Annotated in this window: 55 protein-coding genes (1 of these 55 running past the window's edge); 13 read left to right on the forward strand and 42 right to left on the reverse strand. The window is 68.2% G+C overall.

The window, feature by feature from the left end; all coding sequences use genetic code 11:
- Window positions 1–207: 207 nt before the first annotated feature.
- The 9 genes from E3T24_RS04570 to E3T24_RS04610 all read right to left on the reverse strand — a co-directional run bounded on the left by E3T24_RS04570 (window position 208) and on the right by E3T24_RS04610 (window position 11,478).
- Complete coding sequence (locus E3T24_RS04570; RefSeq protein WP_134368131.1) at window positions 208–1,314, reverse strand: VIT1/CCC1 transporter family protein; 1,107 nt, start codon at window positions 1,312–1,314, stop codon at window positions 208–210.
- A gap of 10 nt (window positions 1,315–1,324) precedes the next feature.
- On the reverse strand, window positions 1,325–1,624 hold the full coding sequence (locus E3T24_RS04575; protein ID WP_134368130.1) for a hypothetical protein: 300 nt from the start codon (window positions 1,622–1,624) through the stop codon (window positions 1,325–1,327).
- Window positions 1,624–3,141, reverse strand: coding sequence for an Asp-tRNA(Asn)/Glu-tRNA(Gln) amidotransferase subunit GatB (gene gatB / locus E3T24_RS04580; RefSeq protein ID WP_134368129.1), 1,518 nt, complete (start codon window positions 3,139–3,141; stop codon window positions 1,624–1,626). The genes E3T24_RS04575 and gatB overlap by 1 nt, the downstream gene beginning before the upstream one ends.
- Window positions 3,141–4,688 carry an Asp-tRNA(Asn)/Glu-tRNA(Gln) amidotransferase subunit GatA gene (gene gatA / locus E3T24_RS04585; protein ID WP_134368128.1) on the reverse strand — a complete coding sequence of 516 codons (1,548 nt, stop codon included), beginning with the start codon at window positions 4,686–4,688 and terminating at the stop codon, window positions 3,141–3,143. Before gatA ends, gatB begins: the two co-directional genes overlap by 1 nt.
- A gap of 2 nt (window positions 4,689–4,690) precedes the next feature.
- Window positions 4,691–4,987, reverse strand: a complete 297-nt coding sequence (gene gatC / locus E3T24_RS04590; RefSeq protein ID WP_134368127.1) for an Asp-tRNA(Asn)/Glu-tRNA(Gln) amidotransferase subunit GatC — start codon at window positions 4,985–4,987, stop codon at window positions 4,691–4,693.
- Between the two features lie 37 nt (window positions 4,988–5,024).
- Window positions 5,025–6,383 carry an alpha/beta hydrolase gene (locus tag E3T24_RS04595; protein ID WP_134368126.1) on the reverse strand — a complete coding sequence of 453 codons (1,359 nt, stop codon included), beginning with the start codon at window positions 6,381–6,383 and terminating at the stop codon, window positions 5,025–5,027.
- Between the two features lie 219 nt (window positions 6,384–6,602).
- Complete coding sequence (gene ligA / locus E3T24_RS04600) at window positions 6,603–8,897, reverse strand: NAD-dependent DNA ligase LigA (RefSeq protein ID WP_134402275.1); 2,295 nt, start codon at window positions 8,895–8,897, stop codon at window positions 6,603–6,605.
- Window positions 8,890–10,068, reverse strand: a complete 1,179-nt coding sequence (gene mnmA / locus E3T24_RS04605; RefSeq protein ID WP_134406033.1) for a tRNA 2-thiouridine(34) synthase MnmA — start codon at window positions 10,066–10,068, stop codon at window positions 8,890–8,892. Before mnmA ends, ligA begins: the two co-directional genes overlap by 8 nt.
- 222 nt (window positions 10,069–10,290) lie before the next feature.
- Window positions 10,291–11,478 carry a cysteine desulfurase family protein gene (locus tag E3T24_RS04610; protein WP_134434335.1) on the reverse strand — a complete coding sequence of 396 codons (1,188 nt, stop codon included), beginning with the start codon at window positions 11,476–11,478 and terminating at the stop codon, window positions 10,291–10,293.
- Between the two features lie 84 nt (window positions 11,479–11,562).
- Between E3T24_RS04610 and glgX the strand changes: the two genes are divergently transcribed.
- Entirely contained in the window at window positions 11,563–13,605 is a 2,043-nt protein-coding gene (glgX, locus tag E3T24_RS04615; RefSeq protein ID WP_134368240.1) for a glycogen debranching protein GlgX, read from the forward strand.
- A gap of 3 nt (window positions 13,606–13,608) precedes the next feature.
- Window positions 13,609–14,103, forward strand: coding sequence for a Cys-tRNA(Pro) deacylase (ybaK, locus tag E3T24_RS04620; RefSeq protein ID WP_134368241.1), 495 nt, complete (start codon window positions 13,609–13,611; stop codon window positions 14,101–14,103).
- A gap of 169 nt (window positions 14,104–14,272) precedes the next feature.
- Here ybaK and glgP read toward each other — a convergent pair whose 3' ends face one another.
- On the reverse strand, window positions 14,273–16,837 hold the full coding sequence (glgP, locus tag E3T24_RS04625; protein WP_134368242.1) for an alpha-glucan family phosphorylase: 2,565 nt from the start codon (window positions 16,835–16,837) through the stop codon (window positions 14,273–14,275).
- A gap of 198 nt (window positions 16,838–17,035) precedes the next feature.
- Here glgP and E3T24_RS04630 point away from each other — a divergent pair, with 198 nt between their 5' ends.
- Together E3T24_RS04630 and glgB are read left to right on the forward strand one after the other, a co-directional pair.
- Window positions 17,036–19,033, forward strand: a complete 1,998-nt coding sequence (locus tag E3T24_RS04630; protein ID WP_134368243.1) for a maltotransferase domain-containing protein — start codon at window positions 17,036–17,038, stop codon at window positions 19,031–19,033.
- Window positions 19,030–21,252: a 1,4-alpha-glucan branching protein GlgB gene (gene glgB / locus E3T24_RS04635; RefSeq protein WP_134368244.1), complete on the forward strand. Its 2,223-nt coding sequence runs from the start codon at window positions 19,030–19,032 to the stop codon at window positions 21,250–21,252. Before E3T24_RS04630 ends, glgB begins: the two co-directional genes overlap by 4 nt.
- Window positions 21,253–21,476: 224 nt before the next feature.
- Here the strand turns inward: glgB and E3T24_RS04640 are convergent, their stop codons facing one another.
- Complete coding sequence (locus E3T24_RS04640) at window positions 21,477–22,445, reverse strand: tetratricopeptide repeat protein (RefSeq protein WP_134368245.1); 969 nt, start codon at window positions 22,443–22,445, stop codon at window positions 21,477–21,479.
- Window positions 22,442–24,232 carry a hypothetical protein gene (locus tag E3T24_RS04645; RefSeq protein WP_134368246.1) on the reverse strand — a complete coding sequence of 597 codons (1,791 nt, stop codon included), beginning with the start codon at window positions 24,230–24,232 and terminating at the stop codon, window positions 22,442–22,444. Before E3T24_RS04645 ends, E3T24_RS04640 begins: the two co-directional genes overlap by 4 nt.
- Window positions 24,233–24,483: 251 nt before the next feature.
- On the opposite strand from E3T24_RS04645, the gene E3T24_RS04650 reads away from it, so the two are divergent.
- Window positions 24,484–26,094, forward strand: coding sequence for a hypothetical protein (locus tag E3T24_RS04650; RefSeq protein ID WP_134434336.1), 1,611 nt, complete (start codon window positions 24,484–24,486; stop codon window positions 26,092–26,094).
- Window positions 26,095–26,158: 64 nt separating this feature from the next.
- The gene (locus E3T24_RS04655) at window positions 26,159–27,208 is read left to right on the forward strand and encodes an AI-2E family transporter (protein WP_134368248.1); all 1,050 of its coding nucleotides are present in this window, start codon (window positions 26,159–26,161) and stop codon (window positions 27,206–27,208) included.
- Between the two features lie 13 nt (window positions 27,209–27,221).
- On the opposite strand, the gene E3T24_RS04660 is transcribed toward E3T24_RS04655, so the two are convergent.
- The 9 genes from E3T24_RS04660 to rpsB all read right to left on the reverse strand — a co-directional run bounded on the left by E3T24_RS04660 (window position 27,222) and on the right by rpsB (window position 33,859).
- Entirely contained in the window at window positions 27,222–27,956 is a 735-nt protein-coding gene (locus E3T24_RS04660; RefSeq protein ID WP_134368249.1) for an alpha/beta fold hydrolase, read from the reverse strand.
- A 34-nt stretch (window positions 27,957–27,990) separates the two neighbouring features.
- Complete coding sequence (locus E3T24_RS04665) at window positions 27,991–28,290, reverse strand: hypothetical protein (protein WP_134368250.1); 300 nt, start codon at window positions 28,288–28,290, stop codon at window positions 27,991–27,993.
- 63 nt (window positions 28,291–28,353) lie between these two features.
- A complete protein-coding gene (locus tag E3T24_RS04670; RefSeq protein WP_134368251.1) occupies window positions 28,354–29,016 on the reverse strand; it encodes a lytic transglycosylase domain-containing protein in 663 nt (220 codons plus the stop codon).
- 66 nt (window positions 29,017–29,082) lie between these two features.
- Window positions 29,083–29,640: a DivIVA domain-containing protein gene (locus E3T24_RS04675; RefSeq protein WP_134402395.1), complete on the reverse strand. Its 558-nt coding sequence runs from the start codon at window positions 29,638–29,640 to the stop codon at window positions 29,083–29,085.
- Between the two features lie 47 nt (window positions 29,641–29,687).
- Window positions 29,688–30,668: a phosphatidate cytidylyltransferase gene (locus E3T24_RS04680; protein ID WP_174235663.1), complete on the reverse strand. Its 981-nt coding sequence runs from the start codon at window positions 30,666–30,668 to the stop codon at window positions 29,688–29,690.
- Window positions 30,669–30,681: 13 nt separating this feature from the next.
- A complete protein-coding gene (frr, locus tag E3T24_RS04685; RefSeq protein ID WP_134368253.1) occupies window positions 30,682–31,236 on the reverse strand; it encodes a ribosome recycling factor in 555 nt (184 codons plus the stop codon).
- A 31-nt stretch (window positions 31,237–31,267) separates the two neighbouring features.
- Window positions 31,268–31,984, reverse strand: a complete 717-nt coding sequence (pyrH, locus tag E3T24_RS04690) for a UMP kinase (protein WP_134402394.1) — start codon at window positions 31,982–31,984, stop codon at window positions 31,268–31,270.
- A 121-nt stretch (window positions 31,985–32,105) separates the two neighbouring features.
- Window positions 32,106–32,933, reverse strand: coding sequence for a translation elongation factor Ts (gene tsf / locus E3T24_RS04695; RefSeq protein WP_134402393.1), 828 nt, complete (start codon window positions 32,931–32,933; stop codon window positions 32,106–32,108).
- 11 nt (window positions 32,934–32,944) lie between these two features.
- The gene (gene rpsB / locus E3T24_RS04700; RefSeq protein WP_134368256.1) at window positions 32,945–33,859 is read right to left on the reverse strand and encodes a 30S ribosomal protein S2; all 915 of its coding nucleotides are present in this window, start codon (window positions 33,857–33,859) and stop codon (window positions 32,945–32,947) included.
- Between the two features lie 330 nt (window positions 33,860–34,189).
- Here rpsB and E3T24_RS04705 point away from each other — a divergent pair, with 330 nt between their 5' ends.
- Complete coding sequence (locus tag E3T24_RS04705; RefSeq protein WP_134434337.1) at window positions 34,190–34,699, forward strand: M23 family metallopeptidase; 510 nt, start codon at window positions 34,190–34,192, stop codon at window positions 34,697–34,699.
- Window positions 34,700–34,709: 10 nt separating this feature from the next.
- On the opposite strand, the gene E3T24_RS04710 is transcribed toward E3T24_RS04705, so the two are convergent.
- From E3T24_RS04710 to E3T24_RS04725, 4 genes are all read right to left on the reverse strand, one after another.
- A complete protein-coding gene (locus tag E3T24_RS04710; protein WP_255578694.1) occupies window positions 34,710–35,663 on the reverse strand; it encodes a tyrosine recombinase XerC in 954 nt (317 codons plus the stop codon).
- A complete protein-coding gene (locus E3T24_RS04715) occupies window positions 35,660–36,568 on the reverse strand; it encodes a phosphodiesterase (RefSeq protein ID WP_134368258.1) in 909 nt (302 codons plus the stop codon). The genes E3T24_RS04710 and E3T24_RS04715 overlap by 4 nt, the downstream gene beginning before the upstream one ends.
- 44 nt (window positions 36,569–36,612) lie before the next feature.
- Window positions 36,613–37,734 (reverse strand): alcohol dehydrogenase catalytic domain-containing protein, encoded by a 1,122-nt coding sequence (locus E3T24_RS04720; protein ID WP_134368283.1) that lies wholly within the window; start codon window positions 37,732–37,734, stop codon window positions 36,613–36,615.
- A gap of 63 nt (window positions 37,735–37,797) precedes the next feature.
- Window positions 37,798–38,280, reverse strand: coding sequence for a DNA-processing protein DprA (locus E3T24_RS04725; RefSeq protein WP_241978616.1), 483 nt, complete (start codon window positions 38,278–38,280; stop codon window positions 37,798–37,800).
- Between the two features lie 30 nt (window positions 38,281–38,310).
- Between E3T24_RS04725 and E3T24_RS04730 the strand changes: the two genes are divergently transcribed.
- The gene (locus E3T24_RS04730) at window positions 38,311–39,678 is read left to right on the forward strand and encodes a recombinase family protein (protein WP_134434339.1); all 1,368 of its coding nucleotides are present in this window, start codon (window positions 38,311–38,313) and stop codon (window positions 39,676–39,678) included.
- A gap of 12 nt (window positions 39,679–39,690) precedes the next feature.
- Entirely contained in the window at window positions 39,691–39,879 is a 189-nt protein-coding gene (locus E3T24_RS04735; protein WP_134434340.1) for a hypothetical protein, read from the forward strand.
- A gap of 8 nt (window positions 39,880–39,887) precedes the next feature.
- On the opposite strand, the gene E3T24_RS04740 is transcribed toward E3T24_RS04735, so the two are convergent.
- Window positions 39,888–40,577: a hypothetical protein gene (locus tag E3T24_RS04740; RefSeq protein ID WP_134434341.1), complete on the reverse strand. Its 690-nt coding sequence runs from the start codon at window positions 40,575–40,577 to the stop codon at window positions 39,888–39,890.
- A gap of 164 nt (window positions 40,578–40,741) precedes the next feature.
- Between E3T24_RS04740 and E3T24_RS04745 the strand changes: the two genes are divergently transcribed.
- The gene (locus tag E3T24_RS04745; RefSeq protein WP_134434342.1) at window positions 40,742–41,023 is read left to right on the forward strand and encodes a hypothetical protein; all 282 of its coding nucleotides are present in this window, start codon (window positions 40,742–40,744) and stop codon (window positions 41,021–41,023) included.
- A 236-nt stretch (window positions 41,024–41,259) separates the two neighbouring features.
- Window positions 41,260–41,787, forward strand: coding sequence for a hypothetical protein (locus E3T24_RS04750; RefSeq protein WP_134434343.1), 528 nt, complete (start codon window positions 41,260–41,262; stop codon window positions 41,785–41,787).
- A 203-nt stretch (window positions 41,788–41,990) separates the two neighbouring features.
- Here E3T24_RS04750 and E3T24_RS04755 read toward each other — a convergent pair whose 3' ends face one another.
- The 12 genes from E3T24_RS04755 to E3T24_RS04815 all read right to left on the reverse strand — a co-directional run bounded on the left by E3T24_RS04755 (window position 41,991) and on the right by E3T24_RS04815 (window position 52,283).
- Window positions 41,991–42,323, reverse strand: coding sequence for a hypothetical protein (locus E3T24_RS04755; protein ID WP_134434344.1), 333 nt, complete (start codon window positions 42,321–42,323; stop codon window positions 41,991–41,993).
- 258 nt (window positions 42,324–42,581) lie between these two features.
- The gene (locus E3T24_RS04760; protein ID WP_134434345.1) at window positions 42,582–42,815 is read right to left on the reverse strand and encodes a hypothetical protein; all 234 of its coding nucleotides are present in this window, start codon (window positions 42,813–42,815) and stop codon (window positions 42,582–42,584) included.
- 301 nt (window positions 42,816–43,116) lie between these two features.
- On the reverse strand, window positions 43,117–43,506 hold the full coding sequence (locus tag E3T24_RS04765; protein WP_134434346.1) for a hypothetical protein: 390 nt from the start codon (window positions 43,504–43,506) through the stop codon (window positions 43,117–43,119).
- Window positions 43,503–43,772: a hypothetical protein gene (locus E3T24_RS04770; protein ID WP_134434347.1), complete on the reverse strand. Its 270-nt coding sequence runs from the start codon at window positions 43,770–43,772 to the stop codon at window positions 43,503–43,505. Before E3T24_RS04770 ends, E3T24_RS04765 begins: the two co-directional genes overlap by 4 nt.
- 658 nt (window positions 43,773–44,430) lie before the next feature.
- Window positions 44,431–45,567 carry a phage major capsid protein gene (locus E3T24_RS04780; protein ID WP_134434349.1) on the reverse strand — a complete coding sequence of 379 codons (1,137 nt, stop codon included), beginning with the start codon at window positions 45,565–45,567 and terminating at the stop codon, window positions 44,431–44,433.
- A gap of 939 nt (window positions 45,568–46,506) precedes the next feature.
- Window positions 46,507–47,064: a hypothetical protein gene (locus E3T24_RS04785; RefSeq protein WP_134434350.1), complete on the reverse strand. Its 558-nt coding sequence runs from the start codon at window positions 47,062–47,064 to the stop codon at window positions 46,507–46,509.
- A complete protein-coding gene (locus tag E3T24_RS04790) occupies window positions 47,064–47,288 on the reverse strand; it encodes a hypothetical protein (protein ID WP_134434351.1) in 225 nt (74 codons plus the stop codon). Before E3T24_RS04790 ends, E3T24_RS04785 begins: the two co-directional genes overlap by 1 nt.
- 179 nt (window positions 47,289–47,467) lie before the next feature.
- On the reverse strand, window positions 47,468–48,373 hold the full coding sequence (locus E3T24_RS04795) for a DNA-processing protein DprA (RefSeq protein ID WP_241978617.1): 906 nt from the start codon (window positions 48,371–48,373) through the stop codon (window positions 47,468–47,470).
- On the reverse strand, window positions 48,370–49,905 hold the full coding sequence (locus tag E3T24_RS04800) for a YifB family Mg chelatase-like AAA ATPase (protein ID WP_134368259.1): 1,536 nt from the start codon (window positions 49,903–49,905) through the stop codon (window positions 48,370–48,372). The genes E3T24_RS04795 and E3T24_RS04800 overlap by 4 nt, the downstream gene beginning before the upstream one ends.
- Entirely contained in the window at window positions 49,905–50,261 is a 357-nt protein-coding gene (locus tag E3T24_RS04805) for a YraN family protein (RefSeq protein ID WP_134368260.1), read from the reverse strand. The genes E3T24_RS04800 and E3T24_RS04805 overlap by 1 nt, the downstream gene beginning before the upstream one ends.
- A 125-nt stretch (window positions 50,262–50,386) precedes the next feature.
- Window positions 50,387–51,097 carry an SGNH/GDSL hydrolase family protein gene (locus E3T24_RS04810; RefSeq protein ID WP_241978618.1) on the reverse strand — a complete coding sequence of 237 codons (711 nt, stop codon included), beginning with the start codon at window positions 51,095–51,097 and terminating at the stop codon, window positions 50,387–50,389.
- Between the two features lie 58 nt (window positions 51,098–51,155).
- Window positions 51,156–52,283, reverse strand: coding sequence for a dipeptidase (locus tag E3T24_RS04815; protein WP_134402391.1), 1,128 nt, complete (start codon window positions 52,281–52,283; stop codon window positions 51,156–51,158).
- A 145-nt stretch (window positions 52,284–52,428) separates the two neighbouring features.
- On the opposite strand from E3T24_RS04815, the gene E3T24_RS04820 reads away from it, so the two are divergent.
- Entirely contained in the window at window positions 52,429–53,241 is an 813-nt protein-coding gene (locus E3T24_RS04820; RefSeq protein WP_134368261.1) for a metal-dependent hydrolase, read from the forward strand.
- A gap of 191 nt (window positions 53,242–53,432) precedes the next feature.
- A complete protein-coding gene (locus tag E3T24_RS04825; protein ID WP_134368262.1) occupies window positions 53,433–53,879 on the forward strand; it encodes a nitroreductase family deazaflavin-dependent oxidoreductase in 447 nt (148 codons plus the stop codon).
- 27 nt (window positions 53,880–53,906) lie between these two features.
- On the opposite strand, the gene E3T24_RS04830 is transcribed toward E3T24_RS04825, so the two are convergent.
- The 4 genes from E3T24_RS04830 to lepB all read right to left on the reverse strand — a co-directional run.
- Window positions 53,907–55,379 (reverse strand): glyceraldehyde-3-phosphate dehydrogenase, encoded by a 1,473-nt coding sequence (locus E3T24_RS04830; protein WP_134368263.1) that lies wholly within the window; start codon window positions 55,377–55,379, stop codon window positions 53,907–53,909.
- 156 nt (window positions 55,380–55,535) lie between these two features.
- Entirely contained in the window at window positions 55,536–55,859 is a 324-nt protein-coding gene (locus E3T24_RS04835) for a DUF2469 family protein (protein ID WP_130176401.1), read from the reverse strand.
- A 12-nt stretch (window positions 55,860–55,871) separates the two neighbouring features.
- Window positions 55,872–56,507 carry a ribonuclease HII gene (locus E3T24_RS04840; protein ID WP_338144963.1) on the reverse strand — a complete coding sequence of 212 codons (636 nt, stop codon included), beginning with the start codon at window positions 56,505–56,507 and terminating at the stop codon, window positions 55,872–55,874.
- A 9-nt stretch (window positions 56,508–56,516) separates the two neighbouring features.
- Window positions 56,517–56,549: the final stretch of a signal peptidase I gene (lepB, locus tag E3T24_RS04845; RefSeq protein ID WP_134368265.1), read on the reverse strand. It continues 714 nt past the right edge of the window; 33 of the gene's 747 nt are visible here — the last part of the coding sequence; its start codon lies beyond the right edge, outside the window; the stop codon is at window positions 56,517–56,519.

Raw genomic sequence — 56,549 nt, forward strand, 5'->3', positions numbered from 1 at the left:
GGAGACCCGGTGGAGCTACGAAATGCTGCCCGACGGCACTCTCAACTGGACCTCACCGACCGGGCGGCACTTCATCAGCGAACCGGCCACCATCATCCAGCCCCAACCGCCACCGAGGCCGAGACCGGTGCCGCCGGACGATTCCGACGAGCCGCCGCCGTTCTGAAGCGCCGGGCAGCCGGCTCAGTCGCGGGCCGTCTGGGGGTATCAGCCGACCGAGGTGCCGAACAGCAGGCCGAGCAGGTAGGTGACGCCGGCGGCTCCGAACCCGATCACCAGTTGCCGGAACGCGCGGCGCAGGGGCGGTCCGCCCGACAGGAGCCCGACGATCGCCCCGGTTGCCAGCAGGGCCAGACCCACGAGCACGGCGGCGACGATGATCGCTGCCATGCCTTCGAGCCCGAAGAGGTAGGGCAGAACGGGCAGGATGGCGCCGGAGGCGAAGAAGCAGAAGCTCGAGGTCGCGGCGCCGAGTCCGGTGCCGATCGCCTCGTGCTCGTCGACGGCCGGAGACAGTCCGCCGGTCTGCTTGACGTCGACCGGACCTGTGGCGATCGCCACGGTGCGCAACGCCTCCCGGGCGTGGAACTCGGCCTTCTCCGGGGACATCCCCTGCGCCCGATAGACGAGGGTCAACTCGTTCGCGGCCAGGTCGAGGTGCGACAAGACGCTCCGGGAGGCCGGATTCGGAGTGGAGGCTTCGAGGAGTTCCCGCTGCGAACGCACCGACACGTACTCCCCCGCACCCATCGAGAGCGCGCCGGCGAGGAGCCCGGCGATGCCCGTGAACAGGATCGTGGTGGTCGGCACGCCGGTGGCGCCGATTCCGAGCACCAGGGCCAGGTTGCTGACGAGACCGTCATTGATGCCGAACACGGCGGCACGGAAAGTGCCGGCCAGACGCTGGCGCCCGCGCGCGGCGAGCCCGCGCACGACCTCCTCGTGGATGCGCTCGTCGGCGGCCATGGTGTCCGTGGCGTCCGCGTCCGCGTCGTAGGGCGAGCGCGCCTCGGCGCGCTGGGCCAGGGCGAGCACGAACACGGACCCGAAGCGTCGGGCCAGGAAGCCCAGAAAACGGGTGCGCACAGCGCCACGCCTCGGCTGCCCGACCTGGTCGCCGAGGAGGCGCCGCCAGTGCGCCTCGTGACGGCCCTCGGCCTCGGCCAGGGCCAGCAGGATCTCCTTCTCCTCACCGTCGCGGCGTCCGGCCAGGTCACGGTAGACCGTCGCTTCCGCGCGCTCGTCGGCCAGGTACTGCCGCCAGCGTCGGATCTCGGCGGGGCTGGCCGGGCGCTGCTGTTCTGTCACTCTCATGCCTCCACGCTCATGCCTCGGGCGCGGGCTCGAGCGAGCCCTGCGCGACTCGAGCGGACGCGTGCGGTCCGGAGCCGTCGAGGCCGAAGAATGGTTCGTCGAACTGAACGACCCACACGGCCTCGCGACCCGCCACCGGGGCGTACAGTGCGGTCCCCTCGACTTCGCCGGCCGCCACGATCACACCGATCGGGTCCTCCGCGGCAGCGTCCGGGTACCGGTTCCGATCCAGACGCACGACGACCTGCATCCCGACGCCGAAGACTGCCGGGGCCTTCCCTGCCCTGTCCGCTTTCTTCCGCAGAGCCACTACTCGGCCGATCCGTCGGCCGATCCGGCCCGCTCGAGCACGAGTTCGCGCACGCGTGCGGCATCCGCTTGCCCGCGCATGGCCTTCATCACCGCACCGATCACGGCGCCGGCGGCCTGCACCTTGCCGTCGCGGATCTTCGCGAGGACGTCCGGCTGGGCGGCCAGGGCCTCGTCGATCGCGACGATGAGCGCTCCGTCGTCGGAGACCACGGCGAGACCGCGGAACTCGACGACTTCGAGGGGAGTTCCCTCACCGTTGATGACTCCCTCGAGCACCTGGCGGGCCAGACGGTCGGTGAGCGTGCCGGCCACGACCAGTTCGATCAGCGCGGCGACCTGGTCGGGCTGCACGAGGGAGTCGGCGGAGACGCCGGCGACGTTCGCGAGCCGGGCCACCTCACCGGTCCACCACTTGCGGGCGGCCTGGGCGGAGGCGCCGGCCGCGATGGTCGCTTCGACGGCATCCATCAGGTCGGAGTTGACGACGTCCTGGAATTCGAGGTCGGCGAAGCCCCAGTCTGCCTGGAGCCGCTTGCGCCGGGCCGCCGGAGGCTCGGGCAGGGTCGCGCGCAGCTCCTCCACCCATTCCCGGGACGGGGCAACGGGAACGAGGTCGGGCTCCGGGAAGTACCGGTAGTCGTCGGCGTCGGACTTGGGGCGGCCGGCCGAGGTGATGCCGGTGTCTTCGTGCCAGTGACGGGTTTCCTGGGTGATGGTTCCGCCGGCCTGCAGCAGGGCGGCCTGGCGCTGGATCTCGTAGCGGACGGCCTTCTCGACCGAACGCAGCGAGTTGACGTTCTTCGTCTCGGTGCGCGTGCCGAGGATGTTCGAGCCGCGGGGGCGCAGGGACACGTTCGCGTCACAGCGCACGTTGCCCTCTTCCATCCGCGCGTTGGACACGCCGAGGGCCTTGACGATTTCCCGGATGGCGGCCACATAGGTGCGGCCGATCTCGGGCGAGTCGGCCTCGCCGCCCTCGATCATCTGCGTGACGATCTCGACCAGGGGCACGCCGCCGCGGTTGTAGTCCACGAGCGAGTAATCCGCGCCCTGGATGCGGCCGGTGGCCCCGCCGACGTGCGTGAGCTTGCCGGCGTCGTCTTCCATGTGCGCACGTTCGATGTCGACCGTGACCAGTCGACCGCTCTCGAGTTCGATGGTGAGCTGCCCGTTGAACGCGATCGGTTCGTCGTACTGCGAGGTCTGGAAGTTCTTCGCGGTGTCCGGGTAGAAGTAGTTCTTGCGGGCGAACCTCGAGTACTCGGCGATTTCACAGCCCAGGGCGAGGCCCAGACGGATGCTCGATTCGATCGCCTGGGCGTTCACCTGCGGCAGGCCGCCCGGCAGGCCGAGGCAGGTCGGGCAGGTGTTGGTGTTGGCGCCCTGGCCGAATTCGTTGGCGCAGCCGCAGAACATCTTGGTCTTGGTGTTGAGCTCGACGTGCACCTCGAAGCCGAGCACCGGCTCGAACAGTTCGAGGGCTTTGTCGTAATCCATCAGTTCGGCCTTCTTCATCAGACGGCTCCCTCGGTGCTTGTGAACATGTCGTTGGGCGCCAGCTCCGGCGCCTGGCTGAGCAGGGTGTGGCCCCAGGATGCCTCGAGCATCGCCTCGATGGCGGCGCCGACCTGGTACAGGCGGGCATCCTGCTTCGCGGGCGCCATGATCTGAAGTCCGACGGGCAGTCCGTCCTCGGGGGCGAGACCCATCGGGAGGCTCATCCCGGGCACACCGGCCAGGTTGGCCGGTATGGTGGTGACGTCGTTGAGGTACATGGCCATCGGGTCGCTCATCTTTTCCCCGAATTTGAACGCCGTGGTGGGCGCACTCGGCGAGACGAGCACGTCGACCTTCGTGAAGGCCGCCTCGAAGTCCCGCTGGATCAGGGTGCGCACCTTCTGGGCGCTGCCGTAGTACGCGTCGTAGTAGCCCGCGCTGAGGGCGTAGGTGCCGAGGATGATGCGGCGCTTGACCTCGGGGCCGAAGCCGGCATCACGGGTGGCCGCCATCACGCGCTCGCTGGTGAGCGGGCCCTCGTCGGGGTTGACCCGGATACCGAACCGCACCGAGTCGAAACGCGCCAGGTTGCTGGACGCCTCGGCCGGCAGGATCAGGTAGTAGGCCGCGATCGCGTACTCGAAGTTGGGGGCGCTGACCTCGACGATCTCGGCGCCGGCGGCGGAGAGCAGCGCGAGGGTCTCGGTGAAGCGCTGCGATACCCCGGCCTGGAAACCGTCGCCGTTGAGCTCCTTGATCACGCCGACCCGGACTCCCTTGAGGGCTCCGTCGGCGAGGCCGGCGCGCGCGGCGGCGGCCATGGACGGCCAGGAGTCGGTGAGCGAGGTGGAGTCGAGCGGGTCGTGGCCGCCGATCACGTCGTGCAGGAGTGCCGCGTCGAGCACCGTGCGGGTGACCGGTCCGACCTGGTCAAGGGAGGAGGCCAGGGCGATCGAGCCGTATCGGGACACGCCGCCGTAGGTGGGCTTGACGCCGACCGAGCCGGTCACGGCCGCGGGCTGGCGAATCGAGCCTCCGGTGTCGCTGCCGAGCGCGAGGGGCGCCTGGAACGAGCTGACCGCGGCCGCGGAGCCGCCGCCGGAGCCGCCGGGGATCCGGTCGAAGTCCCACGGGTTGTGGGTCGGGCCGTATGCAGAGAACTCCGTGGAGGAGCCCATCGCGAACTCGTCCATGTTCGTCTTGCCGAGGGGAATCAGCCCGGCGTCGCGGACCCGCTTGACCACCGTGGCGTCGTAGGGCGGGATCCAGCCCTCGAGGATCTTCGAGCCGGCCGTCGAGGGCATGTCGAGGGTGGCGAGCACGTCCTTGATGGCGATCGGGATGCCGGCGAGGGGGCCGAGCTCGTCCCCGGCGGCACGCCGGGCGTCGATCCGGGCGGCGGTGGCCAAAGCCGCGTCCCTCGCCACGTGCAGGAAGGCGTGCACATCGGTGTCGATGGCCGCGATGTGGTCGAGGTGGGCGCGCGTCACCTCGACGGAACTGACCGAGCGGTCAGTGAGCAGTTCGGAGAGTTCGGCGGCGGTCAGTTTGGTCACGTTGGTCATGGTTACTCCTCGTCCAGGATCGCGGGCACGCGGAACTTGTCGCCGTCGCGGTCAGGGGCGCCGGACAGCGCCTGCTCGACCGTCAGGGACGGGACAACCACGTCAGCGCGGAAGACGTTGGTCAGCGGCATCGGATGGCTGGTCGCCGGAACGTCCGGGGTGGCCACTTCGGCCACTTTCGCCACGGAGTCGACGATCTGACCGAGTTCGGTGGTGAGGCGGTCGATCTCCTCCGCGCTCAGGTCGATCCGGGCAAGGTTTGCCAAATGGGCAACCTGCTCGGCCGTGATTTCAGACATGTAGCTCCGTACGGTCGTCGGGGTGGATACCCCAATTCTATTCGGAGCCGTCGGTGACCAGTGCCGCGTTACCGGTTCCGATCAGGGCCATGTTGTGCAGCGACTCGCTGCCCACGTCGAAATAGGCGTTGTGGCCGAGAGACCCGTTGAGCCAGAGCCCGGTGAACCGGTCGCGGGCGCCGGCGACGCCGAGCCGGTGGGCGCCGTAGGACGCGGCCCCCGGGTCACTGCCGAAGAACGCACTGCTGACGGTGGGATCCCAGTCTGCCTTCCCCACGTAGACGTTTCCACGGGCCACACTGAGCTGGTCGACGGACTGGATCTGGCTCCCGGGCGACCCGACCAGCACCAGGGCGTCGACCGAGAAGGACCCTCGGGCCAGGGCCGTGAGCGCCACGGTCGACCCGTAGGAGTGCGCGAACACCGAGATGAAGGGCTGGTGTTCGCCCCGGTCGGCACGGATGCCCAGCGACGACTCCTCGAGGAAGTCCGCCCCGGCCTCCGCGCGGTCCAGTCCGCCCACGTTGAACAGGTCCGGCGCCTCGTACCCGATCCAGGCCACGGTGGCGACGCTCCTGCCGGACGCGCCCCGGCCGGCTCCGGCCCGTTCCCTCAAAACCTCGACCTGTTCCGCGTACACGGCCGCTGCGGTGTTCGTCCAGTTCACGATTTGAGCCTCCACCGCGTAGTTCATGCCCGGAACGAGGTAGCTGACGTAGTCGGCGGTGTCCGGGTTGCCGAGGGCGATCGCCGCCCGTCCTCCGTCGGCGGGATCCAGCAGGATCAGGGAACGCCGGGGGCTTCCGTCGGGGGTGCGCAGCGCGGCCTTCACCTGGGTCAGGACGCCGAGCTCGCGGGCGAAGACCTGCCGCTGGGCGTCATCCGTCGCCGTGGCCAGGCTCTGCGCGACCTCGGCCAGGCTCTGGCTGAGGTAACGGGCGTTGGCTCGGCCGCGTTCCCGGAACGGGATGCCGTCGAGGTTGCCGACGAGCCTCGGGGCCGCGGCCAGCAGCGAGGACCGCTCCGACGAACCGAGGCCGTCCCACAGTCCGGCCACCTCGGTTGCCGCGGGCGGCACAGCCAGCAGCGAATCGACCTGGCCCGGAGACGCCTGCACGAACGCGGAGATGTCGGCCGGGGACAGGCTGGACAGTCCGGCCAGCAGGCTGGTGCCGGTCATCCGGCGCACCGAGTTGACGTTCGCGTCGGCGTCGGCGGGGACCGCTGCCACCGGCTGGGCGGAGACTCCCGGCTCGCCGGAGACCCGCACCCGGATCGAGGACCCCCGCCGGCCGGACAACTCGCCCCAGAGCGGGGCGGTACCGGCCGCGGCGGCCGGGTCGAGGGCGGTCGTGGGGAGCGGCTGACCCTGCACCATGCCCTGGAGTTCGTGCACTCCAAAGGCCTCGCTGACTCCGTTGAGAGTCAGAGAGGCGGTGAGAATTGTTGCCGCTACCAACAGCAAACCTGGGTACGTCCCCTCACGAACACCGAGATGCCAGGCAACTCGACCTCCAGCACAAGACCTGCACCTTCAGATTAGTGAAGAGGCGGTGGCCGAAGTCCCCCCCAAAGGCGTCGCCGGGACCCCCGCTTCGGGGGTGAAATCGTAAGGCTACTTCTCAGCCAGCGCACCCGGGCCCTCGGTGACGAGCAGCCGGAACTGGGCGGCGTCGAGGATTCGGAGTCCGAGCAGTTCGGCCTTGGCCAGCTTGGACCCGGCGCCCGGGCCCGCCGCGACGAAGTCGGTGTTCTTGGACACGCTGGAGGCGGCCTTGCCGCCGGCGGAGAGGATGGCCTCCTGTGCCTCCTCCCGGGTGTAGCCCTCGATCGACCCGGTGGCGACGACCGTGAGGCCGGCCAGGACTCCCCCGGCGGCGGCCGCGGCGCCGGGCCCCGGGTGGTCCGGGGTCGCGAACTGCACCCCGGCCCGGGTCCACTGCTCCACGATGTCGCGGTGCCAGTCGACCTGGAACCAGTCGATGATGGCGTCCGCGATGATGCCGCCGACGCCGTCGACCTCGGCCAGCTCGTCCCGCGACGCGGCCCGGATCAGGTCGAGCGAGCCGAAGTGGCCGGCCAGGGCGCGCGCGGCGACCGGCCCGACGTGACGGATGTTCAGGGCCACCAGCAGCCGCCAGGGCGGTTTGGTCTTCGCCAGTCCGATCTCGCGGATGAGCTTGAGCGCGTTCGACGAGGGCTGCGGCCCTTCGATGCCCTGCTTCTTCTCTGCGGCCGTCGGGTTGCGGCGGAAAGGAGTGCGGAGCCGGACCGATCCGTCTTCCTCTTCGCGGGTGAGCCCGGTTTCGGCGTCGCGCACGACGACCTCGATCGGCAGCAGGTCTTCGAGCGTGAGGTCGAAGAGTCCGGCCTCCGTGGGCAGCGGCGGCGTGCTCGGCCGGGTCGGCTGGGTCAGCGCGGCGGCGGCCACCTCGCCGAGCACCTCGATGTCCAGGGCGCCGCGGGAGCCGATGTGCTCGACCCGCCCGCGCACCTGGGCCGGGCAGCTTCGCGCGTTCGGGCAGCGCAGGTCGATGTCACCCTCCTTGGCCGGGGCGAGCGGTGTGCCGCACTCCGGGCAGTCTGCGGGCATCACGAACGCATGCTCGGTGCCGTCACGCAGTTCGAGCACAGGGCCGAGCACCTCGGGGATGACGTCGCCGGCCTTGCGCAGCACGACGGTGTCCCCGATCAGGATGCCCTTGGCCTTGACCACATCCTGGTTGTGCAGCGTGGCCTGGCGCACCTCGGAGCCGGCCACCCGCACCTTCTCCATCACGGCGAAGGGCGTGGCCCGCCCGGTGCGTCCCACGCTGACGACGATGTCGAGCAGCCTGGTGTTGACCTGCTCCGGCGGGTACTTGTAGGCGATCGCCCAGCGCGGCGCCCGGCTGGTGGCGCCGAGTTCGGCGTGCAGGGCCAGTTCGTCGATCTTGATCACGATGCCGTCGATTTCATGGTCGACGCTGGCCCGGTGCTCGCCGTAGTACTCGATGAAGCCTGCCGCCTCGACCACGCTCGGCTCCACCCGGAAGTAGCTGCTGGTGGGCAGCCCCCAGCCGCGCAGCAGCTCGTAGATGCCGGATTGCGTGGCCACGGGCGGGTTCGGCCAGGCGCCGATGCCGTGCACCAGCATCCGGAGTCGCCCGAGCCTGGCGCGCATCAGCCGGAGCGGCTCCATGGCCTTGCCTTCGGACTTCTGGCGGAGCGAGCCGGCCGCCGCGTTGCGCGGGTTGGCGAAGACACGCTCACCCGCGGCGACCTGCGCGGCATTGAGCTCGAGGAATTCGGCGACCGGGAAGAACACCTCGCCGCGCACCTCCATCAGGGCCGGATGTCCGGTGCCGGTCAGTTGCCGGGGTATTCCGGGCACACGGGCGATGTTCTCGGTGACGTCTTCGCCGACCACGCCGTCGCCGCGGGTCGCCGCGCTGACCAGCACGCCATTCACGTAGCGGAGATTGATCGCCAGCCCGTCGATCTTCAACTCGCAGAGGTAGTGCACGGGCCGGCCGGCGTCGCGTCCCACCTTGGCCGCCCAGAGTTCGAATTCCCCGATCGAGAAGACGTTGTCGAGGCTGAGCATCCGTTCGGCGTGCTGCACCGGATCGAACAGGCTGGTCTCGGCCCGGCCGCCCACCGTCTGGGTGGGGCTGTCCTGGCTCGCCAGTTCGGGGAACTGGTGCTCGAGCTCGGCGAGACGGCGCACGAGGGCGTCGTACTCGGCGTCGTCGATGATGACTTCGTTGCGGTCGTAGTAGGTGTCCCGGGCTTCGAGGATGCGCTGGGTCAGTTCCGAGACCTCGACGGCAGCGACGTGCAGCGCGTGACTGGGCGCGGTGGGTGTGGATCCGGCGTCAGGCGCTGCTCCCTCAGGCGCTGCTCCGGCCGGTGCTGCTGTGTCAGGCATTGACGCCGACCGCGCTGACGGTGCGATCGATCGTGCACTGGCCGAGCACCCGGGTGCCGAGGTAGACGACCGCGGTCTGCCCGGGGGCGACACCCGTGAGCGGCTCGGCCGGGGTGATGACCAGCTCGGTGGCCGGGCGGGTCTCACCGGTCGCGCCGTTCACGCCGTTCTCGCCGTTCTCGCCGTTCTCGCCGGGAGCCACCGGCACGACCTGGGCCACAGCGGGCACCGGGTCGGCGTGGGCGCGGATCTGCACGGTGCAGTCGAAAGCGGTTTCGGGGTGGGCGGGGGCGACGCCGCACCAGGTGAACTTCGAGCCGGCGATCTCCCCGATCGCGAGCGCCTCTTTCGGCCCGACGACGACGGTGTTGGTGATCGGGCGAACCTCGAGCACGAAGCGCGGTTTGCCGTCGGCGGCGGGGGTGCCGATCTGAAGCCCCTTCCGCTGCCCGACGGTGAACGCGGCCGCGCCCTCGTGCCGGCCGAGGGTGTTGCCCTCACGGTCCAGGATGTCGCCGGTCGCCGGCGGCACCCGCTCGGCCAGCCAGCCGCGGGTGTCGCCGTCGGGGATGAAGCAAATGTCGTAGGAGTCGGGCTTGGTGGCCACCGAGAAGCCGCGCTTGGCTGCCTCGGCGCGCACCTCGGCCTTGGACGGGGTGGCTCCGAGCGGGAACATCGAGTGGGCGAGCTGGTCCTGGGTGAGCACGCCGAGCACGTAGGACTGGTCCTTTGCCCAGGCGCTGGCGCGGTGCAGCTCGCGGTTGCCGTCGGCATCCGTTCGGATCGTGGCGTAATGGCCGGTGGCGACGGCGTCGAAACCGAGGTCGAGGGCCTTCTCGAGCAGGGCGGCGAACTTGATCCGCTCGTTGCAGCGCATGCACGGGTTGGGGGTGCGGCCGGCCGCGTATTCGTTGATGAAGTCGTCGACGACGTCGAGCTTGAACCGCTCGGAGAAGTCCCAGACGTAGTACGGGATGCCGATGATGTTCGCGGCCCGTTGGGCGTCCATCGAGTCCTCGACGGTGCAGCAGCCGCGGCTGCCGGTGCGCAGGGTGCCGGGCATGCGGCTGAGGGCCAGGTGCACCCCGACCACCTCGTGCCCCGCCTCGACCATGCGGGCTGCGGCGACGGCGGAGTCCACCCCACCGCTCATTGCTGCCAAAACCTTCACCTGACGAGTGTAATCGGGCGAAGCTGAATGGCCAATGCGCCCCTGCACGGTCCCGGTGCCGAAGTGCCCGTTCCGGTCGAGAGTGTCCGTTGTACCGGCCACTCTCGACCGGAACAGGCACCCTCACGCCGTGCTGGTGCCAATGGGCCGGCACGCCACCGGCCACGGACTACCGGGCCACGGACTACGGGCCACGGGCCACGACGGCTGCCCGCGGCGCGGTCAGCGCCCCGGCACCCGATCGGCGAGGCCGGCGCGGGCCGCCCGGGCGTGAGCCGCGGGCACCGCCGCCAGCAGCGCGTCGACGTCGGCCTCGGTGGAGGTGCGGCCGAGGGTGATCCGGAGGGCGCCGCGCGCCTCCACCTCGCTGCGGCCCATGGCCCGCAGCACGTGCGAGGGTTCCGGCACGCCGGCCTGGCAGGCGGATCCGGTCGACACCGAGATGCCGGCCACGTCGAGCAGGAACAGCAGCGAATCGCCCTCGCAGCCGGGGAAGCTGAAGTGGGCGGTGCCGGGCAGGCGCCCGCCGGCATCCGGGTCGCCGTTGACGATCACGGCCGGGACCGCGGCCCGGACGCCGGCGACGAGCCGATCGCGCAGGGCAGCCACCCGGGCGTTCTCGCCGGACAGGTCGTCGCCGAGGGCGGTCGCGGCGACCGCGAACGCCACCGCCGCGGCCACATCCTGCGTGCCGCTGCGCACCTGCCGTTGCTGCCCGCCGCCGTGCAGGAGCGGCACCACGCTCGCCCGGCGGGAGAGCACGAGTGCGCCGATCCCGACCGGCCCGCCGATCTTGTGCGCCGAGACGCTCACCGCGGACGCTCCCCCGTCGTTGAGGGCCCGAAAGTCGATCGGAACGTGGCCGTAGGCCGCCACCGCGTCGACGTGCACCGGGATGTCGTGGGCCGCGGCGAGGGCCGCGACCTCCGCGACCGGCTGCAGGGTGCCGACCTCGTTGTTGGCACTGAGCAGGGTGATCAGCGCGATGTCGTGCGGGTTCGCCGCGATCGACCGCTCCACGGCGGCCAGGTCGATCCGGCCCACCGAGTCCAGGGGCAGCCACTCGACTACGGCGCCCTCGTACTGTTCCAGCCACTCCACGGTGTCCATGGTGGCGTGGTGCTCGCCGCCCGGCACCAGGATGCGGGTGCGCGGCCGGCGCGCCCAGTACAGCCCCTTGATGCCCAGGTTGATCGCTTCGGTGCCCCCGCCGGTGAAGACGATCTCGATCGGGTCACTGCCCAGGCTCAGGGCGACCTGCTCGCGGGCCTCCTCGAGCAGGCGCTTCGCGTTCTGGCCCTGGCTGTGAACGGATGCCGGATTGCCCACCACCGCCATCGCCGACACGTATGCGCTGATGGCCTCCGGCAGCATCGGAGTCGTCGCCGCATGGTCCAGATACACGGCCATGTCGATCCTTCCACGCTCGCTCTAGGGAACGGAGAGTCAAAGTGTGGTCACAACTCCCCTTTTGTACTCATTACTCTAGAACCCATGACTCCGCCCGATTCCCTGCGCAATCTCGGTGTCCGAGTCACGACCCACGGCGGCGAGCTGCGTGTGTGGTCGGAGAACGCCGACGCCATCGACCTCTGCATCTTCGATGCCACCGACCCCAACTGGATCGTCAAGACCGTGCCCATGGTCAAAGACGCCCACGGAGTGTGGGTGGGTCGATCCCGCACCCTGTCCGCGGGGCGCCGCTACGGCATCCGTGTCTCCGGGCCCACCGGCCCGCAGCATTCGTTCCACCCCGAGAAAACCCTGATCGAACCGTATTCCCGTGGCCTCGTTCGGGTGGGTCCCGACCAGTGGCAGTCGTATGTCGTCGACGACACCTTCGACTGGGCCGGATCGTCCAAACCGAAGATCGCCCTCGACCACACCGTCGTCTACGAAGCCCACGTGCGCGGACTGACCAACCTCAACCCCTCGGTCCCGGCCCACCTCCGCGGCACCTACGCCGGGCTGGCCCACGAGTCAACCATCGGCTACCTGAAGAACCTCGGCGTCACCTCGATCGAACTCCTCCCCGTGCAGGCATTCGTCTCCGAGCGGCGGCTGATCAAACAGGGTCTGACGAATTATTGGGGTTACAACACCTTCAACTTCTTCACCCCGCACGCCGACTACGCCACTCAGTCCTCACAGGCGGCCGGCCCGGAAGCCGTTCTGCGCGAGTTCAAGGGCATGGTCAAGCTCCTGCACGAGGCCGGCCTCGAGGTCATCCTCGACGTGGTCTACAACCACACCGCCGAAGAGGGACCCAACGGCCCCGTCAGCAGCCTCCGCGGCATCGACAACGCCGCCTACTACCGGCAGAACAGCGCGGGCGCCTACATCGACCTCACGGGCTGCGGCAACACCCTGAACGTCTCCCACGACGTGCCGCGCCGGCTCGTGCTCGACTCGCTGCGCTACTGGGCGAACGACCTGCAGATCGACGGTTTCCGATTCGACCTGGCCGCCACCCTGGCCCGGGACGAGCACGTCGAGTTCCAGCAGGACAGCCCGCTGCTCACCGCGATCCAGGACGACCCGGAACTCGCCGACGTCAAGCTGATCGCCGAGCCCTGGGACATCGGGATGGGCGGCTGGCAGACCGGCAACTTCCCGGGCGGCTGGACCGAGTGGAACGACCGCTACCGCGACCGGATGCGCTCGTTCTGGCTGACCGACCTGGCCGCCGCCCGCGACGGGCACGCGGGAAGCGGAATCGGGCGCTTCGCCACCCGCCTCGCCGGGTCCGCGAACACGTTCTCCCAGGAGCGCGGCCCCCTCGCCTCCCTGAACTTCATCACGGCGCACGACGGTTTCACCATCGCCGACCTGACCTCCTACAACGTCAAGCACAACGTGGGCAACGGCGAGTCGAACCGCGACGGCACCGACAGCAACAATTCCTTCAACCACGGCGCCGAGGGGCCCACCCGTGACAAGGCGATCCTGACGGTCCGGCGGAAGGCCATGCGCAACCTGCTGGCGACCCTGCTGCTTTCGGCCGGGGTGCCGATGATCACGGCCGGCGACGAATTCGGTCGCAGCCAGCGCGGCAACAACAACGCCTACTGCCACGACAGCGAGCTCACCTGGCTCAACTGGGACCTCGACGACTGGCAGGTCGATCTGCACCGGGTCACCCGGCGCCTGCTGCAGCTGCGCCGGGAGAACCCGGCCCTGCGCCCGGTCTGGTTCGGCCGTCCGGGCGAGACCACGCTCAGCGCGAGCCAGATGGACTGGTACAACATCGAGGGCAAGTCGATGTCCGAGGACGACTGGCACTCGTCGAATGAGCGCACCCTCCAGTACCTCGCCGCGAGCACGCCGGAGCACGAGGAGTTCAACCGGATCCTGCTGATCGTGCAGGGCCGGGAGGAGGACGTGACGGTGACCCTTCCGGTGCACGAGGGCGTCACGTCCTACACGCTCCTCTGGGACTCCAGCCACGACGACCTCAGCGACACCGTGATCGAGCACGCCCCCGGGGACCAGTACCTCGTGCCGGGCGCGTCCATGCAGCTGCTCCGGGCGCACTAGCGCGTGGCGAGGCGGCCGGAGGGTAGCGCCGGCACCCCGGCGACGGTCTGGCTGAGCCAGGCCGGCATCCCCTTCACCACCCACGCCTACCCGCACGAACCCTCTGCCACCAGCTTCGGCCTGGAGGCCGCGCAGAAACTCGGCATCGAACCGGGCCGGGTCTTCAAGACCCTGCTGGCGGATGCCGACGGCCGGCTTGTCGTGGGCGTCGTGCCGGTCACCGGCCAGCTGGACCTCAAGGCGCTCGCCGCCGCCGTGGGTGCGAAGAAGGCCGTGATGGCCGACCCGTCGCTCGCCGAGCGGAAGACCGGCTACGTGGTGGGCGGCATCAGCCCGGTCGGGCAGAAGTCCCGGCTCACCACCGTGGTCGACGACAGCGCGCTGACCTTCGACACGGTGTTCGTCTCCGGCGGCCGCCGCGGCTTCGACATCGAGCTGGCGCCGGCCGACCTGGCCCGGGCCACGGCGGCGCTGTTCGCGGCGATCGCCCGGGCCTAACCCTGTTCCAGGCCCGTTCCAGGCCCGCCGAGCCGTGAGCAACGACCCCAAAAACTCAAAAAACGGGGGCGAAACTCACGGCTCGGCGAACCTGCCGCGCGGATGCAGGGGCGGCTCGCCGAGCAGCGCTCGCCGAGCAGCGCTCGCCGAGCAGCGCTCGCGGGCAGTGCTAGCTGGCGACGGCGATCAGTCCCATCTCGGCCGGGCTGACCAGCAGCGCGTTGCGCGGAACGACCCGCACCGTGTAGCCGAATGCGCCGCCGCGGTCGAGTTCGAGCGTGCCGGTGAACAGCGTCGGGCTGCCACCCGGCCGGGCTTCGGCGTCCGCGTCCAGCGGCATGGCGGAGACGTTGCTCAGGTCGTCGTTGGCGAGACTCTTCCCGTAGACGACCTCGACGGTCACGTCCTCGGGAGTGAGCCCGTTCAGCTGCACATGGGCTCGCAGGTGCAGCTCGTCGCCGACCTGGGGCACCGTTGCGACGCCGCCGGATTCGACGTGCGTCACGGCGACTCCGGGCCAGGCCGACACGATCCGGCCCTTCCAGGCCGCGAGTTCCCGGGCCGCGCGGTAGTTGTTCGCGGCGAGGCGCGCCTCAGCGAGCCCGGCGGGCCGGTACAGCTCCTGCACGTACTGGCGCACCATCCGGCCGGCGTTCAGCTCGGGTGAGAGCTTCGCGAGGGTCTGCCGGATCGACCCCACCCAGCGTTCGGGCACTCCGTCGGCGTTGCGGTCGTAGAACTTCGGGGCGACCTGGTGCTCGATCAGCTCGTAGAGCGCGTCGGCCTCGAGTCGGTCGCGTTCGGCCGCGTCACCGGCGGCATCCGCGGTGGGGATCGCCCAGCCGTTGTTGCCGTCGTAGTATTCGGGCCACCAGCCGTCGAGGATCGAGAGGTTGAGGGCGCCGTTGAGGGCGGCCTTCATGCCCGAGGTGCCGCACGCTTCCAGCGGGCGGAGCGGGTTGTTCAGCCAGACGTCCGTGCCCGGGTACATCAGCTGGGCCATCCCGATGTTGTAATCGGGCAGGAACGCGATCTTGGTGCGCAGGGCGGGGTCGGCGGCGAACTGCACGATCCGCTGGATCAGGCGCTTGCCCTCCTCGTCGGCCGGGTGCGACTTGCCCGCGATCACGATCTGGATCGGGTGCTCCGCGTGCAGCAGGAGCGCACGCAGCCGTTCCGGGTCGTGCAGCATCAGGGTCAGGCGCTTGTACGTCGGCACGCGGCGGGCGAACCCGATCGTGAGCACGTTCGGGTCGAAGACCTTGCCGATCCAGGACGGCACGATGCTGCCCGGGTTCTGGTCCAGCCAGGCGGCGGCGATCCGGCGGCGGGCGTCCTCGACGAACTGCCGGCGCATCTGGCCCCGCACCTGCCAGAGGTCCTCGTCGGACACGGCGGGAGACGCCCAGTCGGCTTCGGAGGTGTCGCTGGTGCCCAGGCGGCTCTGCGCCAGTGCCATCAGGGCCGGGTCGGTCCAGGTCGGTGCGTGCACGCCGTTCGTGATCGAGGCGATCGGCACGTCGACGGCGTCGAAGCCCGGCCACAGTCCCTTGAACATCACCCGGCTGACCTCGCCGTGCAGCTTGGAGACGCCGTTGGCGCGCTGCCCGAGCCGCAGGCCCATCAGGGCCATGTTGAAGACGTCGGGGTTGCCGTCCTGGAAGTTCTCTGCACCAAGGGCGAGCAGGTCGTCGACGGCGACGCCCGGCAGCAGGTCGGTCTCGAAATAGCGCCGCACCAGGCTGCGCTCGAACCGGTCGATGCCGGCCGCGACGGGCGTGTGGGTCGTGAACACGGTACCGGCACGCGCCACCTGCAGCGCCTCGGCAAAGCTGAGGCCCTCGCCGATCAGGCTGGAGATGCGCTCCAGGCCGAGGAATCCGGCGTGGCCCTCATTGGTGTGGAACACCTCGGGGTCGGCCTGGCCGTTGAGGTTGCTCCAAATTTTGACCGCGCGGGCGCCGCCGATGCCGAGCAGCAGTTCCTGCAGCAGCCGGTGTTCGCCTCCGCCGCCGTACAGGCGGTCCGTGACCAGACGCAGGTCGTCGGCGTTCTCGGGGATGTCCGTGTCGAGCATCAGCAGACGGATGCGCCCGACCATTGCCTGCCAGACCCGCGCGTGCAGGGTGCGGTCATCGGGCAGTGCGAGGGAGACCTGCACGGCGGAGCCGTCCGCCCGGCGCAGAACCGAGAGGGGCAGGCCGTCGGGGTCGAGCAGCGGGTAGCTTTCCAGCTGCCAGCCGTCGGGCGAGATGGCCTGGCTGAAGTAGCCGGCCCGGTAGAACAGGCCGACACCGACCAGCGGCACGCCGAGGTCGGACGCGCTCTTCAGGTGATCTCCGGCGAGGATGCCGAGGCCACCCGAGTACTGCGGAAGGGCGGCGGCGATGCCGAACTCCGGCGAAAAGTAAGCGATGGAGGCGGGCTTCTCGCCCTCGAGGCCCTGGTACCAGCGCGGCTCCTGCAGGTAGGAACGCAGCTCGTCCCGGGTGGAGTTCGCCCAGGCGACGTAATCGCTGTCCGCGGCGAGCTGGGCGAGCCGCGCGGTGTCGACGGCGCCCAGAAGGGCGACGGGGTCGGTGCCGGTCTCGCGCCACAACTCCGGGGCGATGTGTTCGAACAGCTGACGGGTCGGCTCGTGCCAGGACCAGCGGAGGTTGCCGGCCAGCTCGTCAAGAGCGCCAAGGGACTCGGGCAGCACGGTACGGACGGTAAATTTGCGGATTGCTTTCACGCTATCCAGCCTAGAGCCGTGATGTGTCGGTTGCGTTAAGGAGGACAGCATTGGGCGGACAAATAGCGATACGGTCATTGGGTGGCTAAGACAGCAAAACGCGCAGGCGCGGCTCCTGAAACTCCTTCAAATCCCGCCCGGATCCCGGACGTCCCCGACGTCCCTTCGGCTCCGCCGACGTCGCGGACGACGGTACCGATGACGCCGAAGTTCGGGCGCATCCCGATCCTCGATCTCTCCCCGCAGGTGAACGACAATCTGTGGCCGGCGAAGGCCTTCGTCGGCGAAGCGGTGCCGTTCAAGGCCACCGCATTCCGTGAGGGCCACGACCTGATCGGCGTTATGCTCCTGCTGACCGCGCCTGACGGCACCCGGTCGCAGCATCCGATGTCCCTGACCGTGCCGGGAACCGACCGCTGGGAGACCACCGTGGGCCTCGGCAGCCAGGGCCGGTGGCAGTACCGGGTGCGGGCCTACGCCGACGACTGGGCCACCTGGCAGCACAACGCGTCCCTGAAGATCCCGGCCGGGGTCGACGTGGAGCTGATGTACCTGATCGGATCCGACCTCCTCCAGCGCGCGGCCGCCGACAAGACCCGGCCCCTGGCCGAGCGGCGTCTGTTCACGGCGGCGGCGAAGACACTCGTCGATCCGGCCAAGTCCCCGGATGCGCGCTTCGCGGTGATCTCCAACGAGAAGCTCAACGCCGCGGCAGCCGTGCGCCCACTCGCCGGGCTGGAAGCCTTCTCCGAGTCCCGCACCGTGCTCGTCGAACGCACCCGCGCGGGCGTCAGCTCCTGGTACGAGTTCTTCCCCCGTTCCGAGGGCGCGGTCAGGCGCGCGGACGGGACGTGGCAGAGCGGAACCTTCCGCACGGCCGCCGGCCGTCTCCCCGGAGTGGCGGCCATGGGCTTCAACGTCGTCTACCTGCCGCCGATCCACCCGATCGGCCGGTCGTTCCGCAAGGGCCCCAACAACACCCTCAACGCCGGGCCGAACGATCCCGGATCGCCCTGGGCGATCGGATCGGCCGCGGGCGGACACGACGCCATCCACCCGGATCTCGGCACCGTGGACGACTTCACCGCGTTCCTCGACGCCGCCCGGGGCAACGGCCTGGAGATCGCGATCGACCTGGCCCTGCAGGCCTCCCCCGACCACCCCTGGGTCACCGAGCACCCGGAATGGTTCACCACGCTTCCCGACGGGTCGATCGCCTACGCCGAGAACCCGCCGAAGAAGTACCAGGACATCTACCCGATCAACTTCGACAACGACCCGGCCGGGATCCGCGCGGAGGTGCTCCGGATCGTGCGGTACTGGATCGGCGTCGGCATCAACATCTTCCGGGTCGACAACCCGCACACCAAGCCGCTCGATTTCTGGGAATGGTTGATCCACGAGATCACGTCCGAGTTCCCGGACGTCGTCTTCCTCGCCGAGGCGTTTACCCGCCCGGCCCTGCTGCAGGGCCTGGGCAAGGTCGGTTTCCAGCAGTCGTACACCTACTTTACCTGGCGCAACTCGAAGCAGGAGTTGTCGGAATTCTTCGACGGCCTGGCCCATGAGACCGCCGACTTTCTGCGGCCGAACCTGTTCGTCAACACCCCGGACATCCTGTCGGAATACCTGCAGTTCGGTGGCCCGGCGGCGTTCAAGATCCGGGCCGCCCTCGCGGCCACGGCGGCGCCGACCTGGGGCGTGTACAGCGGTTTCGACCTCTTCGAGAGCGTGGCCCGTCCCGGCGCCGAGGAGAACATCGACAATGAAAAGTACGAGTACCGTCCGCGCGATTTCGCGGCGGCCGAGGCACGCGGCGCGTCCCTGGCTCCCTACCTCACCCTGCTCAACCGTATCCGGGCCGAGCACCCGGCCCTCGGGCAGTTGCGCAACCTCGACATCCACGGCAGCGAAGACGAGGCCATCCTCGTCTACAGCAAGTTCCTCGACGCCGAATTCACCGGCACCGGCCGGTCCGACGCGCTGATCATCGTGGCCAACGTGGACCCACACTCGGTGCGCCAGACCGTCGTACACCTGGACGTCACCCGCTTCGGCATTCCGCAGGGCGGATCGTTCGAGGTCGAAGACCTGGTCACCGGAGCCGTCTGGAACTGGTCTGCCGACAACTTCGTGCGCCTCGACGCATTCACCGAACCGGTGCACATCCTGCACGTGAAGGGACCGATTACATGAAGCACGCCCATCCCCGTCCCACCGACGGAGCCGACATGCCGGTGATCCCGGCGCACGTCCTGGAAGCCGTCGCGGCGGGCAGCTACTACAACCCACACGAGGTCCTGGGCCAGCACCTGCTCGCCACCGCCGGCGTCAGCGACCCGCTCACCGTCATCCGTGCCCTGCGGCCGCTGGCCACCGAGGTCATCGCGGTGCTGTCGACCGGTGCCCACGTGGAGCTGGCACACCTGAGCCACGGTATCTGGCAGGGTGTCAGCACCCTCGGCCTGCAGGACTACGTCCTGGAGACGCGCTACAGCGACGCCCCCACCTGGATCGTGGACGACCCGTACCGGTATCTGCCCACCCTGGGCGAGCTCGACCTGCACCTGATCGGCGAGGGGCGGCACGAGCGTCTCTGGGACGTGCTCGGCGCGCACTACCGGCCGCGCGTGGGACCGCTCGGCACCGGCTCCGGCACGTCCTTCGCTGTGTGGGCTCCGCACGCGCAGGCGGTCAGGGTGATCGGCGACTTCAACCAGTGGAGCGGCGTGCTGCACTCCATGCGCAACATGGGCAGCACCGGCGTCTGGGAGCTGTTCGTGCCCGGGCTGGCCGCCGGCTCCAACTACAAGTTCGAGCTGCTCGCTCAGTCGGGAGACTGGGTGCGCAAGGCCGACCCGATGGCCCGGTACACCGAGATCCCGCCGAAGACCGCGTCGGTCATCGGCGAGACCAGCTACGAGTGGGGGGATGCCGGCTGGCTGACCGAGCGCTCGGCCTCCGACCCGCACGACCGGGCGATGAGCATCTACGAGATGCACGTCGGCTCCTGGCGGCCGGGCCTCGGCTACCGGGACCTGGCCGACGAGCTGATCGCGTACCTGGACGAGCTGGCCTATACGCACGTCGAATTCATGCCGCTCAGCGAGCATCCGTACGGCGGTTCCTGGGGTTACCAGGTCACCGGTTACTACGCGCCGACGAGTCGTTTCGGCCCCCCGGACGACCTGCGCTACCTGATCGACCGGCTGCACCAGGCCGGCATCGGCGTGATCATGGACTGGGTCCCCGGTCACTTCCCGAAGGACGACTTCGCCCTGGCCCGGTTCGACGGCGAGGCGCTGTACGAGCACCCCGATCCGCGCCGCGGCGAGCAGATGGACTGGGGCACCTACGTCTTCGACTTCGGTCAGAAGCAGGTGCGCAACTTCCTGGTCGCGAACGCACTGTACTGGCTCGAGGAGTTCCACATCGACGGCCTGCGCGTGGACGCCGTCGCCTCGATGCTCTACCTGGACTACTCCCGCGAGGACGGTCAGTGGGAGCCGAACATCCACGGCGGCAACGAGAACCTCGAGGCGATCAGCCTGCTGCAGGAGATCAACGCCACCGCCTACAAGCGCAATCCCGGCGCGGTGATGATCGCCGAGGAGTCCACCAACTGGCCCGGCGTCACGGCCGCCACGTCGGGCGGCGGCCTCGGTTTCGGCATCAAATGGAACATGGGCTGGATGCACGACACGCTCGAGTACATGAGCGTGGACCCGATGTACCGGGCGCACCACCACAGCGAGCTGACCTTCTCGTTCGTCTACGCCTTCAGCGAGAACTTCCTGCTGCCGATCAGCCACGACGAGGTCGTGCACGGCAAGGGTTCCCTCGTCTCCAGGATGCCCGGCGACTCCTGGCAGCAGCTCGCGAACGTGCGCGCGTATCTGTCCTTCATGTGGGCGCACCCCGGCAAGCAGCTCCTGTTCATGGGCCAGGAATTCGGGCAGCGCTCCGAGTGGAGCGAGGCGCGCGGCCTCGACTGGTGGACCCTCGACCAGCCGGCCCACCGGGGCCTGTTCAACCTGGTCGGCCAGTTGAACCGGGTCTACCGGGCCAACGCGAGCCTCTGGGCGCGCGACTACGACGCGAGCGGGTTCGAGCTGCTCGACGGAGGCGCGGCCGCGCAGAACGTCGTCTCGTTCCTGCGCTGGGACAACGACGGCAACCCCGTCGCCTGCCTGTTCAACTTCTCCGGTCAACCGCACATCGGTTACCAGGTCGGCCTGCCGTTCGCGGGCGTGTGGGAGGAGATCCTGAACACGGATGCCGAGGAGTTCGGCGGTTCCGGGGTCGGAAATCTGGGCGCCGTGGAAGCCTCGGCTACCCCGTGGGCGGGCCGCCCGGCATCCGTCGTTCTCAGCCTGCCGCCCCTCGCGGGCCTCTGGTTGCGACTGCGCCGCTAACGACGACGCGCTCAGTCCGCGAAAGCGCGAAAAGGCCCCCTCGACGATGCCGAGGGGCCTTTTCGCGGCCTCAGCTGCGTGCGCCCAAGCGTCGCCGCCCGAACGAATTCGACGGAGATTCTGCCGGAATCGGCCCCAAACCCTACCAAACGGCGATTTTAGAGCAGAATCTCCGTCGAATTGGGTCGACGGCGTCGCCTCTGGGTATGGGCTCGGGGCGTCGGTTAGTAGAGCAGCGCGGTGAGGCGCGAGCGGGTGGGCGGCACCCGCGGGTCGTCCTGGCCGACGACCTCGAACAGTTCGAGGATGCGCTCCCGGATCTTGTTCCTGCCGACCGGCTCCTGCGCGGGGAAGAGCTCGAGCAGCCGATCGAAGGCGTCCTCGATGTGGCCGCCCGACAGATCGAGGTCCGCCACCAGGAGTTGCGCATCGAGGTCCCCGGGAGCGGCAGCGGCGGCCGCACGGATTTCGGCCATCGTCTTGCCGTGCAGACGGGCCAGCAGGCTCACCTGCGCCAGGCCGGCCACGGCCATGGTGTCCCTTGGGTCGCGGGCCAGCGCGGTCTTGTAGAGGGCGATCGCTGCCTCGTAGTCCCCACGCTCGATCGCGTCGTAGGCCTCGCGGTGCAGGGGCGGCAGCTCCGGCTCGGCCGGGACCGGCGCCTCGGAGGCGTCTCCGGCGGCTCCCGCACCGACTGCGGGCGCGGCGGCGGTCCCGGTGACTCCGTGCTCCGACGCGAGCTCGAGCACACGCTCGAAGACCTCGCGCACCTGGGCCTCGGGCAGCGCCCCGTTGAACAACGCCACCGGCTGGCCGCCGATGACGGCGGCCACGGTCGGGATCGACTGCGCCTGGAACGCCTGCGTGAGCTGGGGGTTGGTGTCGACATCCACCTTGGCCAGCACGAACCTGCCGGCGTACTCGGCGACGAGCCTCTCGAGCACGGGCGAGAGCTGCTTGCACGGCTCGCACCACTCGGCCCAGAGGTCGACGATGACCGGCACCGTCATGGACAGTTCCAGCACCTCTCCGAAGTTCGCGTCGGTGCCGTCAAGAATCAGGCTCGGCACCGGCACGGGCGCCCCCGCAGGTGCGGCCGGCGCACCGGGGACCGGAGCGGCCGGGCGGTTCACCAGGGACGACAGGTCGACGGCGCCGCGCATGTTCATTCCGGACGGGGGGACAGTGGTCATGGAATCTCCGAGGATGAGATGAGGCCCTGGGCGATGCCAAGGAGGACGATTTTTTCTTTCGAACCGGCTGCCGGAACGTGGAAGAGGAGCTGGTCACCGTAGACGCTCTGGATGCCCTTGGCGGTTTTTTCCACTCCCGAAAGCGCCTTGCTGGCCCCTTCGGTCTGCACCGTGGCGCCGCCATCGAGGATCTTAGCCGTCTCCGTCTCGGTCAGACTCACCGCGACGATGCTGCCGGAGTCGTTGGTGGCCAGGGCCACCGTCGACCCCTTCCCGACGGCGGTCGCGAACTCGAGGGACGCCGTCTTGGAGAGCTTGCCGATCCGGTCGGCCCTGAGGGTGGCCACCTGGGTGCGGAAGGTGTCCCCCTCCGCCTCGAAGAGACCGAAGGAGGGGCTGGCCTCCCCCTGCATCAGGATGTCGGCGTAGGCCGCGGCGACCTCACCCGGCGGCAGGGCCAGGAGTTTGGAGTCGGGCGCGATGATGGGCGCGCCGATGCTCGCCGGCGCCACGTCGGGAACCTTCGCGGCCGGTTCCAGCTGCATCGCGTACTCGACCAGGTAGTCGGCCCGCGGGCTCTCCTGCCGGAGCACCAGCGCCAGCGGGGCCACGGTGGGCGCGGCCTTGTCCTGGATCACGGTCAGGACAACCCGCGGCCAGTTCGAGGACTGCTGCGGCAGCTTCAGCGTGAGCGGTGCGGCCGGAAGGGCCGGCACGGCCTTCAGCGCGGGGTCCACGGCGCGCACCTTGTAGTTGGCCAGCCGTTCCGCGAGGGCAGGACCGGTGAACCGGGTCGCGATGGCCTCCGCATCCAGCTTCGCGTCGGCGTCGGTGGAGAGTCTGGAAATGTCGGAAACAATTCGCTCCAGTTGTGGCACCGAGACGGCGGGCGGCGGCACGTCCTCGGCCGCGGGGAGGTCGGTGGCTCCGGGAGTCGCGGTGACCGACGCCTTCGGGGCGGACGGCGCGCTCGGCCAGAAGTCGGCCGAACACCCGCTCAGCAGGAGGCCGGACACCAGGACCACGGGGACAACCCTGACCATGGAGCGGGTGACCGACCGACGCGAGCCGGTGATCTCGCTGGCCTTGATCGCCTTGGGACGGGGCACCCGCGGGAGCCGGGGCATCCGCGGGCCGCGGGGCAGGTTGCGGCGCGGGCCATGCGAACGGCGCAGGTGCAGCAGGGCCAGCAGATACATGACCAAGCCGAGGAGGGCGACGATCCCGCCGCCCGCGATCAGCGGGCCGGCCCACGGGGTGGAGTTGTCGACGGGCCAGGACAGGGTGACCGTCGTCGGTGCGGGCGCGGTGCCGTCGGACGCGACGATCAGGGAGATGCCCTCCGGAACGTGGACAGTGGTGGTCAGGGTCTTCTTGGCGGTGAATTCCTGGAGCCACATGTCAGACCCCGCCGGGTTGGTGATCGTCTCGGCCACGGGCGCAGCAGTCTCCGATGATGCCGCGTCGGCCGCTTCGGCCGCGGGGGCCTCGACGATTTTGCTGCTGAGCCGGGGAGCGTTCCTGGCCTGGCGGATGTCCGCATACGGGGAGTCCCCGAGCCAGGCCTTCACGTCGCTGGAACGCCCGTAAGCCAGGAAGACGGTGTCGGCACCGGTGACGGTGACGGTCTGGCTGCCGTCGAACGCGGTCAGCGCACTGGACTCGATCACCGCGTACCGGGCCTCGTCCGCGATGGTCGCGCTGAGGCTGGTGGATGCCGGTTCGAGAAAGACCGTCCGCTGGGCGATGCCGAGAACGATCATCCCGGCCGCAAGGACGAATGCCACAATGGCAATAAGAAAACGCACGTAAACCCTCCTGTGTTGCCCGCCGCTCACCACACGCTTGGGGCGGGCACTGCCCGGTTTTGGGCCCGGGGAGCAGCAGACAGGACATTTCACGATACTGGTTGCCCCTGAGAGCTGCCTAATAGTCCTTCAACTGGGACCGGCCGCCCCCTCCCCAACATACTAAAATTGACGAGACTCCCCCCGATGCACCGTGGTCGGGGGTCCGAGTCCCATTTTGAGGAGATAGCGTGGCACTCGACGAAGCTGATTTCACCCAGGTTTTCCGTGGATACGACCGGGAAGAAGTCGACAAGGCCATCCAGGGTCTCCGTCGCGACCTTATTCAGGCCAACAGCCAGGGCACCGAAGCGAACAAGGAGATCAAACGCCTCACCGCCCACATCGAGGACCTGAACGCCGAAATCGAGGAAGTGGGCAGCCCCACCTTCTCCGGACTCGGCACCAAGCTGGAGAACACCCTCCGCGTCGCGGAGGAACAGTCGACCCGCGTCATCGCCCAGGCCGACATCGACGCCGAGCGGCTGCGCGCATCCGCTGCCAGCGAAGTGCAGACCCTGCGCCGTGAGGCGAAAGACCACGCCGACCGCGTTCTTTCGGATGCCGGCGTGAAGGCCGGCCGCATCATGGACGACGCCATCGCCGAGGCCGACGACCTCCTGGCCCGCGCCCACGACGACTCCACGACGCTGACCCAGGACGCCATGCACGACGCGGCCGCCATCCGCGGCGCCGTGGCCACCGAAGCGGCCGAGCTGCGGTCCACGGTGAAGCGGGAGGTCGCCGCGATCCGCTCCGAAGCCGAGCGTGAGGCCGCCGAGGTGCGCGTGGTCGCCCAGCGGGAAGCGACCGAGGCGCAGGAGATCGCGGCCGGCCTGACGACGGAGACGGAGCTGACCCGGGCCGAGGTCGCCCACGAACTCGACCAGCAGCGCGCCGACCTCGCCCGCGAAACCGAGCAGGCCAGAATCGACCTCGCGGCCGAGACCGAGCAGGCGCGCGTCGACCTTGCCCGGGAGACCGAGCAGGCCAGAATCGACCTCGCCCACGAGACCGAGGCCACGCGCACCGACCTCGCGGCCGAGATCGAGCAGGCCCGCACCGACCTCGACAGGGAACTTGAGCAGGCCCACGCCGACCAGGCGATCGCGGCCGACCAGGCCCAGACCGACCTGGCCAGGGACCTCGATCGCAGGCGGGCGGACCTGGAGCACGAGACCCACAAGGCGCGCGCCGACCTGGCTGCCGAGACCGAGCAGGCCCGGGCAGATCTCGGGCGCGAACACGAACAGGCCAGGGCCGATTTTGCCGCGGACAGCGAGCAGCTGCGCATCGACCTCGAGAATCACCTGACGGCCGCTCGCAAGCGCGGCGAACACGAGGCCGCGAAACTGAAGCGGGAGATCGACCAGACCAGGGCCGACCTGGACATGGAGCTGAAGGCCCGCCGGGACGAAGCAGAGCAGGGGCACCTGACCCGTCACCAGGAGGCCGTCGCCCAGACGCAGAAGTTCATTTCCGACGCGACCCGGCAGCTCACCGAGACCACCCAGCGCACGGCCGAACTTCGCGCCCTGAACGACCAGCTGGACGCTGACGCCCGAGACGAGGCCCGAGCAGTGAAGAAGACCGCGGAGGAATCCGCGGAACGCACGGTGCGGGAGGCCGAGGCCCGCGCGAGCGCTCTGGTGACGGAGGCGGAATCGCGCACACGCGTTCTCGTTGAGGACGCGGAGGAGCGCCTGTCCCAGATTAGGATTGAGCGCGACGCGGTGGCCGGCTACTTCGAGAGCCTGCGCGGCCTGCTCACCCAGGCGGAGAGAGTCACCTCGGACGAGTAGTCCACCAGCAGCAGCAGCACCGACGATGAGAACCGACGCCGAGTCGTCGCCAATGGGGGAGCACGTGAAGATTCAAAATGCATTCCGAGTCGGCCTGATCGGAACCCTCGGCGTCGGCGTCGGACTACTGATCATCTCCTCCGTTGTCACGCTGCAGACGATCATCACCTACATCGGGGCCGCGCTCTTCCTCTCGCTCGGACTCGACCCGGCCGTGTCCTGGCTGGAGAAGAAAAAGTTCCCGCGCCGGTGGGCGATCCTGACGGTTCTGGCCGTCGTACTCAGCGTCCTCACCGGCATGGTCTTCGCCGTCGCCCCGATCATCGTCGACCAGGTGTCCAAGCTCTCCAAAGCCATCCCCGACCTGGTGAAGTCGGTCAACTCCTCGACGTTCCTCACCGACCTGCAGAACCAGTTCCCCGGCCTGGAGGTCTCCAAGATCGTCACCTCGGTGACTGACTTCCTCGGCAAGAACCTGACCTCGATCACGTCCACGGTGATCCAGTCCGGCATCGCCGTGGTGAGCGGCCTGTTCGGCGCTTTGATCATCCTCATTCTCACGCTCTATTTCACGGCCTCCCTGAACGGCATGAAGCACGCGATGTACCAGCTGGTGCCGGCGTCCAAGCGGGAGCGGTTCGCCGACCTCAGCGAGCAGATCACGACCGCCGTCGGCCGTTTCGTGATCGGGCAGGGTGCCCTGGCCCTGTGCAACGGCGTGCTCAGTTTCATCTTCCTGTCCATCATCGGGGCCCCCTTCCCGGCCTTGCTGGCACTGATCGCCTTCCTGTTCTCGCTCGTTCCCCTGATCGGGACCATCACCGGTTCGATCATCATCGTGCTGACCTGCCTGATCCCCGGGATCGGCAGTTCGCCGTTCACGGCCCTGGTCGCAGCGATCTACTACCTCATCTACATGCAGGTCGAGGCGTACCTGCTCAGCCCGAACATCATGAACCGCGCCGTCGCCGTACCAGGGGCGCTCGTCGTCGTGGCCGCCCTCGCCGGCGGAAGCCTGCTCGGCATCCTCGGCGCCCTGATCGCCATCCCCGTCGCCGCGGCCGCCATCATGATCATCAAGCAGGTCGTCGTGCCGAGGCAGAACGAACTCTGACGAATCGGTTCGGCTAGGCGAGCGGGCCGGTCCACTCCGTCGGCAGGGGTGCGGCCGCCGGGTTGACCACGGCGACGATCTCGTCCAGGACCCGGCGCGTCTGGCTCTCCCCGACCCACAGGTGCTTCCCGCCGTCCACGGCGATGAACCGGGTGCCCGGCACGCTGCTGAAGCGCTGACGGGCCTCCTCCGGCCGCAGGTAGTCGTCGTGCTCCGGGATGATGGCGACGAGGGCCCGCTCATTCCCCGCCCACCTGGCCAGATCCGCATCCGACGCCCGGTGCAGGGGTGGCGACAGCAGGATGGCGCCCCGGATCGGGTGCTCGAGACCGTACTTGATCGCCAGTTCGGTGCCGAAGGACCAGCCGACCAGCCAGGGGTTCGGCAGGCCCCGTTGGGCGACGAAGGCCATGGCCGCCGCGAGGTCCTCGCGCTCGGCGTCCCCGCCGTCGAAACTGCCCCCGCTGGTGCCGCGCGGGGAGGTCGTACCGCGGGTGTTGAACCGCAGGACGGCCAGATCGGCGAGGGCCGGCAGCCGGCCGGCTGCCTTGCGGAGGAGGTGGGAGTCCATGAAGCCGCCGTGCGTGGGCAAGGGATGCAGGGTGACGAGAGTGGCCACCGGGGGGCGGCCCACCGGTGTCGCGAGCTCCCCCACCAGGGTCAGGCCATCGCCGGTGTGCAACTCGATCTGCTCGCGCACCGCCGGCAGTTCGACTCCCCCGCGAATCTCGACCACGCTCGAACTCACGGTTTCTCCTTCTCGGATGCCCGCTGCGGCATCCCTATCTGATCTTCCAGCAGTGCGTGTGCCAGTGCCGGCGGGCCGCCAGGTCGGCGGCCTCGCCCATCAGGCCGTCGTTTCGCCACGCGACGACATGGGCGAGTCCGGGCGCGATGTGCAGGCTGCAGCCCGGGCAGACATAGGCCTTGACGGCCTGCGCACCGGTCACCGGTTGAACGGTCCAGAGGCCGTCGCGCCCGGATTCCGTGCGGCGCCAGCCGGCCCGCAGACGGGACAGGCCGTCATCCGGCTCGCCCGACCCGGCCGGCTTGCGGCCACGAGGTCGGTTGCTGCGGGCCATGGGCACAGTCTACGTCGGGGCGGCCGGCTTGCGGCCACGGGGCCGGTGGGGGCGTGCGGCGCGTTAGTACCAGCCGACGTCGCCGGAGTGCGCCCAGGCACCGCACGGCGTTCCGTAGCGGCCGCTGATATAGCCGAGGCCCCAGTCGATCTGCGTCGCGGCGTTGGTCTGCCAGTCGTCGCCGGAGGTGGCCATCTTGGAGCCCGGCAGCGCCTGAGGGATGCCGTACGCGCCGCTCGAGGAGTTCTCGGCGTTGACGCGCCAGCCGGACTCCTTCTTCCACAGCGAGACGAGGCAGTTGAACTGGTCGTCGCCCCAGCCGCGGTCAGCCACCATCCCGGACGCGATGGCCTGGGCGGAGCCGGGATCGGGAACGGCGGCCGTCGGCGCCGTAGACGACGATGACTTCGACGCTACGGGGGCCGCGACGGGCACCGGAACGGGAATGGGCTTCTCGTTCACGGTGAAGCTGTCTCGGGTCACGGTGTTCGCGTAGCCGGCGGCGACCTGGATCTCCTGGGCGGGACCAGACGGCCGGCTCACGCCGACGACCTGGAAGTACGGTGACGCGGTGGCGCCGGAATACGGGTCCACGACGGTGACCAGCACGAAGGCCGCAGCAGCCGTGAAGGCGAAAAGGAAGAGCGACGCCTGACCTCTGGACCGGGGCCTTCTCATTGCGGGCCTGACGGGTATGGCGGCGTGCTCGGACTCGATGATGCTCATATGTCTACCCACGATGTCCTGAGCCTAACCCAGATCACGCATAACAGCGAGATAACGGCGTGCGTGTTAGCGAACCGCCAGCATCACGTCGATCACGCCGTCCAGGACGACGTCGACCTGGGCTTCGCGATAGCCGCCGCGCTGGGGCCGGAATACCGCGCACCGCACGTCCTCGATCGTGACCGGGAAGCCGTCTTCGAAGTACCGCACCAGCCGGGACGCGAACCGGTCGACGTCTACCCGGCTGTAGCCGACCGTAAGGATGCTGACGCGGGAGAAACGGTGGTGGTCGGCGCGACCGAGCCGGTTGACCAGGACCTGGGCCAGATCGTGTGCCTCTTCCAGCCAGGCCTCCTTGCCCTGTGCACGCGTGGCCCGGTCACGGTCGCGGGTGGCGAAGGCATCCTCGAGCCGTTCGAGGGCCGCGTCCACGTGGGCGGGAGAATAGCCGCCCTTGTGCAGGCTGAACGCGGTGTGACGGATGGTTTCGGCCGTGAGCGGAGCGCCCTCGCCTCCGTCATCGGTGGCGTCGTACGCCTTCCGAGCCGCTGCGAGGAATGACTCGACCTGCGCCGTGTTGTAACCCAGCGTCTTTTTGGGGGTGCGCGGGAAGGTCGTGGTCACTGCGTCATGCTGCCTCACAGCATCTCCTCTGTTTCGAGCGTCAACTGTTAGGCGAAGATCAGGTACAGGGCGTACGCGGCTGCGGCCGACGGAAGGATCGAGTCCAGCCGGTCGAGGAATCCGCCGTGGCCCGGCAGCCAGGAGCTCATGTCCTTGATCCCGAGGTCCCGCTTGATCAGTGACTCCGCCAGGTCGCCGAAGGTCGCGCTGAGCAGGATGACGACCCCAAAGATGAGGCCGAACCACCAGGGCTCGTGGAGCATCAGGACGGACAGGAGCACGCCGATCCCCAGGCAGGCGGCACCGGCACCCGCGAAACCTTCCCAGGTCTTCTTGGGGCTGATGCTGGGCACCATCTTGTGCTTGCCGAAGCTGAGCCCCGTGGCGTAGGCGGCGGTGTCCGCCGAGATGACGATCAGCAGGAACGCGAGCGTCCACCACTGCCCCTCGGGCAGCGCCACCAGAAGCACGGAGAAACTGCCCAGGAAGACGACGTAGGACTGGATCAGCAGGCCGCCACCGACATCCGCCAGCACGCTGCTCGCATCGGCGCGGTGGCTCTTCCAGGCGAGCAGAACGACCCGCCAGAGACCGATCAGCAGGATGCCGCCGAGCGTGGCCAGCCACTGGCCGGTCGCTCCGAAGTAGAACGCGGCCGGCACCACGGACACGGCAGCCAGTACGACCGGGATGCGGGGCACGTTCCGCCCGGAGTGGCGAAGCGCCTGGGCCAGCTCGAAGGCGGTGAGGCCGACGAACGCGGCCGCGCAGACCATGAACAGGTCCTTGACCACGATGAGGCTGAACAGCATGAACAGTCCCAGCGCCAGCCCGATCAGGGTGGCGAGGATCAGGTTGCGGCCCGTGCGAGCCTGGATACGCACCTGCGTCGCGTCCAGCTGCGCCCGGGTGGCCTGCATCTGACGTTCGATGTCAGCCCTGGTGGACTGGACCTGGGCCCGGAACTCGGCACGGCTGACGCCATGCGCGCGCTTGGGCGGCAGGTCTTTTTTCGAATCGTCCGTCATGGTGCTGAACTCCCTAGATCTCGAGGAGTTCGGCTTCTTTGCGCTTGAGGGCATCGTCGATGGCATCGACGTGGGCCTTGGTGATCTGTTCCAGTTCCTTCTCACCGCGGGCCACGTCGTCGTCACCGACCTCGGTCTTGAGGGCCTCGAGTTCGTCCTTGGCCTTGCGCCGGAGGTTGCGCACGGACACCTTCGCGTCCTCGGCCTTGGTGCGGACGATCTTGACGTACTCCTTGCGGCGGTCCGCCGTCAGCTCGGGCAGAGTGGCGCGGATGACGTTGCCGTCATTGCCCAGGTTCGCCCCGAGGTTCGGGGTGTCGCGGATGGCCTGCTCGATATCGCGCAGGGCGCCCTTGTCATACGGGCCGATCAACAGCGTGCGGGCTTCCTGGTTCTGGAGGGAGGCGATCTGCTCCAGCGGCGTCGCCGTGCCGTAGTAATTGACCAGGATCTTCGCGAACATCTGCGGGTTCGCGCGGCCGGTTCGCACGGTCGCGAAATCGTCCTTCGCGGCTTCGACAGCCTTGTGCATGCGTGCGGTGGCATCGGACAGAACATCCGTGATCACGGTGACTCCTTCTTCGGTGGCGTTGACAAGCTTAGTTGGAGACGAGGGTTCCCAGATCGGCCCCGAGAATGGCGGCCGTCACGTTGCCGTGCGGAGCCATCCCGAAGACCTGCATGGGCATGCCGTTGTCCATGCAGAGGCTGAACGCGGTCGAGTCGACGACCTTGAGCCCGCGCTGCAGGGCCTCCTGATAGGTGATGCGGTCGATCTTGTGCGCGTCCGGGTTGGTGCGCGGGTCATCGGAGTAGACGCCGTCCACGCCGTTCTTGGCGACGAGCACGATCTCGGCGTCGATCTCGAGGGCACGCTGCGCCGCGACGGTGTCGGTCGAGAAGTAGGGCAGTCCGGCACCGGCGCCGAAAATGACGACGCGGCCCTTTTCCAGGTGGCGCTCCGCGCGGCGGGGGATGTACGGCTCGGCCACCTGGGTCATCGCGATGGCGGACTGGACCCGAGTCTCAGCGCCCGCCTGCTCCAGGAAGTCCTGCAGCGCCAGCGCGTTCATGACGGTGCCGAGCATCCCCATGTAATCGGCCCGGCCACGGTCCATGCCGCGCTGTGACAACTCGGCTCCACGGAAGAAGTTGCCGCCGCCGACGACGATCGCGATTTCGACCTGCTTGGCCGCTTCGGCGATCTCGCGGGCGAGGGCGCTGATGACGTCGGGGTTCACGCCGAGGCTTCCCGCCCCGAATGCTTCCCCAGAAAGCTTGAGGAGGACCCTGCGCTTTTTGACCGAATCTGACATGCTGTGCGCGTCCTTCCGTTGTACCTGTCTTAAAACTACTGGGTGAGCTACTGGGCGCGCACACAGAGAAGGAGACCGGATTGCGAATGCAACCCGGTCTCCATCGTTACTCAATTTCTCGTTACGCGCCGACCTTGAACCGGGCGAAGCCCGAGACGGTCAGTCCGGCGTCCGCGAGAACCTTGCTGACGGACAACTTGTTGTCCTTGGCGTAGTCCTGCTCGAGGAGTGCGACCTGCTTGAAGTAAGCCGTGACGCGACCCTCGACGATCTTGGGCAGAGCCGCTTCGGGCTTGCCCTCGTTCTTCGAGATCTCGGTCACAATGCGGCGCTCGGCCTCGACGGCGTCGACGGGAACGTCTTCGCGCGCGAGGTACTCGGGATTCGCGAAGGAGATGTGCTGGGCCACGCTGCGCGCGGTCTCTGCGTCGTCTCCGGAGTAGCCGAGAACAACACCGACCTGCGGGGGCAGGTCCTTGCTGGTCTTGTGCAGGTAGATCGCGAACTTCTCACCCGTGACGGATGCGACGCGGCGCAGTTCGAACTTCTCGCCGATGATCGCGGCTTCGCCGTCGATGAGCTGGCCGACGGTCTGGGCGTCGACCGGAGCGGCCAGGCCTTCCTCGACGGTGGTGGCGCCGGCAGCGGCGACCGCGTCCAGGACCTTCTCGGCCAGTGCGACGAACTTGACGCCCTTGGCGACGAAGTCGGTCTCGCAGGCGAGTTCGATCATGGTGGCGGTGTTGCCGATTTCCTTGGCCGCGACGAGTCCCTCCGAAGTGGAGCGGTCGGCGCGCTTGGCGTTGCCCTTGGCACCCTTCATCCGGAGGAGTTCGACGGCCTTTTCCATGTCGCCGTCGGCTTCAACGAGGGCGTTCTTGGTGTCGACCATGCCAGTGCCGAGGCGCTCGCGCAGAGCCTTGACGTCTGCGAGGCTGATGCTTGCCATACCGGGACCCCTTACTTGGTTTCTTCGGCGGGAGCGTCGACCGCGGCGGCTGCTACGGCTTCGTCAGCTGCGGCTTCTTCCGCGGGGGCGGCGGCAACCTCTTCGGTGGCAACCGGCTCGGCGACGACGGCCTCGGTGGCGACAGTCTCGTCAGCAACCGGGGTGGTCTCGGCCGGAGCGGCCAGCAGTTCGGCTTCCCACGCGGCGAGGGGCTCGATTTCGGCCTCCGGCTTGGCGTGGCGCTGAATGAGGCCCTCGGCTGCAGCGTCCGCGATGATGCGGGTCAGCAGGCCGACGGAACGGATGGCGTCGTCGTTGCCCGGGATCGGGTACTGGACGTCGTCCGGGTCGCAGTTCGTGTCGAGGATCGCGATGACGGGGATGCCGAGCTTGCGGGCTTCGTCAATGGCGAGGTGCTCCTTGTTGGTGTCCACAACCCACAGCGCCGACGGCGTCTTCGTGAGGTTGCGGATTCCGCCGAGGCTCTTGTGAAGCTTGACGAGCTCGCGCTTCTTGATGAGCATTTCCTTCTTCGTGAAACCGCTCTTGGCGGTGTCCTCGAAGTCGAGCTCTTCGAGCTCCTTCATGCGGGCCAGACGCTTGGAAACGGTCTGGAAGTTGGTGAGGAGGCCACCGAGCCAGCGCTGGTTGACGTAGGGCTGGCCCACGCGGATCGCCTGTTCGGCGATCGATTCCTGCGCCTGCTTCTTCGTTCCGACGAAGAGGATGGTGCCGCCGTGGGCAACCGTCTCCTTGACGAAGTCATAGGCCTTGTCAACGAACCCGAGCGACTGCTGCAGGTCGATGATGTAGATGCCGGAGCGCTCGGTGAAGATGAAACGCTTCATTTTCGGGTTCCAACGGCGGGTCTGGTGCCCGAAGTGCACGCCGCTGTCGAGCAGCTGGCGAATGGTTACGACGGCCATGAGCCGTTCTCCTTATCTGGCGCGCTGCGAGGCAGCAAAACGCCAATCGGTTTGTGTCGTGATCGGATGATCACTACTCCTGGTGCCCGGCACACATCCGCCCCGCTTCGAGAAGCAAGGACCGAGTGGACGTGGAGGCCGAATGGGCACGCGTAGTCAGCGCACGAAGCGCTGCTTGGACGAGTTTAGCACCCACCGGCACCGCGTCTGGTGCACCGCACCCCGCCCGCGCCCTTCCCCCGGCTCCTCCACAGCCAGACCCCCCGGGGTGCGCAGCACGGATGCCGCGGATACCGGCCGGCCGCATCGCCCCTGAGGCACGGTGGTCGCATGAACCTCTCCCGTTTACTCTCCGCGGCACTGCTGGTGCCGCTGGCCGGCGTGCTGCTGCCGGCGCCGCCCGGCACGCCATCGACTGCGACGAGTGTGGCGGGGACCTGGTCCTGGCCACTGGTGCCGCCGCATCCGGTGGTCGAGGGATTCAGAGCCCCTGCCAGCGAGTATGCGGACGGTCATCGCGGCCTGGACCTGCAGGCGATCCCCGGCACGGCCGTGTTCGCACCGTACGACGGTGTCGTCTCCTTCGCCGGCGTGGTGGTGGATCGCCCTGTGCTGTCGCTCGCTCACGCGGGCGACGTGGTGTCGACGGTGGAACCGGTGGCGGCCATCGTGGGCGCGGGCGAGCGCGTCGCTGCGGGGCAGCTCCTCGGGCACGTTGCCGCCGGGGGCCACTGCGCCGACCGCTGCCTCCACCTCGGGCTGAGGCAGCACGGCCGTTACGTCTCTCCCCTGCTCTACCTGGGCGGGGTCCCACGGGCGGTCCTGCTGACGGCGCGGTAGCCGTGCCGAGTCAGGCGCGGGGGTGCGCGCTCCGGTAGCTCTGCTGGAGCCGTTCCGCGGAGACGTGCGTGTAGATCTGGGTGGTGCCCAGGCTGGCGTGGCCGAGGAGTTCCTGCACGGCGCGCAGGTCGGCGCCTCCGTCGAGCAGGTGGGTCGCTGCGGTGTGGCGCAGCGCGTGCGGGCCCGCCGGTTCGTTTCCCGGGATGCCGGCCAGCAGGGTGGCGACGAGCCGGTACACGGCCCGCACGCCCAGCCGCTGCCGCCGGGCTCCCAGGAACAGCGCGTTCTGCACCGCCGCTTTCTGCACCCCCGTTTCCTGCACCCCGCCCGCCGCCAGCACGGGCCTGGCCCGGCCGAGGTAGGCGAGGATCGCGGTCTGGGCGGGAACGCCGAACGGCACCACCCGCTCCTTCGCGCCCTTGCCCGTGACCCGAACCGTCAACCGGTGCAGGTCGACGTCGGCCACGTCGAGGCCGACGAGTTCGGAGACCCGCAGGCCCGACGCGTAGAGCAGTTCGACGATCGCGAGTTCGCGGAGCGCTGCCGGGTCATTCGTGCGGGCGCGGAGTTCGAGGTGAGTGAGCAGGTCCTGCATCTGCGCCCGGTTGATCACGCGCGGGAGCGGGCGGCCGGGCTTCGGTGAGCGCAGCCTTACCGCGGGGTCGGCGGAACTGCCGCCGGTGCGGGCCAGCCAGGCCGTGAAGCTGCGGGCGGATGCCGAACGCCTCGCGATCGTCGCCCGCGCGAGCCCCGCCTGGGTGGCGACCCAGAGCCAGTCGCGGAGCAGGTCGAGGCTCAACCCTTCCGTGTCGGTGACGCCGCGAGTCTCCGCATAGGCGACGAGCCCGGCCAGATCGGTGCGGTAGGCCCGGACGGTGTGCACGGAGAAGCCACGCTCGGCCGCAAGGTAGATGACGAAGTCGTCGACATGGGCAGCGAGGAGGCGTGCGGGCGCAGCCGTCACCCTGATTCGACCTGCCTGGAGAAGGCCTCGGTGCGCTGTTCGGGAGTGAGCGCCTCCATCCGGGCGAGGAAGGAGGCATCGAAGCCGGTTGCCGCCTCGAACTCCCCGAGGGCCACGTGGGAGTGCACGATCTGGTCGAAGTAGACGTGCACGAGGTTGATCGACTGGCCGCCCTGCAGGCCGCTGAGTTCGCCGCGCGGCGCGGTCGGATCGATGGTGTAGCAGGTCGCGGCGGCGACCGACACGGGGATTCCGGCGAAGAGTCCGGTCGTCGCGTAGTGCAGGTGCCCGCCCAGGATCGCCCGGATGTCGCTGCCGGCAACCACCTCGGCCAGTCTCGCCTGCCCCCGCAGCTCAAGGATGGCCATCAGGGGCAGCATCGTCGGCACGGGCGGATGGTGCAGCGTCAGAAGACTGCCGTGGGGAGCCGGCTCGCGCAGCACGTCCGTCAGCCAGGCCAGCTGCGCCTCGGACAGGTCGCCGTGGTGATAGCCCGGGACACTCGTGTCCAGGGCGATGATGCGCACTCCCCCAATGTCGTGCACCCGGTCGACGGGTGCCATCGACCCGGCCTCGCGCAGCAACTCGGTGCGGAAAGCCTCCCGCTTGTCGTGGTTGCCCATCACCCAGATGACGGGGGCGCCCATCCGTTCGGCCGCGGCCTCGACGATGTCGCGCACCCGGCGATACGCATCGGCCTCACCCCGGTCGGCGATGTCGCCGGTGAACACGAGCGCGTCCGGCCGGAGGCCGGACCGCTCCAGCTGCGCCATCGCCTGGTACACCGTGGTGTCGGTGTCGACCGCACCATAGAGTGCCCGGCTGCCGCCGAGGAAATGGGTGTCACTGATGTGCGCGATCAGGTGGGACGCGGGCGGGTACTGGCCCAGTTGCACGGCTGACATGACTCACCTTTCTCGGTGCCGCCCAGACTACGGCCTGCCTCCGATCATGGTGTCATTCGGAACAGGCGGCGCACCACCTGACCGTCGGCGAGCGCGTCCAGACCCTCGTTGAGTTCGGCGATCGGCCTGGTGTCCGTGTGCAGCAACTCGACCGGCAGCCGGCCATCGCGCCAGAGCTGCAGGTATGCGGCGATGTCCCGGGTCGGGACGGAGTCGCCCATGTAGGAGCCCAGCAGTCGAACGCCGGTGCCGGCGAACTGCAGGGCCTGCACGGAGAGCTGCTGCTCCGGGTTCGGCAAGCCGACCGAGACCAGGGCGCCTCCCCGTGTCAGCAGACCCAGGCAAGCCTCCATCACCCGGGCGCTACCGACCGCTTCGATGGCGACGTCCACGCCGTCCCCGGTGTGCTCGGCCACCAGGGCGGCAGCCTGCTCGGGGGACCCGGCGACATCCGCGCCGCATTTGAGGGCCAGCGCCTGCTTCTCCGGCAGCGGATCGATGGCGATCACGGTGGTTCCGGCGACCTGCGCGGCCGCCATGACGGACATCAGCCCCACCGCTCCCAACCCGAACACGATGATGGACTGGCCGGGTACCAGCCGGGCCGTGTTGAGCACGGCGCCGATCCCGGTCAGGGCGGCGCAGCCGAACATGGCGGCCACGTCGAACGGAACGTCGTCGTCGATGACGACGACGGACTCCCGGGCGACGAGCGCGAACTCCGAGAAGGCGGAGACACCCAGGTGGTGGTTGATGCGTTCACCGTCGGCCGAGGCGAGGACGGCGTCGCCGTGCAGGAGATCGCCGGTGCCGTTGGCCGCGGCGCCGCGGTGGCAGAGCGCCGGGCGCCCCGCCGTGCAGGCACGGCACCGGCCGCAACTGGGCACGAAGACGAGCACGACCCGGTCGCCGACCCGGACATCCGTGACGCCGGAGCCGAGCGCGGCCACAATGCCGGCCGCCTCGTGGCCGAGGGCCATGGGGAGCGGCCGCACCCTTGACCCGTTGATCACGGACAGGTCGGAGTAGCACAGGCTGGCCCGTTCGATCTTCACCAGGACCTCGCCGGCTCGCGGCCGGGGAACGGCCAGCTCTTCCTGCACCAGCGGCGCGCTGACCGAGTACGGGCGGGACGCCCCGGACTCACGGAGGATCGAACTGAGCATCGTGGCGGGCATCGTTGCGGGCTGCATGGCTCTCAACCTAGCCCGGGCGGGCGGCACCGCCCGCTAGCCCGCGCGCACCCACCCGGTTTCCCGCTCGCGCACCGCCCCCTCCAGATCGAGGGCCCCGAGGGAGCCCTGCACGGCCGCCGCCGACAGGCCCGCGCGGCGGGCGATGTCGTTCACGGTGCGCGGCGACCGGGAACTGAGGGCGTCGAACACCCGGATCTGCTCGCTGGTGCGGCCCCCGAACCCGGCCGTGCCACCCTCGTCCGCCGGAAGGTCGAGGGTGAGCTGCAGCATCCGTTCGCCCACGAGTTCGGCCATCTCGGCGGCGTTGGTCACGCAGACGGCGTCGTATTCGCGGATCAGCCGGTGACAGCCGGCGGACGTGGGCGAGGTGACCGGTCCGGGGACGGCGCCGAGCGGCCGGCCCAATGCCGAGGCGTGGCCGGCGGTGTTGAGCGAGCCGGACCGCCATCCGGCCTCCAGCACCACGGTGGCCGCGCTCGAGGCGGCGATCAACCGGTTGCGCTGGAGGAACAGCAAGTTGTAGCAGTTACGCGATACTTTTGAGGCATGCGAGCTTTCACCTATTCCCGTCAATCCCTGGACCTCGCGGAAGGTATTGACCGCCAGCAGGAGCGCACCCGCCAGCTGGCTGCTCAACGCGGATACACCATTGTCCACGAGTACACAGACAACGATGTTTCCGCGACCAAATCCCGTGCGAAGGCCCAGTGGCCTCGCATGCTCGCGGCACTGGAGGCCGGCGAGGCTGACGTGGTTATCGCGGTAGATATCGACCGGCTGGTGCGCTCACTCCGCGACATGCTTTCCCTGATGGACACGGGTGCAGCCGTGCTCACCGTTGACGGCGAGCTTGACCTCACGACGGCTGACGGCCAGTTCAGAGCCAGCATGATGGCCTCATTGGCGCGGTTTGAAACTTCGCGCAAGAGCGAGCGTCAGGTGCGAGCCAATGACTACAGGGTCTCCGTGGGGAAGCCCAATCCTCAGCGGCGCAGATACGGCTACGAGAGCGATATGAGGACTCCACGCGAGACCGAGGCAGCTGTGGTCGTGCGCGTGTTCGAGGCCGTCGCCGCCCGGAAGTCCCTGCGGTCAATCGCGCAGGCGCTGAACGCGGACGGTATCACCACCGCGACAGGGAAAGAGTGGGTGCCTGTGCGGCTGCGTGAGATGGTGCTCAGGCCGTACGAAGCCGGCTTCACGTACCGCGGGGAGACGATTGCATCCGCGGACGTCGTGCCGATTGTTTCCGCGGAGCTCGCTGGGATCGCACGGGCCGTGCTGGCTGACCCGACCAGAAGAACGACACCAGGACCAACCGTGCGGCACATGGTTAGTGGGCTCGTGTTCTGCGGGGTGTGCGGTGACGCTATGGTCTACGCGTCGACGTATAGATGTAAGGCCAACTCGTCGCACCCGTCGATCATCAAGAAGACTCTGGAACCCATCGTGGTCCGCGAAGTCGCACGTGCTGTCGTCACCTACACCGGGGAAGTCCGGGACGGCGGTCGCACTGACATACGGGACCTGGTCGCGCAGCACGCCGTCACAGAAGAACGTGTGGCCGCGATCGTGCGTGACCGCGACGAAGGCCTTGTGTCCGCGCCGGTGGCTCGTGCGCGACTGGTGGAACTGCGTGACGAGCGTGAAGCTATCGAAGCCAAGCTGGAAACGGCGCGGTCCTCGTCGTCGACACTGGTGACGTTGCATGGGTTGGCCCAGAGGTTGCAGGGCGGTCAGATTGATGCAGTGTCCGCGAGGTTCCTGGAGTTGGAACTGGGAGAACAGCGGGAACTGATCAGACAGCTGCTCAACGTCACCGTGAACCGCGGTCGTGGTGCTGAGCGCGTGGACGTCGAGCACCTGGAAGCTGTGTGGCTTAACTTTGGTGGCGAAGTTGCGAACGACGATTAGTAGTCTGATCGCATGGACCTCACTGAGCTGAAAGCTACGTACCGTCGGCTAACTGACCCAACCGCGGACTGGCACCACACCGAGGCCGAAGTTCTCGCGGCACGCGCTGCGATCGCTGTTGGCGATCCCGCCTGGCTTGCGGCCTATGACGCCGAACTGGAGGCCTGGGAGGCTGACGTGGACGCGAGTGCCGCGGAGTAACTTACTGATCAGCCATTGCCGCCTAGCTGGACACGTTTGCGGAACAGCAACAGCAACTCTTCATACATCTTGGTCGTGGCTTGGTACATGGCGAGTGGGACTGCCATTTGCGGGACGCCGATAATTTCGTCAACGGTATGCGAGTAAGTTGCTACTTCGACGTCGGTGAGTCCCGCGCTGATGTAGGCGGACTGGGACTGGGCTTGCGGTCCGTAGGCCCGGGCGCGAACATAGCGCTCCACCTTTGAGCCGCTGAGTCCATTGGCCAGACGGAAAATGTCAGCGTAACGGTATGAGACGCCCAGGGCAGCCTCGACGGCTGTCGCATTCGACTCAAACTGCGCTCTCAAGCTCACCAGGGCCATGAGCAGGTCAAGCGCTTCATCCGGTTTCTTCAGATGACTTTTCCACAATGAGAGTGGCTGACTTGCAGCTATTTCGTCCAGGGCAACGAGCGCTGGTGGAAGCTGTGTGAGACTGTCCAGGTCGCGCTCCCAGCCGCGGAAGGCTGCGCCTCTTAGCTTCGGCTTGAGCGACTCCCAGGCGAACTGTGACGCGGCGCGACTGCTGCGCGATTGGGTAATGCCCTGGGCGATGAGCAGGACCGCGCCGACAACAACACCCGTGGTGACGCCGACAATCATGTCGGGTGCGAAAGTATCCCAGTTTGTGGTTGCCAAGGTCGATATCAACTCCATGGTGTGAGCGTACGGCCTGGGCACCTCGTGGGCCGGCGAGGACGACTCATGTTGACCGAATAGTGGAGAGTCACTGGAGAACGGGTGTTTGGGCTCCGCGGTGTTGCAGCTGGCGGCAATGTTCTAAATGTCAGCTGCACAAACCCACTACTTAGGAGCTCACCATGACCGCCAAGACGATGACCACCATGAACAACCTGAACACCGCGCTGATCGCGTTGAACGCGGAGATTGGCGCTGAGGTTGCAGCTGAGGAACTCGAGGCCTACATCGCCAAGCTCTCCGAGCTGACGGTCACCATCACCGCGATCCGTGCGCCTCACGCGAAGGCAATCGCGGTCCTCGCGTCCAAAAAGAGCCGCGCAAAGAACTCTGCTCGTGTGGCCAAGGCGCTTGCGCTCCTTGCGGAAACCGAGGCTGCTGCGGAGGCTGCTCCCGCGAAATGACAGACGACGACAAAGGCCCGCACCCTGGAGGAATCCGGGGACGCGGGCCTTTTCTCGTTCGGGCTAGCATGACCGCATGCTTGATGATCTGGACACGCCCAACTGTCCTGCGTGCTTGCGGCAGATGGAGGCGACGCAGGGGCGTTACGCGATCGTGTGGCTCTGCCCAGGGTGTGGGCTGGTGCAGCTGTAAATAGTGGCGTTGGCCAGCGATTGCGACCGATAGAGTGCGCAGAGTGATGACATCGGTTGACCAAGAGTGGTACTGGCTGCAGAGAATCTCGGAGCAGCTGGAGGCGGCATCGCGCCCTGATGGGTGGGCCGCTGTGCAGGCTATCGGCACTCTCCTGCTCGCCAGTTTCGCGGCGTATGTTGCGTGGAAGTCTCACAAGCTGAGCGCCAAGGTCGCTGCTGACGAGACTGCCCGCCGTGAGCGGGCTGAGCGCGAGGAATTCCGATCCGTTTATCAGCGCCACCTTGACAGCTTGGTGAAGTCTTTCTTCTCTTCAGCGGTGGGCGATATGCACTGGTCAGGTTATGGAATCAACGCGGTCACCGTGCACGCAATCATGCTCGGCGGCGACAGAACCACCGGAGCCGGCCTGTTACTCGCAAAGATGGAAGAATTTGAAGATGCGGCGTCCGGGTGGGACCGCGATGAGTCAAGCACCATGAAGTTCAGTGAAAGCATGCAGGAGATGATAGAGCTGTCAGCAGTGTGGGCGCGAGATGGTCGCGATGCTCCGGCGGCGTCTGACAGCTAGCCAGACATGGCTTGCACAAGCGCAGAAGACCCCGCCGTCCAACTCAACTGGATGACGGGGCCTTCTTTCGTTGTAACCGCAGGGCGCTCGGTCCCTGAAGCTTGCCCACCGTCAACACGGGCTGGGTGGGTCATACAGAAAGCCTTAGGTAGATGTTCTTATACCTGAGGCTTTCTGAGGTCTTAGAACTGGCCTGGTGGCTTCTAGTACAGCCGGCCGTCGTAGGAATAGAACGCGACGCGGAGCTTGTCGCGGGTCTGAGCCATGATCTTGTTGGCTTCGTCAAGCTCGAACTCGGCACGCTGGACAGCGGCGCGCAGGTCCTGCCGGCGTGAGTCCGCGAAGATCGCGAACGTCGGGTCACTGGTGGTGCCTTTTGACCTCTGGGTCGTGTCATCGCGCGGAGTCGGTGTCATGCCAAGCTCCCACTGGGACTGCTGAACCTCGGGATCGTACGCGATGCGGAAGGTTTCGAGCCAGGTGGCACCGAGCGTTTCCAGGGTGTCAGGTGCAGCCGTTGTCGCGGTGGTTGTCATGCGGACTCCTTGAGTTCGGGGATTATCGGGGTGCCGGGGTTGGTCGCGGTCATGAGTTGGCCTCCGGCTTGCAGGTCAAGCAATTCGTCCAGAGTCCGTCGCGGGCTTGGGAATCGACGCGGAAGTGGCTCAGCGGATAGGTGACGTGACAGTGCCGACACTGCTTCCGGCCGGTCGGGTGCTCCTGGGCCTGATCGAATGCGATCTGTGCGGGGGTCCGTGTGGCGAGGTACGCGCGGTTGTTGTATTGGCGCGTCTTCACGACTTGTCCTGGGCTTCCAGGAGGCCAAGCCGGACTTCGTCCTGCCAGTCGGGGACGGTGATGTCCATGTGCGATGCGAGCGACTGCGCGGTGATGACCAGGAGCTGAATGGGCGAGATGCCGGCACGGTGGGCGTCCTCGAGGGCGAGCTGGAAGGCCTGCTCGTCGGAAGCAGATGCCGCGAGGACCAGGCGTCCAAGGAACGGGGCGATGTCGAGGGGGGCGCTCACAGGAACAGCCCCAGGACGAGGTCGACCAGGTTGGTGGTGAGGATGACGACCTGCGTGGGCACGAAGACGGTGAACGCGGTGAAGATGATGGTGTGAGACATGGGTAGCACATGCTTTCTGGTACAAAAAAAGTGGCCGACTGGAGGCACCGTTGCTACCACGGTGCCAACCAGACGGCCGGTATTTGTCAACGCACTAGGAGGTAGCATCCATGGCGTCACCCGGCGTAACCGGGGAAGTCGTATGTAATAATTATGTCGCGGAATTAACGTTTGACCGGGAGTTTAGGGGTATCCCCGGACTACTCCGGACTTGAGGCGCTCGTGCGCTCTGGCGGGAGCACCCAGTCGTACATGGAAGTGCTGGCGTCGTAGAGCCTGACGTGCGCGAGGGCACGATCCGCGGTGTCCACGAGGTCTTCACGACCAGCCTCCGCGGCAATCGCGCGCCAGCCCGACCACTGCCGGATGTTCTTGTCAACGAGGCCCTGGTTGGGTAGGGGTTGGCGCTCGTACCGGTCCACGAAGATTTCGAGCAGTTGACGAGCCACACCCTGAACTTGGGGCGCAGGCGAGTACAGGGCCAGCTTGAAGGCCTCGTCTTTGACGTAGATTGGCCGGGTAATGGCAAGCCCCAGGAGTCGAGAGACCTTGCGGATTTCAGCCTGGCGCTCGGCCTCAGCAATTCTCATGCGCGGGCCAGACGTTTGGCGCGGGACGCCTGCGCGGACAGACGGTTGGCCAGCTTGCCGGCGTCCGTGTGACGGTACGCGTTGATGACCTCGCGGTGACACGGCAGGCAGTAGCTTCCATGACCGCTGGACTTGTGATTGTTGCGGGCGAACTCTGTAACCGGCTTGACCGTGTCGCACTTCGGGCAACGGTGCAGTCGCGTCAGGCGCGCTTCCAGGGTGTCCGCGGCATGGGTGATGACCGCGATGTCTTCGTGGATAGTCATGGGAGGCCTCTCAGGGCTGGGTCGGCATGATGGGCCCCGGGGCCAGGAGGGATACTCTTCTTTGCCGGAAGTTTGATCTGGGAGCGCAGATGCACAGGATGCAGAGCGCCTACCCCCCGTGCTTCGCATTGTGCGCGGTCATCGCGGCAATCGATGCACATTGTGTGAGGTATGGACCCGGTCAGAACACCTGGCTCGCCGAGCCCATGCCCGCGGAATAATGCTGGTTATCACTCTTGCTCTGGTTACAGCGCAAGTGTGAAGACTGGACATTACCGGGGTCAAGGCGGAGGTCGGGGTTGTGTTCGTATGGCCTGATGTGGTCGGCACTGAAGGATTGCGGGTGTGGCCACTTGAGCGAGTAGTCGATGGGCTGACCACACAGATTGCACGGGAGTCGCCTGGACTTCTGAGCGTCCCTGATCTTCGCCCAGCGTGCGCTGGTGCCTCTCATGGAGTTGGCCATGGTGCTTGCCTCCAGTGCGTGCCCGCGGAGTTGCCAGGGACTTAGCCCCCCCGGGCGCCCCTGTTGAAGTGGAGCACCACGACCACCCTGCGCTCCATGGCGGGTGGTCGTGGCACGTGGTGCCCGGCCCAGGTTCGACCCTGGACCGGGCTGGTGAGTGGTTACCTACTCACCAGAGGATGGTGCTGGGTGTTAGACCAGTGCGACCTTGGCGATTGCCGCGGGAGCGAACACGTCGACGGCAAACCGTCCCTCGGTCAGTGCCCGAGTCTGGTTCATGTCGAACTTCGTGAAGGCGTCCCACTTGCTGGTGATGCCCGTGGAGTCGATGCTCAGACCGACCTTGCTGGAGTCGAGCACCAGCGCGGAGTTGGCCGGCAGACCAGCAACGATGACCGGCGTGAGGTCACCCCAGATGTTGGTGTTTGCCGTGGCACCGTTCTGGAAGAAGTTGCCTCCGAGGTATTCCCCGGTGGTCGTCTTCAGCAGGCGCATCGCGTCGCATGCGGCACGGGAGATGAGCAGGACGTCGGGGTTGTACCCGAGGTCTGCCACCTTCGAGGCACCGGCGTAGATGCTGTCCGGCACGTTCGCGGCAAACGCCTGGGTCTGAATGCCGGCGCTGGTCGCGAAAGCGTTGACCGCGATCGCCGTGACCTTCGAGAAGATGCCGTCGGTGAGCTCGCCGGTCAGGAACATCTCCAGGTCGGAGTTGTCCGAGAGCAGGTACGTGTCCACGTACTCGCTGAGGTGCGCGACGACTGCCAGGCTGTTGTCCACCTTGGCCACGGTGAACACCGAGGTCGGCTTGAGCGCACCAGGCGCGACGACGTCGGCGTTGTTCGTGCGAACCGTCTGACGCAGGTACGAGTACGACGGGGTCTCGCGGACCTTGGTCGGGATCAGGCCCAGGAGGCCGAGGCCGACGGTCGGGGTGCCCAGCTTGAGGGGGCTGGTCGCGAGAGACACGGGGATGGCAGTGGAACCGCCGGCCACGAGGCCCTTGGATGCGCCGGGGATCGACGCGGTGACCATCGACTTGATAGAGGCGGGGGTGATGTAACCCTTGACCTCGTTCGAGCGGTGGGTCTCACCGGTCTTGAAGTCCATGAACTCACCGGCAGTGGTGCCGGCAATCGCGGACATGGTCTCGGCCGACTTCAGTCCGCGGATACCGGCCTGGAGCTGGAAGGCACGGTCGGAGCCGGCTTCCACGTCGGCGATTTCCGCGGAGGTGAGGTCACGGCTTGCGCCCTTGGCCTCGGTGATGATGTTCGAGAGCTTGAGCTGAATGGCCGAGAGTTCGGCCTGTGCGGACTTGAGGTCCATGGGTGTTCTCCTTGGTAGGAACTGATGCGAGCGATTGCTCGCGGAAGTTGCCTGCCAAGACGGGGTCTGCGCACCGGCTACTCACCCGTTGAGCTCCTGCTCCTCAGGGTGGGATCGTTGCTGGTGTCGGCCTGGCCTTGTGCCGTTCGCACTCCTGTGCGGCAGCTGTGGCGATTGTGTAGCCATGTGGCTACGGTCCCGGCTGTTGAAGCCGGGGAGTTTGTGGGGGTGGTTACTTCAGGTATCCGGCGAGCGCAGCTCGTGCGGCACTTGCTGAGACGCGGGCGTCGGCCGGTCGTGCTGACGCGTTCAACGCTTTCTCGTGATCGCGTTTGGCTTTGGCGGCATAGTCGGCGCTTGTCTTGCGCCCGTGACTGCGTGCCCATTCGTCCCGGAGGTTGCTGAGGAGCTTGGCGAAGACGGTGGGGTCGTTGGCAGGACGTGAGTTGTTGCGACGAGGCATGGGACTCCGATGGTTCAGAGCGCGACCATCGTCCGCGTGGACACGGTGGGTCACGCAGGATGGTGGAAGCGAGCTAGCGCTAGGGACCGAAGCTCTGAGGCTCTACGGTCGACCTGGTGACTTGGGGAAGCCGGCCAGCTGCGGAGGCGGTTTCCCTGCCTCTACCTTTTATATACCACATTGAGGTACCCTGCTGCGGCTGTTATTGGCGCTAATCAGGCATTTTGCGCCAAGTCGTTGCGCAACTGTTGCGTGGGAGTCGTCGTGGGAGCCGGCGGGCTCGCGGCAGTCGCGGAAGCCGGCGGGCTTGGCGGGCTGGGGGCAGGTGGGCATACACCCCTTGAGTGCACCTGTATGTCTTATCTCTTATGTATTACTACTTGTACAGTTACAAAATACACACAGGTGCACTCGAGGGGTGTATGCCTGGAGGCCCGCCGGCCACAACAGGGCCTATTCCGCGAGCTTTGCAGCCGTCACGACTTCAGCACGACCTCGCGGAAGCCCCAAACCTGCTTGTCACGGCGCTTCGCGCCAGTCTTGGGGTCGCTGGTGAGCGTCCACCGACGCACGTGCCCGTAGCCTTCGGCCACCATTGCCGCGATGAACTTGGTCATGGACATTGCGGGGACGCCCGAGGGCACAGACGCGCAGTAGGCGTTGTACAGGTCGGTCTGCGGCGTGAACATCCAGACCAGTCCCACGCCGTTGGTTAGCCGCGTAGCCACGAACCGCGCGAAGTCGGGGCCAGACTCATCGCGGAGACTGACCGAGAAGCCATACGTGCCACGCCGGCGGGACTCGGGGACACCAGCAGCGCGCAGTGCACTGTAGATGTGGGTGTTGGCCGGGTACGACAGCTCATCAGGCACCGCGACTCCGTGGGCTTCGAGGTCGTCGGCTTCCGCGTCGATCATCCGTGCAACTGCGCTCAGGATTGCGGTGCGCGACATCCAGCCCTCACCCGCGACCAGAAGTTCACTGGTGAGGGCGTCGCCCAGCTCGTCCGCGGTCATCGTGCTGTACGGGGTCATCACTTGAACTGCACCCCCATGATGACGGCGCGGCCACTCGTGCCGGTGTAGCACGGGTGACCCGCGTCATCCAGGAGACGCTTGAGCACTGGCGCGGTGACCTTGTAGCCGAGGGCGTGCGCGCGGGCTTGGACGTCGCGGGCATCCACGTGTTCGTGGGCCTTGGCCGACTTGAGGACAGTGGTGAAGAGGTCGGGCACAAGCCCGGTGGTGGGTGCAGACATGAGGAACTCCTGAGTTGGAGCGAACAGCTGGTATGCGACGTGTCTATTCAGGAGTTGGGTCGTGTGCACCGTTGGGGTGCGTTGTTGTGTTATACACCACTATGGCGCACACCGGGGACATTCACGGGCAAAACTGGGGCAATACCGGGAACTCCCGTGAAGCTCCCGTACTGCTACATTCAACTTTTTCCCTGGAGGAAACGCCATTTCGTCGGTGCCGAACCGCACGGGAGCTCGGAGATGACGGCTCCCTGGGTCGCGATCCGGCCGAGCAGTTCGTCGTGGCCGCTCGGGTAGTACCGGTCGGCTCCCCCGGCCAGGAAGGCCACCGTCACCCCCGAACTGGCCAGCGCGGCCCGGTGGGCCATGCCGTCGATGCCGTACGCGGCGCCGGAGACGATGGCGAAACCGCGGTCCACCAGGCCCGCCGACGCCTCCATGGCCACATGCTCGCCGTAACCGGATGCGGCCCGGGCGCCGACCAGGGCGATCGAGTTCGACAGGGCCAGCAGCGCTCCGGGGATGCCTCGCCACCACAGGGCCAGCGGGGCGTGAAGCCCCAGGTCGTCCACTCCGACCGGCCAGAGCACGTCACCGGGCAGGAGGAGCCGGGTGGATGCGCGCGCGGCCTGGTGCAGGGAGCGGATCACCTCGCCGGAAGACAACCGGGGCCGCCACCGTTGCAGACCCTGATCCAGCAGGGCTGCGAGGTCGTCGGCACCCTCTGCTCGGGCCTCGTCGACGGCCCCGGACTCCGCGACGACCGCCGCCAGACGGGCCGGGGTCCACAGGTCGAGCACGGCCGTGAGCGCGGGCGCGGCGCCGAGCGCCTGCACCAGCAGCCCCGCCGCTCCGTCGCCGGGCTCGGCGATGCCGGTCCAGGCGGCGCGGGCGAAGACGTCGGCGGCCTCGGTCGCATCCGCGACGGCGTGTGCTGCGGCCGCCTGCGCTGCGCCATCCTCCGGAACGTGCGCTGCGGCATCCGTTGGCGCATCCGTCGCGGCAGTCGGCCAGGACATCGGGGAGGAACGCACCGCGCCCGCCAGCTCGATGACCGTGGCCTCCGCCAGCCCGAAAATCGTCATGATGAGATTCCTTTCCGCAGGTAGAGCGCCTGCCCGACCTGTTCGATGCCCGGCCTGGAAACGCCCTCGAGATCCGAGATGGACCAGGCCACCCGAAGCACCCGGTCGTATCCGCGCATGGTGATTCCGCCGCGTTCGAGCGCACGGTCGAGGCCGGCCGTGGCGCTGCGGTCTAGCCGGGCCTGGGGGCCGCGCAGCCAGGGCCCGGGCACGTCGGAGTTCACCGACCACGGGGTGCCCGAGAGCCGGGCGGCTGCCGCGGAACGTGCCGCGACGACCCGCTCTCGGGCGACGGCGCTCACCAGGCGCGGCGTGTCCGCGGCCAGACGCAGCTGGGTGGCGGTGACGCGCTGCACCTTCAGCTGGATGTCGATGCGATCCAGCAGCGGCCCGGAGATGCGCGCCAGGTACCGGCGCCGGGCGTTCGGCGGGCAGGCGCAGTCCAGGTCGGGGGCTCCGTATTGGCCGCAGGCACACGGATTCGCGGCCATCACGAGCTGGAACCGGGCCGGAAAATGGGCGACCACATTGGCGCGGTGGATGATGATCACCCCCGATTCCAGCGGCTGCCGGAGCGCGTCGAGCACCGCCGACGCGAACTCGGGCGCCTCGTCGAGGAAGAGGACCCCGTGGGAGGCCCGGGCTGCCGCGCCCGGTCGGATCTGGCCGCTGCCCCCGCCCACCATCGCCGCGGCCGTGGCCGTGTGATGTGGCGCTTCGAGGGGCGGACGGGTGATCAGGGACCGCCCGACGCCGCGGCCGCTGAGCGAGCGCATGGAGCTGACCTCGAGCGAGGCTGCGGCATCGAGATCAGGCAGCAGCCCGGGCAGCCGGGCCGCGAGCATGGTCTTGCCGGCGCCGGGCGGCCCCACCATGAACACGTGGTGCCCGCCGGCCGCCGCGATCTGCAGCGCCAGGATCGCGTCGTCGTTGCCGATGACGTCCGCCAGGTCCGGCTCGGCGGCCTGCGGCCCGGCGTCGACGGGCAAGAGGATGGGGGTGACCGGGATCGGCTCGAGTTCGGCCCCATGCCAGATCGCGGCGTCCCGCAGGGAGGCCACGCCGATCACCCTCACCCCGGGCACGAGGGAGGCCTCGTCGACGTTGCCGGCGGGCACCATGACCGTGTCGTGGCCGAGCCGGGAGGCGGCGATCACCGCCGGCAGCATGCCGGGCGTCGGCCGCAGCCGGCCGTCGAGGGCGAGCTCGCCGATGTGCAACACCCGGCCGACCGAGTCGGCCGAAACCAGCCGGTCGGCGCCGAGGCACGCCAGGGCGATGGCCAGGTCGAACCCCGATCCGTGCTTGGGCAGCGATGCCGGGGAGAGGTTGATCGTGAGCTTGTTGCGGGTCAGGGGGCAGCCGGAGTTCTTGGCCGCCGCCCGCACCCGCTCGGTCGCCTCCGAGAGCGCAGCGTCGGGCAGCCCGATCAGGATGATGCCCGGCAGCTGGCCGGAGATGTCGGCCTCGACCTCCACGAGCGCCCCGGTCAGCCCGATCAGGGCCACCGCGTGGGTGCGGGCCAGCCCCATCAGAACACCCCCGGCAGATGCTCGATCACCGGGTCGGCGCCGGGACGGATGATCACGGCGATGGCGTCGATGCGGATGCACCGGGGCCGGAGCGTCGACTGGTCGCACCAGGCCGCGGCGAGACGGCGCAGGCGGGCGAGCTTGGCGACCGTGATGGCTTCGAACGGATGCCCGAACCGCGTGCCCGAACGCGTCTTCACCTCGACAAAGGCGACCTCTCCCCCGTTCTCGACGATCAGGTCGACCTCGCCCTGATCGCAGCGCCAGTTGCGGGCCACCAGCCGGTAGCCCGCCGCCGCCAGGAAGATCGCGGCGCAGTCCTCGCCCTGCCTGCCCAGTTCGTCTTTGCGTGCCACGAGCACCTCCGCCGCCAGCCTGCCGGGCAGGCGTGGCAGACGCCGGTGCGGCTCGGAAGCTGTGTGCTGCGCGGCGCGCCTGCCGTTGGGGAGGAACGGGCCAGCGAGCCGACGGCATCCGGCGGTTACAGGCCGAGGGTGGCCAGCGCGGCGTCCATCCGGTTGGCGATCGCCTGATAGCCCTCGTCGTTGGGGTGGAGGCCGTCGACGGCCATCCACTCCGGGTGCCCGTCGAGCCAGTGCGACGCGCCGGGGATGTAGTCGGCGCCGATCCCGGCCGCCGCAGCCTGGACCCAGCCGTTGATCCGGTCCACCGATTCCGGTCGCTCCTCGGTGTACCAGAACGGCTCCACGATGATGAAGAGGGCCTCCGGCAGGGCTGCCTTCAGCTTCGTGAAGTCGCGGGTGATCGCGGCCTTGATCTCGTCGGCGCGGGCGGGCATCGAGAAGTTGTCGTTGAGGCCCATGGTGCTGATCACGATGTCGGGGTGGTCGGCGATCACCTGGTCGACCAGGTCCGCCCCGCCCATCGCGCCCCGGTTGTTCACGAAGCCGAGGCCGTTCCGACTCGGGTTGAACTCGGTCCAGCCGCGCTCGGCCGAGATGATGCTCGACCACCGCTTGTCCGGCGCCGACGCCATGGTGCCGCGGGTGTACGAGTCCCCGTAGAAGGCGACGACGGTCTCGCCCGCGCGCGTTCCGTCCACCGGGCCGGAACCGGTTTCCCCGGCGCCGCGACTCATGAGCACCGCGACGACGGCGATGGCGCTGGTGATGGCGACCACAGAAAGAAGCCCGGACACAATCCGGAAGGTGGTTCGTCGTCGTGTGCTCATGACACCCGTTCGGAGCGGCACCCCGTGCGGCTTGGTCGCGTAGGTGCGGCCCGCGTCATCAACGCACGAGCCGGGGCACCGAGCCACCGGATGCCGCGTCCCCGGCCGCCGCGAACGCGGCATCCGTCTCGCGGAGCACCCGCAGCACGTTGGCCCCGGCCAGTGCGGCCAGGTCGGCGGCAGGCCAGCCGCGCCGGGCCAGCTCGGCCAGCAGCGCGGGGTAGCCGTCGACGCCCTCGAGGCCGACGGGGAACTCGTCGGTGCCGTCGTAGTCGCCGCCGAGGCCGATGTGACGGATGCCGGCGACGTCACGGGCGTGCTCGACGTGGTCGGCGACATCCGTCAGCGTCACCGTCGGGCCCGGCCCGGCCTGACCGCCCTCGAACCACGTGGAGTAGTCCGCGGACAGGAATTGCGGCACGAAGGTGAGCATCAGCACCCCGCCGTTGACCGCGAGGCGGCGCAGCACGTCGTCGGGCACGTTGCGCGGGTGGTCGCTGAGCGCGCGGCAGGAGCTGTGGCTGAAGATGACGGGCGAGTCGGACGCGTCCAGCGCCGCGTGCGCCGTGGCCGGGGAGACATGGGAGAGGTCGACCAGCATGCCAAGCCGGTTCAGCTCCCGGATGTACTCGACGCCGCGCGCGCTGAGGCCGCCGTGCACGGGATCGTCGGTGCCCGAATCGGCCCACTCGGTGTTGTGCACGTGGGTGAGGGTGAGGTAGCGAACGCCCAACCGGGCGAACATGCGCAGCACGGCCGGGGAATCGTTGAGGCAGTGGGCGCCCTCGGCGCCGAGGAGGGACGCGATGCGCCCGGCGGCGCGGGCGGCCTCCACGTCGGCCGCGCTGCGTGCGATGCCGAAGTCCGACGGATAACGGGCCGCGAGGCGGTAGACCCAGTCGATCTGCTCGAGTGTCCCCTGCACGGCGTCCGCGCCCAGGTGGTCGTCACTGACGTAGACCGACCAGAACTGTCCCCCGACCCGGCCTGCCCGCAGCCGCGCAATGTCGGTGTCGGTGGAGAGGCCGCGCTCGAGTCCTTCGACCGAGTAGTCCCGGTTCAACCGGCACTCCCAGGCCCAGTCGTTGTGACCGTCGATCAGCGGCGCCAACTGGATGGCCTGATCCACGACCGTGGCGACGTCGTCGGGCCGAAGGGACGGGTCACTGGTGGCGTGCGCGCTCATGCCTCCACGCTAGCCAGCGGGGATCGGAACTCGCCTACGATTGGAACGGCCCGGAGCCTCACCCACGCTCCCGTCGGCATCCGTCACCCGGCTCTGCGCCGGCTTGCGCGGCCCGGTCCGCCAGCACCAGTTAGGACGCACTCTCATGATGGGTGGACACCATGCCATGACCGGCGCCGCCGCCTGGATCGCCGTCACGGCGACCGCCGGGCACGGTCTCGGCCTCTTCCCGGTCACGCCGGTCGGCACGATCGCCGGTGCGCTGCTCTGCGCCGGGGCTGCCCTGCTGGCCGACGCGGACCACAATGCGGCCACGATCTCCCAGTCGGTGCCGGTGCTGGGCCGGCTCGTCACCACGGGGATCTCCCGCGCCTCCGGCGGTCACCGGCACGGCCTGCACAGCCTGCTGGCTCTGGTCTGCGCCTGGCTGCTCGCCAGCAGCATCGGCTTCGTGCTCTGGCAGCCGCCCGGCGCGGGCCAGCCCGTGAGCATCGGCCCGGCCCTGATGAGTGCCGCTGCGATCGCCTTCGCGGCGAAGGCCCTGGGCCTGGCCCGCGACTCGTGGTGGCTGGCCTGGTTGATCGGGTTCGCCGTGGCGGCGTTCATCGCCCTCTTCGCCCCGGAGCAGCAGTCCTGGTTCGTCGTGTGCTTCACCCTCGGTTACGGCGTGCACCTGCTCGGCGACCTGCTCACCACGGGCGGCATGCCGATTTTCTGGCCGTGGATCCCGAAACCGCCGAGATGGTGGCGCCGGGTGCCGCTGCTCGAGAGCCTCTGGTCGTCGGGCGGCTACCTGGCCCTGCCCCTGCTCGGCAATGCGGGGTCGCTGCGGGAGTGGCTCCTGCTCATCCCCGTCACCCTTTACGCCGGTTACGGCGTCGCGTTCGCCCTGCTCGAACTGGCCGGGGTCAACCTGCAATCGGTGCTGCTCGCGATCGCCGCCGCACTGCCCCTCTGACTCGCTGCTCCGCGCCCCGCTGCCCCGCCGACCCCGCCCTACCCACCCCGCCGCGAACGAATTCGACGGAAGTTTTGGCCGTATCGGGCCCAAACGGGCCCGAAACGGCCCGAAACCGGCCTCTTGCAAATTAATCTCCGTCGAATTGGTTCGACGCCGGGCGAGGCGCCGCCGCCTCCTAGGCTGGAGTTATGGGAATGCGCAACCGGCTGGTGGATCTGCAAATGAAGACGATGAGCGCGCTGCACCTGGCGGTGCTGCGGGCCACCGGCGGGCGGGTTCTCTCCTCGATCGGATCGATGCCCGCGGTCGAACTGCACACGATCGGCCGTTCGAGCGGCAAACGCCGCACGACCATGCTCACGGCCCCCGTGCACGGGCACCAGCGGTTCGTGCTGATCGCATCCAAGGGCGGCGACGACCGGCATCCGCAGTGGTACCTCAACCTCGTCGCGAACCCGGACGTGGAGTTGACGGTGCACGGCAGCACCCTGAAGTTGCGCGCGCGCACCGCCACGACCGAGGAGAAAGCGGAGCTGTGGCCGCAGATCGTCGCCGCCTACCGCGGTTACGACGGCTACCAGCAGAAGACGTCGCGGGACATCCCGGTCGTCATCTGCGAGCCCCGGTCGCGCTGACCGGGACTCGCGCACTCACAACGCGACTCAGAACGCGGCGACCGGTTCCGCGTTGCGCACCTTCGGGAAGACGGGCGGGTGGACCCCGGCCATCTCCTCCAACACCCGGATGACCTGGCAGCTGTAGCCGAACTCGTTGTCGTACCAGACGTAGAGCACGGCCTTGTTGTCCGTGCAGATGGTCGCGAGGCCGTCGACGATCCCGGCGCGCCGCGACCCGAGGAAGTCGCTGGACACGACCTCGGGCGAGTCGATGTAGTCGATCTGCTTGTGCAGTTCCGAGTGCAGCGACATGGTGCGCAGGTAGGTGTTGAGCTCGTCCCGGGTGGTGCCGTTCGCCAGGGTGAGGTTGAGGATCGCCATCGACACGTCCGGCGTGGGAACACGGATGGCGTTGCCGGTGAGCTTGCCGGCCAGCTCCGGCAGGGCCTTGGCGACAGCCTTCGCCGCACCGGTCTCGGTCAGCACCATGTTCAGGGCGGCGCTGCGCCCGCGGCGGTCCCCGGAGTGGAAGTTGTCGATCAGGTTCTGGTCGTTCGTGAACGAGTGCACCGTTTCGACGTGGCCGTCCACGATGCCGAAGCGGTCGTTCACGGCCTTGAGCACCGGCGTGATCGCGTTGGTGGTGCAGGATGCCGCGGTGACGATGGTGTCGCTCAGGTCGATGTCGGCGTGGTTGATGCCGTGCACGATGTTCTTCAGCGCACCCTTCCCCGGCGCGGTGAGCAGCACCCGGGACACGCCCGGGCAGGCCAGGTGCTGGGACAGCCCCTCGGCGTCGCGCCAGCGGCCCGTGTTGTCGACCACGATGGCGTCGTGGATGCCGAACTTCGTGTAGTCGACGGAGGCCGGGTCGGAGGAGTAGATCACCTGGATGAGCGTGCCGTTGGCCAGGATCGTGTTGTTGACCGTGTCGACGGTGATGGTGCCCTCGAAGGGACCGTGCACCGAGTCGCGGCGCAGCAGGCTGGCCCGCTTGATCAGGTCGTTCTCCGAGCCGCGACGCACCACGACGGCGCGCAGGCGCAGTCCCTGGCCGCCGCCGGCGTGCGAGATCAGGATGCGGGCGAGCAGGCGCCCGATCCGGCCGAAGCCGTAGAGCACGACATCCGTGCCGGTCTGCTCGTCGATGCCCTGACGCTCCACGACGTCCGCGAGCTGTTCGCGGAGGAAGCCGTCGAGGCTCTGCCCCGCGCCCTCCAGCTTGTAGGCCATGGCGAGGCGGGCCACGTCGATGGAGGCGGCCCCGAGCCGCAGGGTGCTCAGCGCCTGCAGCAGCGGCAGGGTCTCCCCGAGGGGCAGCTCGGCGTCGTCGATGTGGCGGGCGAAACGGTGCGCCTTCAGCAGCCCGACCACGGACTGGTTGACCAGCCCGCGCCCGTGCACGCTCGTCACGACGTTGTTTTCGCGGTACAGCCGGCCGATCAGCGGGATCATCGCCTCAGCGAGGGCCTCCCGGTCGATCCACGTGGCGCGTGCGAGGTCCGATTCCTGAAGCAAAAGAAATACCCTTCTCTCTCGACCGCATCGTTGCGCCGAGTTGTGCAGGCTGGTGCAGCCTGAGCCCCCATCCGGCCGACGGTGGCCTGACGGAGGAGAATCCCCCACGGTAGAACTCACGAACTCGGACCGCTCACGCGGTCCGGCTGAGCGGTGTCACTCGTCGAGCGCGAGCTCCTTGGGCAGCTCGAACTCCTTGGATGCGAGCTCTTCCACGTTGACGTCCTTGAACGTGAGCACCCGAACCGACTTCACGAACCGGTCAGACCGGTACACGTCCCACACCCAGACGTCTTTCATCGTCAGTTCGAAGTAGAAGTCGTGCTCCGTGTCCCGGCGAACCAACTCCACCTCGTTCGCGAGATAGAAGCGTCGCTCGGTCTCGACCACGTATTGGAACTGCCCAACGACGTCTCGATACTCTCGGTACAGGGCCAACTCGACCTCGCGGTCGTAGTCCTCGAACTCTTCTTCTTCCATGGTGACTCAATCTTACGCTGTGATTTTGAGCCAGGATCTGCGGTGCAGCACGGTCGGGCCGAGCAGCGCGATCGCGCCCATGTGGGCGGCACTGCCGTAACCCTTGTTCCCGGCCCACTCATAACCGGGGGTAACGGCATCCGCTTCGATCATGAGAGCGTCCCGGTGCACCTTGGCGATCACGGATGCCGCCGCCACCGACGCGCAGTCCTGGTCGGCCCGGATGCGCGTGACGACGTTGAGCGGGGTGACCAGTGCCTTGTTCAGCCAGTCGTCGTTGCCGTCCAGGAGCACGACGCCGCCGGTGATGTCGACCCCGGCCGCGTGGAGCCGCGAGAGGGCCCTCTTGCCGGCGAGGCCGAGGGCGGCGATGATGCCCAGCTCGTCGACCTCCTGCGCCGAGGCGAGCCCGACGGCCGAGTGCAGGGCCCAGGCGACGGCCAGCGGGGCGAGGAGCTCGCGCCGCGGCTGGCTGAGCATCTTGGAGTCGCGTAAGCCGGCCGGGAACGGCGTGGCGGAGGCGTCGACGACGGCGACGCCGACGCCGACGGGGCCGGCCAGGGCGCCGCGGCCCACCTCGTCACAGCCGATCACGCAGGTCGCTCCGGCTGCCAGCAGGGCCAGCTCGACATCCAGGGTCGGATCCATGACAGCCACCTAGTCGGTCCCCGAGGGGATTCCTCGGAAAAC

This window comes from Cryobacterium sp. TmT2-59 (assembly GCF_004403545.1).
In the GTDB taxonomy this organism is placed as follows: domain Bacteria; phylum Actinomycetota; class Actinomycetes; order Actinomycetales; family Microbacteriaceae; genus Cryobacterium; species Cryobacterium shii.

Excerpts from the sequence above, each read along its gene's own strand:
- E3T24_RS04570 (WP_134368131.1), bottom strand. The coding sequence starts at position 1,314 with ATGAGAGTGACAGAACAGCAGCGCCCGGCCAGCCCCGCCGAGATCCGA.
- gatB (WP_134368129.1), bottom strand. The coding sequence starts at position 3,141 with ATGAAGAAGGCCGAACTGATGGATTACGACAAAGCCCTCGAACTGTTC.
- gatA (WP_134368128.1), bottom strand. The coding sequence starts at position 4,688 with ATGACCAACGTGACCAAACTGACCGCCGCCGAACTCTCCGAACTGCTC.
- gatC (WP_134368127.1), bottom strand. The coding sequence starts at position 4,987 with ATGTCTGAAATCACGGCCGAGCAGGTTGCCCATTTGGCAAACCTTGCC.
- ligA (WP_134402275.1), bottom strand. The coding sequence starts at position 8,897 with ATGCCTGACACAGCAGCACCGGCCGGAGCAGCGCCTGAGGGAGCAGCG.
- E3T24_RS04610 (WP_134434335.1), bottom strand. The coding sequence starts at position 11,478 with ATGGCCGTGTATCTGGACCATGCGGCGACGACTCCGATGCTGCCGGAG.
- glgX (WP_134368240.1), top strand. The coding sequence starts at position 11,563 with ATGACTCCGCCCGATTCCCTGCGCAATCTCGGTGTCCGAGTCACGACC.
- E3T24_RS04630 (WP_134368243.1), top strand. The coding sequence starts at position 17,036 with ATGACGCCGAAGTTCGGGCGCATCCCGATCCTCGATCTCTCCCCGCAG.
- glgB (WP_134368244.1), top strand. The coding sequence starts at position 19,030 with ATGAAGCACGCCCATCCCCGTCCCACCGACGGAGCCGACATGCCGGTG.
- E3T24_RS04640 (WP_134368245.1), bottom strand. The coding sequence starts at position 22,445 with ATGACCACTGTCCCCCCGTCCGGAATGAACATGCGCGGCGCCGTCGAC.
- E3T24_RS04665 (WP_134368250.1), bottom strand. The coding sequence starts at position 28,290 with ATGGCCCGCAGCAACCGACCTCGTGGCCGCAAGCCGGCCGGGTCGGGC.
- E3T24_RS04670 (WP_134368251.1), bottom strand. The coding sequence starts at position 29,016 with ATGAGCATCATCGAGTCCGAGCACGCCGCCATACCCGTCAGGCCCGCA.
- E3T24_RS04680 (WP_174235663.1), bottom strand. The coding sequence starts at position 30,668 with ATGACGGACGATTCGAAAAAAGACCTGCCGCCCAAGCGCGCGCATGGC.
- pyrH (WP_134402394.1), bottom strand. The coding sequence starts at position 31,984 with ATGTCAGATTCGGTCAAAAAGCGCAGGGTCCTCCTCAAGCTTTCTGGG.
- tsf (WP_134402393.1), bottom strand. The coding sequence starts at position 32,933 with ATGGCAAGCATCAGCCTCGCAGACGTCAAGGCTCTGCGCGAGCGCCTC.
- rpsB (WP_134368256.1), bottom strand. The coding sequence starts at position 33,859 with ATGGCCGTCGTAACCATTCGCCAGCTGCTCGACAGCGGCGTGCACTTC.
- E3T24_RS04705 (WP_134434337.1), top strand. The coding sequence starts at position 34,190 with ATGAACCTCTCCCGTTTACTCTCCGCGGCACTGCTGGTGCCGCTGGCC.
- E3T24_RS04715 (WP_134368258.1), bottom strand. The coding sequence starts at position 36,568 with ATGTCAGCCGTGCAACTGGGCCAGTACCCGCCCGCGTCCCACCTGATC.
- E3T24_RS04720 (WP_134368283.1), bottom strand. The coding sequence starts at position 37,734 with ATGCTCAGTTCGATCCTCCGTGAGTCCGGGGCGTCCCGCCCGTACTCG.
- E3T24_RS04730 (WP_134434339.1), top strand. The coding sequence starts at position 38,311 with ATGCGAGCTTTCACCTATTCCCGTCAATCCCTGGACCTCGCGGAAGGT.
- E3T24_RS04735 (WP_134434340.1), top strand. The coding sequence starts at position 39,691 with ATGGACCTCACTGAGCTGAAAGCTACGTACCGTCGGCTAACTGACCCA.
- E3T24_RS04740 (WP_134434341.1), bottom strand. The coding sequence starts at position 40,577 with ATGGAGTTGATATCGACCTTGGCAACCACAAACTGGGATACTTTCGCA.
- E3T24_RS04745 (WP_134434342.1), top strand. The coding sequence starts at position 40,742 with ATGACCGCCAAGACGATGACCACCATGAACAACCTGAACACCGCGCTG.
- E3T24_RS04755 (WP_134434344.1), bottom strand. The coding sequence starts at position 42,323 with ATGACAACCACCGCGACAACGGCTGCACCTGACACCCTGGAAACGCTC.
- E3T24_RS04765 (WP_134434346.1), bottom strand. The coding sequence starts at position 43,506 with ATGAGAATTGCTGAGGCCGAGCGCCAGGCTGAAATCCGCAAGGTCTCT.
- E3T24_RS04770 (WP_134434347.1), bottom strand. The coding sequence starts at position 43,772 with ATGACTATCCACGAAGACATCGCGGTCATCACCCATGCCGCGGACACC.
- E3T24_RS04780 (WP_134434349.1), bottom strand. The coding sequence starts at position 45,567 with ATGGACCTCAAGTCCGCACAGGCCGAACTCTCGGCCATTCAGCTCAAG.
- E3T24_RS04785 (WP_134434350.1), bottom strand. The coding sequence starts at position 47,064 with ATGACCCCGTACAGCACGATGACCGCGGACGAGCTGGGCGACGCCCTC.
- E3T24_RS04790 (WP_134434351.1), bottom strand. The coding sequence starts at position 47,288 with ATGTCTGCACCCACCACCGGGCTTGTGCCCGACCTCTTCACCACTGTC.
- E3T24_RS04795 (WP_241978617.1), bottom strand. The coding sequence starts at position 48,373 with ATGACGATTTTCGGGCTGGCGGAGGCCACGGTCATCGAGCTGGCGGGC.
- E3T24_RS04800 (WP_134368259.1), bottom strand. The coding sequence starts at position 49,905 with ATGGGGCTGGCCCGCACCCACGCGGTGGCCCTGATCGGGCTGACCGGG.
- E3T24_RS04810 (WP_241978618.1), bottom strand. The coding sequence starts at position 51,097 with ATGAGCACACGACGACGAACCACCTTCCGGATTGTGTCCGGGCTTCTT.
- E3T24_RS04815 (WP_134402391.1), bottom strand. The coding sequence starts at position 52,283 with ATGAGCGCGCACGCCACCAGTGACCCGTCCCTTCGGCCCGACGACGTC.
- E3T24_RS04820 (WP_134368261.1), top strand. The coding sequence starts at position 52,429 with ATGATGGGTGGACACCATGCCATGACCGGCGCCGCCGCCTGGATCGCC.
- E3T24_RS04825 (WP_134368262.1), top strand. The coding sequence starts at position 53,433 with ATGGGAATGCGCAACCGGCTGGTGGATCTGCAAATGAAGACGATGAGC.
- E3T24_RS04835 (WP_130176401.1), bottom strand. The coding sequence starts at position 55,859 with ATGGAAGAAGAAGAGTTCGAGGACTACGACCGCGAGGTCGAGTTGGCC.
- E3T24_RS04840 (WP_338144963.1), bottom strand. The coding sequence starts at position 56,507 with ATGGATCCGACCCTGGATGTCGAGCTGGCCCTGCTGGCAGCCGGAGCG.